Source organism: Streptomyces sp. NPDC001219 (assembly GCF_053597915.1).
This window is the reverse complement of record NZ_JBSFJF010000054.1, coordinates 1-53,009: the sequence shown is the minus strand read 5'-3', so window position 1 is coordinate 53,009 and position 53,009 is coordinate 1. Positions and strand designations below refer to the sequence as shown.

General features: G+C 73.8%; 54 protein-coding genes and 1 riboswitch. Of the genes, 28 read left to right on the top strand and 26 right to left on the bottom strand.

Annotated elements, in window-relative coordinates; translation table 11 throughout:
• The 10 genes from ACWC9R_RS28080 to ACWC9R_RS28035 form a co-directional block, all read right to left on the bottom strand.
• Positions 1 to 851: sirohydrochlorin chelatase (locus ACWC9R_RS28080; protein ID WP_450735638.1), on the bottom strand; the 851-nt coding region annotated here is incomplete at its 3' end.
• Positions 848 to 1,453 carry a cobalamin biosynthesis protein gene (locus tag ACWC9R_RS28075; protein ID WP_450735636.1) on the bottom strand — a complete coding sequence of 202 codons (606 nt, stop codon included), beginning with the start codon at positions 1,451 to 1,453 and terminating at the stop codon, positions 848 to 850. The genes ACWC9R_RS28075 and ACWC9R_RS28080, both read right to left, overlap by 4 nt.
• Positions 1,450 to 2,109, bottom strand: coding sequence for a VOC family protein (locus tag ACWC9R_RS28070; RefSeq protein WP_450735634.1), 660 nt, complete (start codon positions 2,107 to 2,109; stop codon positions 1,450 to 1,452). Before ACWC9R_RS28070 ends, ACWC9R_RS28075 begins: the two co-directional genes overlap by 4 nt.
• Positions 2,106 to 3,503, bottom strand: a complete 1,398-nt coding sequence (locus tag ACWC9R_RS28065) for a cobyrinate a,c-diamide synthase (RefSeq protein WP_450735632.1) — start codon at positions 3,501 to 3,503, stop codon at positions 2,106 to 2,108. The genes ACWC9R_RS28070 and ACWC9R_RS28065 overlap by 4 nt, the downstream gene beginning before the upstream one ends.
• 16 nt (positions 3,504 to 3,519) lie before the next feature.
• Entirely contained in the window at positions 3,520 to 4,116 is a 597-nt protein-coding gene (cobO, locus tag ACWC9R_RS28060) for a cob(I)yrinic acid a,c-diamide adenosyltransferase (RefSeq protein ID WP_018091818.1), read from the bottom strand.
• Positions 4,116 to 6,233 carry a putative cobaltochelatase gene (locus ACWC9R_RS28055; RefSeq protein ID WP_450735630.1) on the bottom strand — a complete coding sequence of 706 codons (2,118 nt, stop codon included), beginning with the start codon at positions 6,231 to 6,233 and terminating at the stop codon, positions 4,116 to 4,118. The genes cobO and ACWC9R_RS28055 overlap by 1 nt, the downstream gene beginning before the upstream one ends.
• Before the next feature lie 55 nt (positions 6,234 to 6,288).
• Entirely contained in the window at positions 6,289 to 7,854 is a 1,566-nt protein-coding gene (locus ACWC9R_RS28050; protein WP_450735628.1) for a cobyric acid synthase, read from the bottom strand.
• 82 nt (positions 7,855 to 7,936) lie between these two features.
• Complete coding sequence (locus tag ACWC9R_RS28045; RefSeq protein WP_450735626.1) at positions 7,937 to 8,956, bottom strand: cobalamin biosynthesis protein; 1,020 nt, start codon at positions 8,954 to 8,956, stop codon at positions 7,937 to 7,939.
• A gap of 153 nt (positions 8,957 to 9,109) precedes the next feature.
• A riboswitch (cobalamin riboswitch) is annotated at positions 9,110 to 9,259 on the bottom strand.
• A gap of 269 nt (positions 9,260 to 9,528) precedes the next feature.
• Positions 9,529 to 9,765, bottom strand: a complete 237-nt coding sequence (locus tag ACWC9R_RS28040) for a hypothetical protein (RefSeq protein ID WP_362612989.1) — start codon at positions 9,763 to 9,765, stop codon at positions 9,529 to 9,531.
• 22 nt (positions 9,766 to 9,787) lie between these two features.
• Positions 9,788 to 11,059, bottom strand: a complete 1,272-nt coding sequence (locus ACWC9R_RS28035) for an inorganic phosphate transporter (RefSeq protein WP_450735624.1) — start codon at positions 11,057 to 11,059, stop codon at positions 9,788 to 9,790.
• A gap of 402 nt (positions 11,060 to 11,461) precedes the next feature.
• Here ACWC9R_RS28035 and ACWC9R_RS28030 point away from each other — a divergent pair, with 402 nt between their 5' ends.
• The 6 genes from ACWC9R_RS28030 to ACWC9R_RS28005 all read left to right on the top strand — a co-directional run bounded on the left by ACWC9R_RS28030 (position 11,462) and on the right by ACWC9R_RS28005 (position 18,383).
• On the top strand, positions 11,462 to 12,130 hold the full coding sequence (locus ACWC9R_RS28030; protein WP_450735622.1) for a class II aldolase/adducin family protein: 669 nt from the start codon (positions 11,462 to 11,464) through the stop codon (positions 12,128 to 12,130).
• A 170-nt stretch (positions 12,131 to 12,300) separates the two neighbouring features.
• A complete protein-coding gene (locus ACWC9R_RS28025; protein WP_362612982.1) occupies positions 12,301 to 13,428 on the top strand; it encodes an alpha/beta hydrolase in 1,128 nt (375 codons plus the stop codon).
• 240 nt (positions 13,429 to 13,668) lie between these two features.
• Positions 13,669 to 15,114 (top strand): hypothetical protein, encoded by a 1,446-nt coding sequence (locus tag ACWC9R_RS28020; protein ID WP_362612981.1) that lies wholly within the window; start codon positions 13,669 to 13,671, stop codon positions 15,112 to 15,114.
• A 220-nt stretch (positions 15,115 to 15,334) separates the two neighbouring features.
• Positions 15,335 to 16,933 (top strand): ribosomal protection-like ABC-F family protein, encoded by a 1,599-nt coding sequence (gene abc-f, locus ACWC9R_RS28015; protein ID WP_450735620.1) that lies wholly within the window; start codon positions 15,335 to 15,337, stop codon positions 16,931 to 16,933.
• 335 nt (positions 16,934 to 17,268) lie between these two features.
• The gene (locus ACWC9R_RS28010; protein ID WP_176604217.1) at positions 17,269 to 17,490 is read left to right on the top strand and encodes a helix-turn-helix domain-containing protein; all 222 of its coding nucleotides are present in this window, start codon (positions 17,269 to 17,271) and stop codon (positions 17,488 to 17,490) included.
• 113 nt (positions 17,491 to 17,603) lie between these two features.
• A complete protein-coding gene (locus ACWC9R_RS28005) occupies positions 17,604 to 18,383 on the top strand; it encodes an enoyl-CoA hydratase/isomerase family protein (RefSeq protein WP_450735618.1) in 780 nt (259 codons plus the stop codon).
• A gap of 69 nt (positions 18,384 to 18,452) precedes the next feature.
• Here the strand turns inward: ACWC9R_RS28005 and ACWC9R_RS28000 are convergent, their stop codons facing one another.
• Positions 18,453 to 19,178, bottom strand: a complete 726-nt coding sequence (locus tag ACWC9R_RS28000) for a hypothetical protein (RefSeq protein ID WP_450735617.1) — start codon at positions 19,176 to 19,178, stop codon at positions 18,453 to 18,455.
• A 220-nt stretch (positions 19,179 to 19,398) separates the two neighbouring features.
• Here ACWC9R_RS28000 and ACWC9R_RS27995 point away from each other — a divergent pair, with 220 nt between their 5' ends.
• Genes ACWC9R_RS27995 through amaP form a run of 5 tightly spaced genes read left to right on the top strand, consistent with a single transcriptional unit; the run spans position 19,399 to position 21,783 of the window.
• A complete protein-coding gene (locus tag ACWC9R_RS27995; RefSeq protein WP_450735615.1) occupies positions 19,399 to 19,851 on the top strand; it encodes an Asp23/Gls24 family envelope stress response protein in 453 nt (150 codons plus the stop codon).
• Positions 19,852 to 19,887: 36 nt separating this feature from the next.
• Positions 19,888 to 20,082, top strand: a complete 195-nt coding sequence (locus ACWC9R_RS27990) for a hypothetical protein (RefSeq protein ID WP_362610244.1) — start codon at positions 19,888 to 19,890, stop codon at positions 20,080 to 20,082.
• 6 nt (positions 20,083 to 20,088) lie between these two features.
• A complete protein-coding gene (locus ACWC9R_RS27985) occupies positions 20,089 to 20,481 on the top strand; it encodes a hypothetical protein (protein WP_450735611.1) in 393 nt (130 codons plus the stop codon).
• Positions 20,478 to 21,170: a DUF6286 domain-containing protein gene (locus ACWC9R_RS27980; RefSeq protein ID WP_450735609.1), complete on the top strand. Its 693-nt coding sequence runs from the start codon at positions 20,478 to 20,480 to the stop codon at positions 21,168 to 21,170. Before ACWC9R_RS27985 ends, ACWC9R_RS27980 begins: the two co-directional genes overlap by 4 nt.
• Positions 21,171 to 21,177: 7 nt before the next feature.
• The gene (gene amaP, locus ACWC9R_RS27975; protein ID WP_450735607.1) at positions 21,178 to 21,783 is read left to right on the top strand and encodes an alkaline shock response membrane anchor protein AmaP; all 606 of its coding nucleotides are present in this window, start codon (positions 21,178 to 21,180) and stop codon (positions 21,781 to 21,783) included.
• Between the two features lie 43 nt (positions 21,784 to 21,826).
• Here the strand turns inward: amaP and ACWC9R_RS27970 are convergent, their stop codons facing one another.
• From ACWC9R_RS27970 to ACWC9R_RS27945, 6 genes are all read right to left on the bottom strand, one after another.
• Positions 21,827 to 22,582 carry an SDR family oxidoreductase gene (locus ACWC9R_RS27970; protein WP_362610252.1) on the bottom strand — a complete coding sequence of 252 codons (756 nt, stop codon included), beginning with the start codon at positions 22,580 to 22,582 and terminating at the stop codon, positions 21,827 to 21,829.
• Positions 22,583 to 22,587: 5 nt separating this feature from the next.
• Positions 22,588 to 24,372, bottom strand: a complete 1,785-nt coding sequence (locus tag ACWC9R_RS27965) for a glycoside hydrolase family 15 protein (RefSeq protein ID WP_450735605.1) — start codon at positions 24,370 to 24,372, stop codon at positions 22,588 to 22,590.
• Between the two features lie 55 nt (positions 24,373 to 24,427).
• A complete protein-coding gene (locus ACWC9R_RS27960; RefSeq protein WP_450735604.1) occupies positions 24,428 to 25,336 on the bottom strand; it encodes an SURF1 family cytochrome oxidase biogenesis protein in 909 nt (302 codons plus the stop codon).
• 128 nt (positions 25,337 to 25,464) lie between these two features.
• Positions 25,465 to 25,698 carry a hypothetical protein gene (locus ACWC9R_RS27955; protein ID WP_006606380.1) on the bottom strand — a complete coding sequence of 78 codons (234 nt, stop codon included), beginning with the start codon at positions 25,696 to 25,698 and terminating at the stop codon, positions 25,465 to 25,467.
• 63 nt (positions 25,699 to 25,761) lie between these two features.
• Complete coding sequence (locus ACWC9R_RS27950) at positions 25,762 to 26,793, bottom strand: DEDDh family exonuclease (RefSeq protein WP_450735602.1); 1,032 nt, start codon at positions 26,791 to 26,793, stop codon at positions 25,762 to 25,764.
• 328 nt (positions 26,794 to 27,121) lie between these two features.
• Complete coding sequence (locus ACWC9R_RS27945; RefSeq protein WP_450735600.1) at positions 27,122 to 27,757, bottom strand: TetR/AcrR family transcriptional regulator; 636 nt, start codon at positions 27,755 to 27,757, stop codon at positions 27,122 to 27,124.
• Positions 27,758 to 27,897: 140 nt separating this feature from the next.
• Between ACWC9R_RS27945 and ACWC9R_RS27940 the strand changes: the two genes are divergently transcribed.
• The 4 genes from ACWC9R_RS27940 to ACWC9R_RS27925 all read left to right on the top strand — a co-directional run bounded on the left by ACWC9R_RS27940 (position 27,898) and on the right by ACWC9R_RS27925 (position 32,235).
• On the top strand, positions 27,898 to 28,695 hold the full coding sequence (locus ACWC9R_RS27940) for an acetoacetate decarboxylase family protein (protein WP_450735598.1): 798 nt from the start codon (positions 27,898 to 27,900) through the stop codon (positions 28,693 to 28,695).
• A gap of 82 nt (positions 28,696 to 28,777) precedes the next feature.
• Positions 28,778 to 29,671 (top strand): SDR family NAD(P)-dependent oxidoreductase, encoded by an 894-nt coding sequence (locus ACWC9R_RS27935; protein WP_450735596.1) that lies wholly within the window; start codon positions 28,778 to 28,780, stop codon positions 29,669 to 29,671.
• Positions 29,672 to 29,683: 12 nt separating this feature from the next.
• Positions 29,684 to 31,009: an amidohydrolase family protein gene (locus tag ACWC9R_RS27930; RefSeq protein ID WP_450735594.1), complete on the top strand. Its 1,326-nt coding sequence runs from the start codon at positions 29,684 to 29,686 to the stop codon at positions 31,007 to 31,009.
• Positions 31,006 to 32,235 carry an amidohydrolase family protein gene (locus tag ACWC9R_RS27925; RefSeq protein ID WP_450735592.1) on the top strand — a complete coding sequence of 410 codons (1,230 nt, stop codon included), beginning with the start codon at positions 31,006 to 31,008 and terminating at the stop codon, positions 32,233 to 32,235. Before ACWC9R_RS27930 ends, ACWC9R_RS27925 begins: the two co-directional genes overlap by 4 nt.
• A gap of 31 nt (positions 32,236 to 32,266) precedes the next feature.
• Here the strand turns inward: ACWC9R_RS27925 and ACWC9R_RS27920 are convergent, their stop codons facing one another.
• A complete protein-coding gene (locus ACWC9R_RS27920; RefSeq protein WP_450735590.1) occupies positions 32,267 to 32,971 on the bottom strand; it encodes a Type 1 glutamine amidotransferase-like domain-containing protein in 705 nt (234 codons plus the stop codon).
• Between the two features lie 129 nt (positions 32,972 to 33,100).
• Here ACWC9R_RS27920 and ACWC9R_RS27915 point away from each other — a divergent pair, with 129 nt between their 5' ends.
• The 3 genes from ACWC9R_RS27915 (at position 33,101) to ACWC9R_RS27905 (ending at position 36,411) form a co-directional block, all read left to right on the top strand.
• Complete coding sequence (locus ACWC9R_RS27915) at positions 33,101 to 34,045, top strand: sterol desaturase family protein (protein WP_450735588.1); 945 nt, start codon at positions 33,101 to 33,103, stop codon at positions 34,043 to 34,045.
• A complete protein-coding gene (locus tag ACWC9R_RS27910; protein ID WP_450735586.1) occupies positions 34,042 to 34,749 on the top strand; it encodes a lysoplasmalogenase in 708 nt (235 codons plus the stop codon). The genes ACWC9R_RS27915 and ACWC9R_RS27910 overlap by 4 nt, the downstream gene beginning before the upstream one ends.
• Before the next feature lie 96 nt (positions 34,750 to 34,845).
• Entirely contained in the window at positions 34,846 to 36,411 is a 1,566-nt protein-coding gene (locus ACWC9R_RS27905) for a TIGR03086 family metal-binding protein (RefSeq protein ID WP_450735584.1), read from the top strand.
• Positions 36,412 to 36,500: 89 nt separating this feature from the next.
• Here the strand turns inward: ACWC9R_RS27905 and ACWC9R_RS27900 are convergent, their stop codons facing one another.
• Together ACWC9R_RS27900 and ACWC9R_RS27895 are read right to left on the bottom strand one after the other, a co-directional pair.
• Entirely contained in the window at positions 36,501 to 38,015 is a 1,515-nt protein-coding gene (locus tag ACWC9R_RS27900) for a S8 family serine peptidase (RefSeq protein WP_450735583.1), read from the bottom strand.
• A 158-nt stretch (positions 38,016 to 38,173) separates the two neighbouring features.
• Entirely contained in the window at positions 38,174 to 38,371 is a 198-nt protein-coding gene (locus ACWC9R_RS27895) for a hypothetical protein (RefSeq protein ID WP_450735582.1), read from the bottom strand.
• A 220-nt stretch (positions 38,372 to 38,591) separates the two neighbouring features.
• Here ACWC9R_RS27895 and ACWC9R_RS27890 point away from each other — a divergent pair, with 220 nt between their 5' ends.
• From ACWC9R_RS27890 to moaA, 3 genes are all read left to right on the top strand, one after another.
• Complete coding sequence (locus ACWC9R_RS27890) at positions 38,592 to 38,957, top strand: DUF485 domain-containing protein (RefSeq protein WP_450735580.1); 366 nt, start codon at positions 38,592 to 38,594, stop codon at positions 38,955 to 38,957.
• Complete coding sequence (locus tag ACWC9R_RS27885; protein WP_450735578.1) at positions 38,954 to 40,591, top strand: solute symporter family protein; 1,638 nt, start codon at positions 38,954 to 38,956, stop codon at positions 40,589 to 40,591. The genes ACWC9R_RS27890 and ACWC9R_RS27885 overlap by 4 nt, the downstream gene beginning before the upstream one ends.
• Positions 40,592 to 40,774: 183 nt before the next feature.
• Positions 40,775 to 41,764, top strand: coding sequence for a GTP 3',8-cyclase MoaA (moaA, locus tag ACWC9R_RS27880; protein WP_450735576.1), 990 nt, complete (start codon positions 40,775 to 40,777; stop codon positions 41,762 to 41,764).
• Positions 41,765 to 41,776: 12 nt separating this feature from the next.
• Here the strand turns inward: moaA and ACWC9R_RS27875 are convergent, their stop codons facing one another.
• Both ACWC9R_RS27875 and ACWC9R_RS27870 read right to left on the bottom strand, forming a co-directional pair.
• Entirely contained in the window at positions 41,777 to 42,022 is a 246-nt protein-coding gene (locus tag ACWC9R_RS27875; protein ID WP_450735575.1) for a hypothetical protein, read from the bottom strand.
• A gap of 241 nt (positions 42,023 to 42,263) precedes the next feature.
• Positions 42,264 to 42,638: a DUF3099 domain-containing protein gene (locus ACWC9R_RS27870; RefSeq protein ID WP_450735573.1), complete on the bottom strand. Its 375-nt coding sequence runs from the start codon at positions 42,636 to 42,638 to the stop codon at positions 42,264 to 42,266.
• 223 nt (positions 42,639 to 42,861) lie between these two features.
• On the opposite strand from ACWC9R_RS27870, the gene ACWC9R_RS27865 reads away from it, so the two are divergent.
• Complete coding sequence (locus ACWC9R_RS27865; protein ID WP_450735571.1) at positions 42,862 to 43,140, top strand: GlsB/YeaQ/YmgE family stress response membrane protein; 279 nt, start codon at positions 42,862 to 42,864, stop codon at positions 43,138 to 43,140.
• 58 nt (positions 43,141 to 43,198) lie between these two features.
• Here ACWC9R_RS27865 and tyrS read toward each other — a convergent pair whose 3' ends face one another.
• The 3 genes from tyrS to ACWC9R_RS27850 form a co-directional block, all read right to left on the bottom strand.
• The gene (gene tyrS, locus ACWC9R_RS27860) at positions 43,199 to 44,602 is read right to left on the bottom strand and encodes a tyrosine--tRNA ligase (protein ID WP_450735570.1); all 1,404 of its coding nucleotides are present in this window, start codon (positions 44,600 to 44,602) and stop codon (positions 43,199 to 43,201) included.
• Between the two features lie 159 nt (positions 44,603 to 44,761).
• Positions 44,762 to 46,213, bottom strand: coding sequence for a metallopeptidase TldD-related protein (locus ACWC9R_RS27855; RefSeq protein WP_450735568.1), 1,452 nt, complete (start codon positions 46,211 to 46,213; stop codon positions 44,762 to 44,764).
• 82 nt (positions 46,214 to 46,295) lie between these two features.
• Positions 46,296 to 47,825 (bottom strand): TldD/PmbA family protein, encoded by a 1,530-nt coding sequence (locus ACWC9R_RS27850; protein ID WP_450735567.1) that lies wholly within the window; start codon positions 47,823 to 47,825, stop codon positions 46,296 to 46,298.
• Positions 47,826 to 48,075: 250 nt separating this feature from the next.
• On the opposite strand from ACWC9R_RS27850, the gene fabG reads away from it, so the two are divergent.
• A complete protein-coding gene (gene fabG, locus ACWC9R_RS27845; RefSeq protein WP_450735565.1) occupies positions 48,076 to 48,780 on the top strand; it encodes a 3-oxoacyl-[acyl-carrier-protein] reductase in 705 nt (234 codons plus the stop codon).
• Positions 48,781 to 48,785: 5 nt separating this feature from the next.
• On the top strand, positions 48,786 to 49,556 hold the full coding sequence (fabI, locus tag ACWC9R_RS27840) for an enoyl-ACP reductase FabI (RefSeq protein ID WP_088797049.1): 771 nt from the start codon (positions 48,786 to 48,788) through the stop codon (positions 49,554 to 49,556).
• 102 nt (positions 49,557 to 49,658) lie between these two features.
• Here the strand turns inward: fabI and ACWC9R_RS27835 are convergent, their stop codons facing one another.
• Positions 49,659 to 50,342, bottom strand: coding sequence for a FadR/GntR family transcriptional regulator (locus ACWC9R_RS27835; protein WP_450735563.1), 684 nt, complete (start codon positions 50,340 to 50,342; stop codon positions 49,659 to 49,661).
• A 144-nt stretch (positions 50,343 to 50,486) separates the two neighbouring features.
• On the opposite strand from ACWC9R_RS27835, the gene ACWC9R_RS27830 reads away from it, so the two are divergent.
• The 4 genes from ACWC9R_RS27830 to ACWC9R_RS27815 all read left to right on the top strand — a co-directional run bounded on the left by ACWC9R_RS27830 (position 50,487) and on the right by ACWC9R_RS27815 (position 53,006).
• Entirely contained in the window at positions 50,487 to 51,794 is a 1,308-nt protein-coding gene (locus ACWC9R_RS27830) for a CynX/NimT family MFS transporter (RefSeq protein ID WP_450735562.1), read from the top strand.
• 16 nt (positions 51,795 to 51,810) lie between these two features.
• Positions 51,811 to 51,927 (top strand): SGM_5486 family transporter-associated protein, encoded by a 117-nt coding sequence (locus tag ACWC9R_RS27825; protein ID WP_362610938.1) that lies wholly within the window; start codon positions 51,811 to 51,813, stop codon positions 51,925 to 51,927.
• 197 nt (positions 51,928 to 52,124) lie between these two features.
• A complete protein-coding gene (locus tag ACWC9R_RS27820; RefSeq protein WP_450735560.1) occupies positions 52,125 to 52,337 on the top strand; it encodes a hypothetical protein in 213 nt (70 codons plus the stop codon).
• Positions 52,338 to 52,421: 84 nt separating this feature from the next.
• Positions 52,422 to 53,006, top strand: a complete 585-nt coding sequence (locus ACWC9R_RS27815; protein ID WP_450735558.1) for a SixA phosphatase family protein — start codon at positions 52,422 to 52,424, stop codon at positions 53,004 to 53,006.
• The last annotated feature ends 3 nt before the right edge of the window (positions 53,007 to 53,009 follow it).

Sequence of the window (53,009 nt, the reverse complement as noted above, 5' to 3'; positions counted from 1 at the left end):
CGGGCGGCGGCGGAGGACGCCCGGCCCGCGCCCGGCGCGCCGGCGGGCAGCGGTGCGGCCGCCAGCGCCGCGTGGTAGCGCTCCATGACCACGTCGGCCACCGCGGGCTCCGGGCCGATGACCGTCGCGCCGAAGACGTCCGTGCCGGGGTGCGCCGCCGCCCAGCCCTCGGCCTGCATGTGCAGCCGCTCCACCGGGCCGCCGGGAAGGACGAAGTAGGGCAGCACCACGATCCGGCCCGGCCCGCCGGAGCCCCCAGCGGCCCCCAGCGTCCGGCACCGGTCGAGGCCCGCCGGGACGTCCGGCGCCGCCTGCGAGACGAAGGCGGTCTCCACGCCCGCGAATCCGCGCCCCTCCCACAGCAGCCGCGCGGCCCGCGCCACCTCGGCGTTGGCGTGCGGGTCGGCCGCGCCACGGCCCACCAGCAGCACCGTGGTGCCGGCCCGGTCGGCGGGCCGGCGGGCGCCGCTGCCCATGGCCTCGTCCAGCCGCCGCTCCAGCACGTCGAGCAGCGCGGGGTGCGGGCCCAGTTCGGCGCCGCGGGCGAGGACGAGCCCGGGGTGGCGCTCCGCCGCCCGCGCCAGCACCGCGGACAGCGCGTCCGGGACCGGGCCGGCCGGGGCGGTCAGCAGGGGTATGACGGCGATCCGGGTCGCGCCCCGCCCGACGAGACCGTCGAGGGCGCCGTCCAGGGACAGCGGCGAGTCCGGGGCGCCGGGGAAACCGCCGGCGACCGGCACGTCCGGGTGCCGCTCGCCGAGCAGCCGCACCAGTGCGCGCAGGGCGTCGGCCCCGCCGTCGTCGCGGCTGCCGTGACCGGCGATGAGCAGTGCGGGGGGAGAGGTCGTCACGGGGTCTCCTTGGTACCGGTGGGTCCGCTGCCGGGCGCCGGGTCGCCGGCGACCGCCGTCCACCGATCCGGGCCACGGCGGGGCGGGTTGGGGGAGGTCAAGACGATATCCGCAGCGGAGGAGCGGTCGGTGGCCGCTCCCTCCCTACCAGCGGTAAGGGCACCGCTGTCCGTTACAGCGGGCCCGGCCAGCGCACAGGTCGCGCGGGCCGGCCGGCCGTGCGGAGCCGACTTCCGCTTGCCGGCGAGCAGTTCGGCGCCCGGCCCCGCGGCCAGCAGCGCCGCCGCCTCCGCCACGCTCGGTGTCCCCACGGCGGCCGCCGCGGCCGGGGACGGAGCGGGCACCCGCACCGCCGCCAGCGCCGCCGCCGGGAACGACCGCAGCGGCACGCCCAGCCGCCGTGCCGCCCCGAGCAGGCCCGGCTCGGCGGCCTTGGCCGCGACCGTCGCCAGCGCGGTGAGCGGCCGGTCCGTACACCCCGCCGCCGCGCGGGCGGCCGCGATCAGCTCCAGCACCTCGGACACCGGGACGCCCCGGCTCGCCCCCACCCCGACGACCAGCGGCAGAGCGCCGCCGGTCCCGTCGGGGCCCCGGCGCCTCATACCGCCACGACTCCCCGGCCGAAGGCGACCCGGCCGCGCCGCCCCTGAACGACCGCGGTGAGCCCGGCCGGCCCGGCGGTGACCGGCTCTCCCGGCCAGCGGACGCCCAGCGCGTCCCACGCCGCCCGCGCGGCCGCGGGGTCGGGGCAGGCCGCGGTGAGCGAGACCAGCGGCAGCACGGGGAGCCCGGCGGCGGCCGACGGGTGCGGGTTCGCGCCCCAGTCCAGCAGGAACGGGGCCAGGCCGGTCCCCGGCGGGGTCAGCCGCCAGGTGAGCCGGCCGCCGTCCGGGGTGCGCCGGCTCATGCCGTACGGGTCGCCGGGGTCGTGGCCGTGCGCCCGCGCCGCGGCCACCCGGGCCGCGATACCGGTGACCCGGACCGCCCAGGTGACCAGCCGCGGCCCGGTCAGCGCGTCGATGCCGAACCACCGCGGCCGGTCCGGTGCGGGCTGTTCCGGATCGGGCCCGACGATTTCGAGGTACGCGCCGCCGCCCAGGCCCAGCAGCTCGTTACGGGTGCCCCGGCCCGGGTGGCTGCCGCCGCGCACCGGCCGTACCCCGGTCAGCCCGGCGACCTCGGCCACGGTGCGGTCCAGGTCGGGGGTGGCACAGACGAGATGGTCGAGGACGGCGGCCCCGCCCGTGCCGGGGCTCACCGGGCGGCGCCCGGGGCCGCCGTGCTCCGGGCGGCGCCCGCCACCAGCCGCCCGGCCAGCGAGGGTTCGGCGGCCCAGTGCACATGCAGATACGAGGCGTGCACCCCGCCGGACACGAAGCCCTCCACCCGCCGCTCCGGATGCGTCAGACCCCACGCCGGGTCCGCGCCCGCGCCCGGCTCCAGCACCGTGCGGTGGAACTCGTGGCCGCGCACCCGGGTGCCGGCCGCGGCCAGCGCGTTGTCCCGCAGCGCCACCGCCTCGCGGTAGCCGAGGGTGAGCCGTTCGGTCATCCGGGCCTCAGCGGGCAGCACCCCGCACATCGGCTTCCCGTCGATCGACCGGGACAGGTACAGCAGCCCGGCGCACTCGGCGGAGACCGGCGCCCCGGAGGCGGCCAGCGCGGCCACCGCGGCGCGCAGCGGCGCGTTCGCCGACAGGTCCGGCGCGTACATCTCCGGAAAGCCGCCGCCGATCACCAACCCCCGCGTGCCGGGCGGCAGTCGCTCGTCCCGCAGCGGGTCGAACGGGGCCACCTCGGCGCCCGCGGCGGCCAGCAGCTCGGCGTGCTCGGCGTACGAGAAGGTGAACGCGGCGCCGCCCGCGACGGCGATCAGCGGCTTCTCCGGGGTGTCCGTGCCGGTGGCCGGGGCGAGTTCCGCCGCCGGGTCCCAGGGGGTGTCCGGCAGCTCCGGCACCGTACGGGCCAGCGCCAGCAGCGCCTCCAGATCGCAGCCCTCGCGAACCCGCGCGGCGAGTTCGGCCACCGACTCCACCGCCTCGGTCCGGCGCTCGGCGACCGGCACCAGGCCCAGGTGCCGGGACGGCGTACCGGCCCGCCCGTCCCGGCGCAGCGCGCCCAGCACCGGCACACCGGAGGAGTCCATCGCCTCCCGCAGCAGCTCCTCGTGGCGGTCCGAGCCGACCTTGTTGAGGATCACCCCGGCCAGCCGCACCTCCGGGTCCCAGGAGGCGAAGCCGTGCACCAGCGCGGCCACCGACCGGGACTGCGAGGAGGCGTCCACCACCAGCACCACCGGCGCCCGCAGCAGCTTCGCCACCTGCGCCGTGGACGACAGCTCGCCCATCCCGGAGGCGCCGTCGAACAGCCCCATCACGCCCTCGACCAGCGCGAGATCGGCGCCCGCCGCACCGTGCAGGAACAGCGGCGCGATCCGGCCGGGACCGCACAGATAGGCGTCCAGATTGCGGCCGGGGCGGCCGGTGGCCAGGGAGTGGTAGCCCGGATCGATGTAGTCCGGGCCGACCTTGTGCGGCGACACCACGAGTCCGGCCTCGGCGAACGCCGCCATCAGACCGGTGGCCACCGTCGTCTTCCCCGCGCCCGACGACGGCGCGGCGATCACCAGCCGGGGAATCGATCCGCCGCTCACGCGCTGTGCTCCCTGTTCACCATTCGATGCCCCGCTGGCCCTTCTGGCCCTCGTCCATCGGGTGCTTGACCTTCGTCATGTCCGTCACCAGATCGGCGAAGTCCAGCAGCGCCTCGGGGGCGCCCCGCCCGGTGATGACGACATGCTGGGTCCCGGGGCGGTCGCGCAGCACCGACACCACCTCGTCGGTGTCGATCCAGCCCCACTTCAGCGGGTAGGCGAACTCGTCCAGCACCAGCAGCTTGTAGGTCTCCGCGGCCAGGTCCCGCTTGACCTGCTCCCAGCCCTCGCGCGCCGCGTCCTCGCTGGAGGCGATGTCGCGCTGCACCCAGGACCAGCCCTCGCCCATCTTGTGCCAGGCGACGGTGCCGCCCTCACCGGACTCCCCGAGCACCTTCAGCGCCCGCTCCTCGCCGACCTTCCACTTCGCCGACTTCACGAACTGGAACACCCCGACCGGCCAACCCTGGTTCCAGGCGCGCAGCGCCAGCCCGAAGGCGGCGGTGGACTTGCCCTTGCCCTGGCCGGTGTGGACGAACACCAGCGGACGGTTACGGCGCTGGCGGGTGGTGAGCCCGTCGTTCGGTACGACGGACGGCTGTCCCTGCGGCATTACGCGGCCTTCCTGTTGCCCTGCACGGTCCGTACGAGCGCGGAGACACTGTCCGCGCGCAGTTCGTCGAGGCTGATCGCGGTGCCCTGCAGCTCACGGGCCAGCTCGCCCGCGAGACCGAGCCGCACCGGGCCCGCCTCACAGTCCACGACCACCGAAGCGGTGCCCTCCGCGGCCAGCAGCCGGGCCGCGCGGCCGGCGCGCACCACCGGCTCCGGGCCGCCGGTCGCCCGGCCGTCGGTGACGACCACCAGCAGCGGCCGCCGCGAGGCGTCCCGCATCCGCTCCACCCGCAGCACCTCATGGGCCTTCAACAGGCCCTCCGACAGCGGCGTCCGGCCGCCCGTCGGCAGCTGCTCCAGCCGTGCCGCGCCCGCCTCGACCGAGGACGTCGGGGGCAGCGCCAGCTCGGCGCCGCTGCCGCGGAAGGTGATCAGGCCGATCTTGTCGCGCCGCTGGTAGGCGTCCAGCAGCAGCGAGAGCACCGCGCCCTTGACCGCGCTCATCCGCTTCCGCGCGGCCATCGAACCGGACGCGTCCACGACGAACAGGACCAGATTGCCCTCCCGCCCCTCGCGTACCGCCTCGCGCAGATCGTCCCGGCGCACCAGCAGCCCCCGCCCGCTGCGCCCGCGGGCCCGCTGGTGCGGCGCCGCGGCCTGCACCGTCGCCGACAGGTGCAGCTTGCCCAGCGCGCCCTGCGGGCGGCGGGCCCCGGTCGTGCGGCCGTGGGCGGTACGGGCCCGGGAACGGCGGCCGTCCGCGCCCTCGCCCAGGCCCGGCACATCGAGGCGCCGGGTCTTGAACGGTTCGGTGGCCCCGACCGCCGGCCGCTCCCCGGCCGCGGCCCCCTGGGACGCGCTCCCGGGCGCGGGCTGCTCGGCCTGTCCGGGCTGCTCGGGGGCCTGCGGGGCCTCCCGGTCCTGCTGGTGCGGGAGTTCGGCCTCCGGCGGGAGCGGGGACTCCTCCGGCCCGCCGTCCTGCGGCGGCTGCCCGCCGCCGTCCGGACCGCCCCCGTCGGGACCGCCGTCCGGGCCGTCCGGCTCCGGGTCGTCGTCGCCGTCCGGGGTCCCGTCCGCGTTCTCGTCCGGGCCGAACTCCTCCAGCGTCTCGTCGAGCTTGTCCTCGTCCAGGCCGGGGGCGTCGAAGGGGTTGCGGCGCCGGCGGTGCGGCAGCGCCAGCAGCGCCGCCTGCCGCACGTCCTCCTCCAGGACGTCCGTCCGGCCCGCCCACGCGGCCAGCGCGGTGGCGGTACGCGCCATCACGATGTCCGCGCGCATCCCGTCCACCTCGAACGCCGCGCAGGTCGCGGCGATCTGCCGGAGCGCCGCATCGCCCAGCACCACCCGCGGCAGCAGCTCCCGGGCCGCGGCGATCCGGGCGCGCAGCGCGTCCTCCTCGGCCGCCCAGCCCGCCGCGAAGCCCGCCGGATCGGCGTCGTAGGCCAGCCGGCGGCGGACCACCGCCACCCGCTCGTCGGGCTCGCGCGAGGCGGCCACCTCGACCGTGAGCCCGAACCGGTCCAGCAACTGCGGCCGCAGCTCGCCCTCTTCGGGGTTCATCGTGCCGACGAGCAGGAAACGGGCCGCGTGCCGTACCGAGACACCCTCGCGCTCCACGTACGAGGCGCCCATGGCCGCCGCGTCCAGCAGCAGGTCCACGAGGTGGTCGTGGAGCAGGTTGACCTCGTCGACGTACAGGATGCCGCGGTGCGCGTCCGCCAGCAGGCCCGGCTCGAAGGCCTTCACGCCCTCCGACAGCGCCCGCTCGATGTCCAGCGCGCCGACCAGCCGGTCCTCGGAGGCGCCGACGGGCAGTTCGACCATCCGCGTCGGGCGCTCCTCGACGGCGGCGGTCTCGTGCGGCCCGTCGGGGCAGCCGGGGTCCGGCGCGGCCGGGGCGCAGGCGAAGCGGCAGCCGTTGACCACGTCCACGGCCGGCATCAGCGCCGACAGCGCCCGCACGGCGGTGCTCTTGGCGGTGCCCTTCTCGCCGCGGACCAGCACGCCGCCCACCGCGGGGCTCACCGCGTTCAGCAGCAGCGCCAGCCGCAGGTCGTCCATCCCGACCACCGCGGTGAACGGGTACTGCGGGGTCGTCTCGTGAGCGGTTGTCATGCTGTGTCGTCCTCCACGTCGCCGTCGAGCTCCGGATTCGTCCTGTGCGTACCCCTCATGGCGCCCCCGGAGGCACGAACGGCAGTCCCTCCGGCACTCCTTCCTCGATCAGCCGCAGCAGCGCGCCGGTGTCCGCGTGCTCCTCGACCAGATCGCCCAGCCGGTCCAGCTGCTCCTCGCGCAGCACCCCGAAGCGGGTGTCGGGGGCCGGTACGAACGCCCGGCCCGCGTCCGCCGCGACCCGCCGCAGGAAGGCCCGGCGGAAGCCGTCGCTCTCCAGCGAGCCGTGCCAGTGCGTGCCCCATACGGAGCCGGCCCGGCAGCCGTCGAGGCTGCGCCCTTGGTCATCGGAGATGAACGCCTGATCCCCGCCGCTCACTTCGGCGACGCCGTGGTGGATCTCGTACCCCTCCACCGGCTCGCCCAGCGCCGTACCGACCGGCCGCGCCAGCGTCTTCTCGGCCGCGAACCGCACCCGTACGGGCAGCAGCCCCAGCCCGTCGACCGTGCCCGCCTTCGACTCGACCTCGTCCTCGATGCGCTCGCCCAGCATCTGGTATCCGCCGCAGATGCCCAGCACCGGGCGGCCCTCGGCGGCCCGCCGGGCGATCGCGTCCGCCAGCCCGCGCTCCCGCAGCCACTCCAGTGCCCGGACCGTGCCCCGGGTCCCCGGCAGCACCACCAGGTCCGCGTCGGCCAGCTCCTCGGCCCGGTCCACGAACCGCACCACCACGCCCGGTTCGGCGGCCAGCGCGTCCACATCCGTGAAGTTCGACATCAGCGGTACGGCACAGACCGCCACCCGCAGCACATCCGTCCCGTGCGGCGGGGCCACCACGCTCTCGCGCACCGCGCCGCGCAGCGACACCCGCAGGCCGTCCTCCTCGTCGATGCCGAGGCCGTGCGCGAACGGCAGCACGCCCAGCGTCTGCCGCCCCGTCAGACCGCGCAGCATCTCCAGCCCCGGCTCCAGCAGCGTCACATCGCCCCGGAACTTGTTGACCAGATAGCCCGCGACCAGCGCCTGGTCCTCCTCGGACAGCAGCGCGGTGGTACCGAAGAACGAGGCGAACACCCCACCGCGGTCGATGTCACCGACCACGACCACGGGGATGCGGGCGGCCCGTGCGATCCCCATGTTCACGATGTCGGTACGCCGCAGATTGATCTCGGCGGGGCTGCCGGCGCCCTCACAGATCACCGCGTCATGGGTGCGCCGCAACTCCTGGAGGCAGTCCGTGACCGTACCGAGCAACTGCTCCTGGCGCCCGGCGTGGTAGCCGCGGGCGCTCAGTTCGCCCACCGGCTTGCCCAGCAGCACCACCTGGCTGCTGCGGTCGCTGCCCGGCTTGAGCAGCACCGGGTTCATCAGCGCGGTCGGCTCCACCCGCGCCGCGGCGGCCTGCATCGCCTGGGCCCGTCCGATCTCCGCGCCCTCGCGGGTGACGAACGAGTTCAGCGACATGTTCTGTGCCTTGAAGGGCGCCACCTTGACGCCCTGCCGGACCAGCCAGCGGCAGATGCCCGCCGTCACCACGCTCTTGCCGGCGTCGGACGTCGTCCCGGCCACCAACAGGCCACCGCCGACCGCCCCGCCGGCTGCCTTCAACCGCCCGTTCACCGGGTCCTCCTCCTGAGCTTCGGGTCACTACACCCGCCCACCCCCCGAAGGGGGGTGGGCGGCGGGGAAAAAACGGACGGCCTCATACCGGACCCGCCTCACGCCCGAGCCCTCCGGCTCCCCGAGCCACCGCCGCCCGCGCGGCGCCGCCCGCCAGTCGGGCCGCCACCGTCGTCACCAGCGCCAGCGCGCTCACCCGCCGGGAGAGCCGCACCGCCCGCCCGATGTCCTCCACCGCCACCGGCGGCGCCGCGCCGTTGAGCACCGGACGGTGCTCCACCCGCCCGCCGTACGCCAGCGTGCCGCCCAGCCGTACGCCCAGCGCGCCCGCGAACGACGCCTCCACCGGGCCCGCGTTGGGGCTCGGGTGCGCAGCGCCGTCCGCCCGCCAGGCCCGCAGCGCACCGCGCCGGTCGGGGCCGGCGAGCACGGTCAGCGTGGCGGTCAGCCGGGAGCCGGGCCAGCCGGCGAGATCGTCGAGCCGGGCCGCGGCCCAGCCGAAGCGGCGGTAGCGCGCCGACTTGTGGCCCACCATCGCGTCCAGGGTGTTCACCGCGCGGAACGCCACCAGGCCGGGCACCCCGCCCAGCGCGCCCCACACCAGGGCGCCCACCACCGCGTCGGAGGTGTTCTCGGCGACCGACTCCACCACCGCACGGGCCATCTGCGGCCCGTCCAGCGCCTGCGGGTCGCGCCCGCACAGATGCGGCAGCCGCTCCCGCGCCACGTCCAGGTCACCCGCGGTCAGCGCCCCGCCGACGGCCCGCGCCTCCCGGCCCAGCGAGGTGCCGCCCAGCACGGCCCAGACCGTCGCCGCGGTCAGCGCGATCCCGGCGCCACCACGGAGCGACAGCACAGAAGCGGAAGCCGAGCCCCGCACGGCGCGCCGCACCAGCGCGGCGGCGGCCGCGGCACCGCCCGCGCACAGCACGGCGTGCGCCGCCCCGTAGCCGCGGTGGTCGCGCCACAGCCGGCGCTCGACGGCGCCAGCGGTCCGGCCGAACGCGGCCACCGGATGGCCACGCCGCGGATCTGCCGCGATCAGGTCGGTGAGAAAGCCGAGGGCCGCGCCGCACGCGTATCCCGCGTGTTCGCCGCGCACCGGATCAGGCCGTTGCCAGGGCGTGTCCGTGATGTCCCGCCCGGCCTCGGAGGAACCCTGCGGCAGTGGGCAGAGGGGATCTCGACGGGCAGCCGGGCATGGCGGTATGTCCTCACTCAGGGTCCGCGCCCTGGCTCGACGTGACGGCGACAAGAGTCTCCTGGCTCCCGGATCGGCGTGTCCTCCGGCCTTCCAGTCCCGCGTACGTCGATGCACGTGTGCGCGGCGGACCGTGGCCCTCGTCGGAGGAACGCTCCCCGGTGACAGTGGCGGGACCGCGCCGGATTCACACCGGACTTCCTCAGCTGTCGCCGAATGGCTCCGGCAGTCCACCACGCACCGCGAATGCCCGTCAACTCACCCTTGACCTGCGACGCTGCCCTGTGGCAGGCGCTGTGGCGCACACCACAGCGCGGCGGAGACGTCACCGGCGGCCGCCCGCACGCCCCCTGATCCCGCGTCACCGTCCGGCGCGCGGCTGCCGGGGCGGCCCACGGACGAGGCGCCCGGCGGACGACGGCTGAGGCCGCGGTCGGCCGGACGCCTCGTCCGGTCCGTCGTGTCCGGCCGGGTCAGCCGGCGACGATCAGATAGATGCCATAGGCCACCGCGACCGCGCAGAGCGCGAAGGCGGCCATCGCGCCGGCCCGTGCGCCGGTGCCCGGTACGGCGACCGCGGCCGCCGCACCCTCGTGGCCGGTCTTGCGGGACGTACCGGCGATGCCGACGGTGAACAGGCCCACGATCCCGACCGTCACACCGAGGGTGACGCCGAAGACCTGGCCGAGAGCTGCCCAGTCGATGCTCATGGAGTTCCTTACGTGATGACAGCTAGCGGGTGACCGTCGCGGCCTTGGCGCGCGGGGCGGTGGTGGTGGGGGCCTCGGCCGCCGGTGCGTCGGCGGTCTCCGGGGCGTCGGCTCCCGGGGCCTGCTGGCCGGCCGGGGGCGGCGAGACGGTGCGCAGCGCGGCGGTGACCACGCCCGCCGGCTCCGCTGCCGGGCCTTCGTTGACGTTGGTGTGGTCGACCGGCTTGCGCCGGGAGGCGGCCCAGATCGCGCCGCAGATGCCGAGTCCGAGGACCGCCACCGCCGCCACGCCCCAGTCGCCCTGTCCGGCCAGGAACGCGGCACCCGCCGCGACCGCACCGGCGGCCGGCAGCGTCAGGCCCCAGGCGAGGACCATCCGGCCGGCCGTGGACCAGCGCACCACGCCGCCCTTGCGGCCCAGGCCGGAGCCCATCACGGAGCCGGAGCAGACCTGGGTGGTGGAGAGCGCGAAGCCGAGGTGGGAGGAGGCCAGGATGGTGGCCGCGGCGCCGGTCTGGGCGGCGAAGCCCTGCGGCGGCTGGATGTCGGTGATGCCCTTGCCCATGGTGCGGATGATCCGCCAGCCGCCCAGGTAGGTGCCGAGCGCGATGGCGAGACCGGCCGAGGCGATGACCCACAGCGGCGGGTCGGCGTGCGGGGCGACCACCCCGCCGGTGATCAGCGCGAGCGTGATCACACCCATCGTCTTCTGGGCGTCGTTGGTGCCGTGGGCGAGGGAGACCAGGGCGGCGGAGGCGATCTGGCCCGCGCGATAGCCCTTGGCGGTGTCCGCCTCGTCGCGGTTGCGGGTCAGCCGGTAGGTGAGCCGGGTCGCCGCCAGCGCGGCCAGGCCGGCGACGACCGGGGCGGCCACCGCGGGGATCAGGACCTTCATCACGACGGCGTCACCGTGTACGCCGTTCGTGCCGACGGACACCAGGGTCGCGCCGATCAGACCTCCGAAGAGGGCGTGGGACGAGCTGGAGGGGAGACCGGCGAGCCAGGTCAGCAGGTTCCAGACGATCGCGCCGACCAGGCCGGCGAAGATGACTTCTGGTCTGATGCCGGCGGCTTCGTCGATGATCCCCCCGGAGATGGTCTTGGCCACCTCCACGGAGAGGAACGCGCCGACGAGGTTGAGGACTGCCGACATCGCCACCGCGGTCTTGGGTCGCAACGCCCCGGTGGAGATGGTGGTGGCCATCGCGTTGGCCGTGTCGTGGAAGCCGTTCGTAAAGTCGAACACCAAGGCCGTGACGATCACGATCCCGATGAGAAGCGTGATGTGTTCCATTCACCCAGGCAATCAGTTCGAAGGTCAGTGTCGCTGGGACCGTACGGAGAGCGGGTGAACGGAAAGTGAACTGGGACGGGCGTGGTGATGACACCACCGCAGTGTTCACGCGGAGGCGCCTCCGGCGTCACTTCCGCCTCACCTGTTGGTGAACTTCCTGAGCTAGCCGCCGGTCCCCAGGTTCCGACGAGCCGTTCCCCGCGGTCCCGTTGTCGCGGAGTCACCTCGACCGTAAGGGGCGAGTTACTCAAGGGGCCTCAAAACCGGTCAATCCCCGGCATTCGCGGAGGTGGCACCGGATGGCGGATACCGGTCGGGCGGCCCCCAGGCGTACGGTGCCCCGGCCCGCTCGTACGGTGTCGCGCACCACGTCCGCATTCGCCGCACCGCGCCGGAGGACCCATGAAGGACCACCCCGACGACCTCGCCGCCGCCTGGAGCGAACTGGTCGCCACCGCCCGCCGAACGGTCACCGACGGCCTGGTGGTCGGCACCTCGGGCAATGTCTCGCGCCGTATCAGGGACCTGATCCTGGTCACCCCCAGCGGCGTCCCCTACGACCGGCTCGGGCCCGGCGACACCACCGCGGTCGACCTGGAAGGCCGCCAGATCATCGGCGCGCTCCGGCCGACCAGCGAACTGCCGATGCATCTGACGGTCTACCGCGACACCACCGCCACCGCCGTCGTCCACACCCACGCCCCGCACGCCACCGCCGTCTCCACCCTGGTCACCGAACTCCCGCCGGTCCACTACATGACCGCGGCGCTCGGCGGCCCCGTCCGCGTCGCCCCCTACGCCCTGTACGGCAGCGACGAGCTGGCCGCCGCCATGCGCGAGGCGCTGCGCGACCGCACCGCCTGCCTGCTCCAGAACCACGGCACCATCGCCTACGGGGACAGCCTCGGCCAGGCGCTGGACCGCACCGCGCAGCTGGAGTGGATGTGCCGGGTGTGGCTCACCGCGAGCTCCGTACCGGGCCACACCCCGCACCTGCTGTCGGCCGGTCAGCTCGACGCGGCCGCCGACCGGCTGCGCGGCTACGGCCAGCAGGACGGCCACCCGGGCTGACCGCGCGCCCGGCACGCCCGTCGCGGCGGCGGCCCGCACCCCGTCCGCCGCCCCCGGCCCGTCCGGCCCCCGGAGCCCGTCCGCCGCCTCCGGGCCGGACGGGCTCCGGCCGGTCACCCGCCCGACTCCGCCCGGTGGCCGCGCCCGGCACCGCTGCGCACACTGGTGAGGTGCGCCTGGGTACTGCGGCGGCCATGGCCGCCATCACCGTGATAGGTGCCGGGGCGGCCGCGGTGGCGGTCGGCCGGTACGCCAGTGACATTGCCCTGAAACCGTCGCCGGACCAGCCCTTCCCGGGCGACTCCCGCCTCACCGTGCACTCCGCCACCGAGGAGCGCATCGCCCTCACCCGCAGCCTGGCGTCCCAGCGGCCCGGCACGTACGGGCTCACCGGCTCCGGCTGCCACGCCGTCATCGGCGACGTCGTCCACGGCGTCCCGCACCCCGCCGACGCGGTGGTCCGCCGCCTGGTACGGGTCACCCACGGCACCCTCGGGCCGGGCAACCGGATGCGGCTCACCCCGCAGGTGCACATCGGCAACCCCCGCGACGCCCTCGGCCTCGACTGCGCCGACATCGACATCCCCGGCGAACTCGGCCCGCTCCCGGCGTGGTTCGTCCCCGGCGTACGCGACACCTGGGTCATCGCCGCCCACGGCCTGGGCACCACGCGCGAGCACCCCATGGTCGTCATGCCGTTCCTGCACCGCCACCGGCTGCCGGTCCTCGCCCTGTCCTACCGCAACGACCCCGGCGCCCCGCGCACCGGCGACGGCATCCACCACCTCGGCGAAACCGAATGGCGCGATCTGGACGCGGCGATCCGCTACGCGCTGCGCTACGGCGCCCGGAACGTCGTCCTCCACGGCTGGTCCACCGGCGCGACCATGGCACTGCGCGCCGCCACCCGCTCCGCGCTGCGCGACCGGATCTGCGGCCTGGTCCTGGACTCCCCGGTCCTCGACCGGTACGCCACGGTCCGCGCGCTGGCCGCCGCCCGCGGGGTCCCGCGCGCCCTGCTGCCCCTGGTGGTACGGGCCGCCGAGGGCAGCACCGGCCTGCCCCTCGACCACCCCGCCGACGCCGTCGACCCGGACGAGCTGGAGATCCCCACGCTGCTCTTCCACGGGCCGGACGACGTGATCGCCCCGTGGACGGCCTCCCGTTCCTTCGCCGCCCGCCGGGCCGACCTGATCACGCTTCAGCCGGTCCCGCACGCCCCGCACGCCGCGATGTGGAACGCCGACCCGTCCGGCTACGAAGAGGCACTGCGACGCTTCCTCACCCCACTCATGTGACCCCACCCAGGTGACCTGGCTCCGGCACCGGCCCCACCGACGGCTTCCCCACCCACCGCCCTCTCCTCTTCCTTTTCCTTTCCACTTCCGCTGCCACCGGCCCGGTCCCCCGATGACTCCCGGGTGTACGGGCGGACAACGCCCCTCATCAGGGATGGGGCGGCGGGATGACCGGCCGGTGGCAGATCGCAAGCGGGGTTCCGATTGGGCTTTCGGGCCGACAGCGGCAACACTGCTCCTGTGACGTCCCGTACCCCGCGCGACTCCCGGCTCCGACTCGTCCCCCGTCAACCGGTTGCGGCCGCCCGCCGGGCGGTGACAACCCGGACCAAGCGCCCGGCGCCCCGGCCACCCGAGGGCACACCGCCGCCCGCGGAACTGGCGCGCCAGGCCCGTGCCGTCCTGGCCGGCGCCGCCCGGCTCGCCCGCTGGGCCGACAGCGTCGGTGCCGGCGCCGCCGGCGGCAGCCTGCGGGCCGGCCCCGACGGAGCGCTGCCGGAGACCGCCGCGGAACGCGCCGCCGAGGCACTGGGCCTGACACCACAACAGGTCCGCACCGACTGGGACCGGGCCCGGCTGGCCGGACTCGTCGAACTCCACGACGGCCTCGCCCGCCCCGGCTGGCGGCTGCGGGCCTGGGACCGCGACGACACCGCCGTGCTGCGCGGCTGGGTCGCGCTCTTCGACGCCTGGTCGCTGGCCCGCCCCGCCCCGGCCGCCGCCGGCCCCGCGATAGTCGCCGAAGTCGTCGAGGCGCTGCCGCAGTTGCTGTCCCTGCTGCATCTGTCGGCCGGCCCCGTCCGGCTGCCGGTGCTGCTCGACATGCTCGACCAGCGCGTCGCCGAGCTGCGCACCGAACGCTGCGAGGTCCCCTACGGCCAGGACCCGGCGGGCCCGGGCTCCGCCGACGAGGCCGCGGCCGCCGGCGACGCCGCGGGGGCGTCGCTGGCCGCACTGCTGGACTGGGCCCTGGACGCACTGCGCACCGTCGGCGCGTTGGTGCCGCCGGACGGCGCGGAGGCCGCGCACGAGGGCGCCGAGGCGCAGCTGACACCGCTCGGCAACTGGTCGGTGTGGGTCAAGCTGGAACAGATCTGCGTCGCCGCGCAGAGCCCGGCCGGCCACATCGAACAGTCAGCGGAGGCGATGCTCCGCGGCTGCGCCCGCCTCACCCCGGGACCGGCCCGCGCCGAATACCGCGCCTGGCTCGCCGCCCGCTCCGTCGGCGCGGCCGTCGAGGAGCTGCTGACCGTGGCCCGCGGGGAGGACGCGCTGCTGCGCGGTCTGGCCTTCGAGGCGCTGCGGGCGGTCGGCGCCCCGGCCGAGGCCGCCGTACGGGCCGCGGCCGACGAGCCGGCCCTGCGGCCGTACGCCCTGCTGTGGCTGGTCGAGCACGAGGGCGGCGACCCGGAGACCGCGCCCGATGTGCTCACCCGCGAGGAGTCGACCTGGCTGTGGGTGGACACCGCGGCCGCCGTCGCCGACCACGGCGAGACCCAGCTGCTGGTCAGGCATCTGGACTCGGCGGTCCAGGGCTCGGTGCCGCGGCTCCTGGAGGAGGTGCGTGCCGTCGGGCACCCCAGGACCGTCCAGGTCCTGGTGGCCCTGGCCGCGGCCCACCCCGACCCGGCCCTCGCCAAGGCGGTCCGCCGAGCGGCGTTCCAGGTCCACACGGGCGGGGTGTGACCTCCCACGTTGTCGGCTTTCCCGCCGTGGTGGCCCCGCGCAGCGGAGCCTCAACGGCGGGAGGCCACCACGGCGGGCAAGCCGAAAACGTGGGAAGGAAAAACGATTTGCACGGGCCCGTTAGACTGCCTCCCATGGCAGTTCTCCTTTGGGTTCATTAGACGGCGCAGCCCGCTCTCGGACCGTCCAATCCGCCGTCTTCCTGCCCTGGAGCTTTTCCGTGATCACCGCCTCCGGCCTCGAGCTGCGTGCCGGCGCCCGCATCCTCATCGAGTCCGCTTCCTTCCGTATCGCCAAGGGCGACCGCATCGGCCTGGTCGGCCGTAACGGCGCCGGCAAGACCACCCTGACCAAGGTCCTGGCCGGCGAGGGCATGCCCGCCTCCGGCTCGGTCACCCGCGGCGGGCAGGTCGGCTATCTGCCGCAGGACCCGCGCACCGGCGACCTGGACATCCTCGCCCGCGACCGCATCCTCTCCGCCCGCGATCTGGACACCGTGCTGCGCAAGATGCGCGAGAACGAGGACCGGATGGCCAACGGCAAGGGCGCCACCCGCGAAAAGGCGATGAAGAAGTACGAGCGCCTGGAGACCGAGTTCCTGACCAAGGGCGGGTACGCCGCCGAGGCGGAGGCCGCGACCATCGCGGCCAGCCTCGGTCTGCCCGACCGCATCCTCGGCCAGCCGCTGCACACCCTCTCCGGCGGTCAGCGCCGCCGCGTCGAGCTGGCCCGGATTCTGTTCTCGGACTCCGACATCCTGCTGCTCGACGAGCCGACCAACCACCTCGACGCCGACTCCATCGTCTGGCTGCGCGACTACCTCAAGACCTACCGCGGCGGTTTCATCGTGATCTCCCACGATGTCGACCTGGTCGAGACCGTCGTCAACAAGGTGTTCTATCTCGACGCCAACCGCTCGCAGATCGACATCTACAACATGGGCTGGAAGCTCTACCAGCAGCAGCGCGAGGCCGACGAGAAGCGCCGCAAGCGCGAGCGGGCGAACGCCGAGAAGAAGGCCGCGGCGCTCAACACCCAGGCCGACAAGATGCGGGCCAAGGCCACCAAGACCGTCGCCGCGCAGAACATGGCCAAGCGCGCCGACAAGCTGCTCGCCGGGCTGGAGGCGGTGCGCGCCTCCGACAAGGTCGCCAAGCTGCGCTTCCCGGACCCCGCGCCGTGCGGCAAGACCCCGCTCACCGCCGAGGGCCTGTCGAAGTCCTACGGCTCCCTGGAGATCTTCACCGACGTCGACCTGGCCATCGACAAGGGTTCCCGGGTCGTCATCCTGGGCCTCAACGGTGCGGGCAAGACCACCCTGCTGCGCCTGCTGGCGGGCGTCGAGACCCCCGACACCGGCGCGGTCCGCCCGGGACACGGCCTCAAGCTCGGCTACTACGCCCAGGAGCACGAGACCCTGGACCCGGACCGCACGGTCCTGGAGAACATGCGCTCGGCCGCCCCGGACATGGACCTGGTCGCCATCCGCAAGACGCTGGGCTCCTTCCTGTTCTCCGGCGACGACGTCGACAAGCCCGCCGGGGTGCTCTCCGGCGGCGAGAAGACCCGGCTGGCCCTGGCGACGCTGGTGGTCTCCTCCGCCAACGTGCTGCTGCTCGACGAGCCCACCAACAACCTCGACCCGGCCAGCCGCGAGGAGATCCTCGGCGCGCTGCACACCTTCACGGGCGCGGTGGTCCTGGTGACGCACGACGAGGGAGCGGTGGACGCGCTGGAGCCGGAGCGCATCATCCTGCTGCCCGACGGTGTCGAGGACCTGTGGGGCCAGGACTACGCGGACCTGGTCGCGCTGGCCTGAGAGCGGCGGACGGATCATGCCGTATGGATCATTCGGCCGACGAGTGATCCGTCATCTGAGTGAGAACGGCTCGTACACCGGCGAGTCTGCGGCCTACGGCCGGGTCCTTGGGGCCCGGCCGTCGCCGTTTCAGCGGCATACCACCTGACCTGCCGCTTCTCGCGCAAAGCCGGGCGAGGACGGCCTCCCGCCCGGCCGGAATGAGGCATTCCGGCCCGGATGAGCGGCCGCCGGACGGCAAAGGATGTCGTACGGACCTTGCGGAATGGGTGGCCAGGAAGCCGGGGAGGGGTGATCATGAGAGTCCAGAGCGCACTTCCCACGAGGAGGCACGGGTGGCCGAGACTCTGAAGAAGGGCAGCCGGGTAACCGGCGCCGCGCGCGAGAAGCTCGCGGCAGACCTGAAGAAGAAGTACGACTCCGGTGCGAGCATCCGGGCGCTGGCCGAGGAAACCGGCCGCTCCTACGGATTCGTGCACCGGATGCTCAGCGAATCCGGTGTGGTCCTGCGCGGTCGCGGCGGAGCCACGAGGGGCAAGAAGGCCACATCGGCCTGACGGCCGCGACTCCGGGTACAGCGGTGTCCCCCCGGCCGGCCGAGCAGTCGGCCGGGAGGTTACCGTTCAGTCACTTACGCACGCAGGTGCGGCTGGCTGACTCGGAGGCGCTCATGACTCTGCTCGACAAGGACGGCGTGCGGCTCACCGTGGACGGTGCGATCGCCACGGTGACCCTCGCCAACGCGGCCAAGCGGAACGCGCAGTCGCCGGCCATGTGGCGGGCGCTCGCCGAAGCGGGGTCGCTGCTGCCGGGAAACGTACGGATCGCGGTGCTGCGCGGTGAGGGCAAGTCCTTCTCCGCGGGCCTCGACCGTCAGGCGTTCACGCCCGAGGGCTTCGACGGCGAGCCGTCGTTCATCGATCTGGCGCGCGGCACGGACAGTGCACTGGACGCCACCATCGCCGAGTACCAGGAAGCGTTCACCTGGTGGCGGCGCAATGACCTGGTGTCCATCGCCACCGTGCAGGGGCACGCCATCGGCGCCGGCTTCCAGCTCGCCCTCGCCTGCGATCTGCGGGTGGTGGCGCCGGACGTCCAGTTCGCCATGCGCGAGACCAGCCTGGGACTCGTACCGGACCTGACCGGTACCCACCCCCTGGTCGGGCTGGTGGGCTATGCCCGCGCGCTGGAGATCTGCGCCACCGGGCGCTTCGTGCACGCCGAGGAGGCCGAGCGGATCGGGCTCGCCAACCTCGTGGTGCCCGGCGACCAACTCGACGCCACCGTGGCCGACTTGGCGGCCGCGCTCACCGCCGCGCCGCGCGATGCCGTCATCGAGACCAAGGCCCTGCTGGCCGGCGCCGCGGGCCGTACCTACGAGGAGCAGCGCCGCGCCGAGCGGGCCGCCCAGGCGCGCCGGCTGCGTGACCTCGCGGGTGTGGGGGAGTAGCACCCGCACCGTTCAGCTGTCCCGGGCTGCCCGGCGGCGCACCACCACGGTGCCCGGCCGGGCCGTTCGTCAGCTCTGCTCCACCGCCGTGACCAGCACGGCGACCGTCGAGGCCACGGGCGGCGCGGCGGCCACCGCCCGCCGTACGGCGCAGGCGACATCCAGCGCCCGGTAGCCGGGCGCGGTCGCCAGCTGGATCAGGGCATGCCCCTCCGTGAGGCGCACCGGACGGGAACCGCCGAGCACCGGCGCCAGCCGGACCACCCCCGCGACACCCCGCGCGACCGCGGCGATGCCCGCCGCGCCCTCCTGCGTCGCACCGGTCCGTTCCTCCGCAGCGGGCGGCACGTCCCCCGGGGAAGCGGAACGGGGCGACGCGGTGTCCGCCGTGGCCTCCTCCGTCTCCAGCAGACCGCCGACCCGCAGATCGACCACGCCGACCACCAGCCCCAGCTCCCGGACCGAGGCCTCCAGCAGCGCCGCGCGCACCTCGTCGGCCAGCGTGGGCAGCGGCCGGTCGGCGACCGCGGCGAACTCCGCCTCGATCCGCAGCGGGCCGGGCGGCAGGGCGCTCGGCGGCGCCGGCACCGCCGGTTCCGGGGCGTTGTCCGGATCGGCGACGGACAGCCGCAGCGTGCCGACGCGGACCCCGGCCGGCGTTCCGGACGCCGTCCGCAGCGCCCCGGCGGCCGCCTGCTCGGTGATCCACGAGCCGTCCGCGGGGCCGCCGAGCGGCAGCACCCGGCCGATGCCGAGCTGCGCCCGGACCGTCCGCGCCAACTGGTTCACGGCCACCGCGTCACCCCTTTCCCGGAAGGCCCACGGACCGATTCCCTGACCGTCCCGGACCACGCTCCCAGCCTGCCGCAGACCGGCCCGTGCGGCAGGGCGGTGCGCCCGGCGGTGCCGGGTGGAGCACTCGCCTGCCACATCCCCGGAGCGGCCCGGAAGCACCCGGCCTACTGTGGGGACCGGAGCGGGCGGACCGTTCCTCCCCGCGGAAAGGGACACGTCGATGAGCGAGAGCCAGCAGCACGCAGAGCCCGGGACGCCCGCCAAACGGGGCGGCGGCGCCCCCGCGACCCGGGGGCGGACCACCATCGCCGACGGTGTCGTGGAGAAGATCGCCGGCCTCGCGGCCCGGGACGTCCTCGGCGTGCATGCCATGGGCAGCGGCCTCGCCCGTACGCTCGGCGCCGTCCGGGACCGGGTGCCCGGCGGCAGCAGGTCCGCGACCCAGGGTGTGAAGGCCGAGGTCGGCGAGGTGCAGACCGCGCTGGACCTGGAGATCGTGGTCGACTACGGCGTCGCCATCGCCGAGGTCGCCCGGTCCGTCCGGGAGAACGTCATCGCCGCCGTGGAGCGGATGACCGGCCTGGAGGTCGTCGAGGTCAACATCGCGGTCAGCGACGTCAAGCTGCCCGACGAGGCAGACGAAGAAGAGGAATCGGAGCAGCGGCTCCAGTAACCGGACCCGTCCGGCGTGGCAGCGAAGGAGCGCACGATGAGCATGGCCGTGGCCGGTCTCTTGGCCGGTATGGCGCTGGGCTTCGCCGGATACTTCGGTGGCTTCGGCGCCTTCGTCCTGGTGGCGGCGCTGGGCGCCGTCGGGTTCGTGGCCGGCAGGTTCCTCGACGGGGACCTGGAGGCCGGCGAGTTCTTCCGTCCGCGCGGCGGCGACCGCGACCGGCGGCGGTGAGGCCGGGTGGCGACGGTGTCCCCGGCCGCCGCCGCGACCGCCGTACCGGCGGGTGAGCGGGGCGCGACCAGAATCGCGGACCGGGTGGTGGCGAAGATCGCCGCACGGGCCGCCCGGGAGGCGCTGCGCGCGGAGTCCCCGCGCGCCCGTACGGACGCCCATGCGACGGTCACCGTGCACCGGCGCGACGACCGGCAGAACTTCGGTGAGGCGCGGCTGCGGATCGCCGTGGAGCTGGGCTACCCCTCCGACATCGGCGGACAGTGCCGGCTGGTGCGCCGTCAGGTCACCGAGCGGGTGACGGCGCTGGCGAACATGACCGTGCCCGAGGTCGCGGTGGAGGTCGAGCGGCTGCACTCCCCGCTGCTGGACCGTACGGACCGCGGGAGGGTCCGATGAGTGACGAGGACAGGGAGCCGTCCGGCACCCGGCGGCTGCCCACGCTCGACAAGACACCGGACGCGGCCGACGGATCGGCCCCCGGCGCGGCGGACGGCTCGACCCCGTCCACCGCGGACCCCACGGCCACGGACTCCGCCGGCCACGACCGGGTGCGGCGCTTCTGGTCGGCCCGCCGGGTGCCGGCGGCCCTGGTGGCGCTGGTGCTGCTGGCCGCGGCCGGCCTGCTGCTCTACGACGCGGCCGCGGTGCGTGCCAACCGACCCGCGATGGCCTGGCGCCGGCGGCTCGCCCGCGAACTGGCCACCCGTCACCTGGACAACCCCTGGGTCCTGGGCGCCGCCGCGGTCGCCGTGGTGCTCGGCATCTGGCTGTTCGTGTCGGCCGTGACCCCCGGACTGCGCCAGGTGCTGCCGATGCGGCCGGCGGCGCCGGACCTGCGGGCCGGGCTGGACCGGGCGGCCGCCGCGCTGGTGCTGCGCGACCGTGCCATGGAGGTCGCCGGTGTCCAGTCCGTACGGATGAAGGTCGGCCGCCGCAAGGCGAAGGCGCACGCCGTCGCGCACTTCCGTGAGCTGGACGAGGTCCGCGCCGACCTCGACACCTCGCTCGGCGAGGGACTGCGGCAGCTGGGACTGGCCCGTGAACTCCGCCTGACCGTGGACGTCCGGCGCCCGAAGAAGAGGTGAGCGAGCGATGCGCAGGGTCCGCGGAACGGTCAACCGGGTGCTGCTCGGTCTGAGCGGTGTGGTGCTGTTCGGCGCGGGCGGCCTGGTGCTGCTCGGCGGCCTCGGCCTGCCCGCGAAATGGCACCTCGCACTGCCCGCCGGCTGGCCCTGGTCCCGCCCCGGCCAGGTGCTGCTCCCCGCGGGGCAGCGCACCCGCTGGACGGACCAGGGCTGGTGGTGGCCCGTCGTCATCGCCGCGCTGGCCGTCTTCGTGCTGCTGATGCTGTGGTGGCTGCTGACCCAGCTCCGGCGCCGCCGGCTGCAGACGATCCTCGTCGACAGCGGCGACGGCGAGGGCGCCGTGCTGCGCGGCCGGGCGCTGGAGGCCGCCCTCACGGCCGAGTCGGAGGCGCTGGACGGCATCGACGGGGCCGGTGTGCTGCTGACCGGCCGCCGGAGCGAACCGCGGGTGCGGGCCGTGCTGGCGCTCGCCCCGCACGCCGACCCGGGGACCGTCGTGCGGCGGCTGTCGGACGAGGCGGTGGCGCACGCCCGCCGCTCGGCCGGCCTCGACCGGCTGCCGGGCGAGGTCCGGCTGCGCGCGGTCAAGCACCGCCCCGAGCGGGTCAGTTAGCGCGGTACGGGCGGCGCGCCCCGGGTCCGCCGCCCGTGCGGGGTCAGAACCCGCGCCGGGCCCCGCCGTCCACCGGCACCATCACCCCGGTGACATACGACGCTGCGGGCGACAGCAGGAAGGCCGCGGTCCGGCCGAACTCCTCCGGCGTCCCGTAACGGCCCAGCGGGATCGACGCGCAGTTACGGGCGCGGGACCCCTCCGGGTCGCCGGAGAGCGCGTCGAGCTGGGTCATCCGGTCGGTGGCGATCCGGCCGGGCAGCACGCCGAGGACGCGGATGCCGCGCGGGCCCAGTTCGTTGGCGAGCGACTTGGCGAAACCGGCGAGACCGGGGCGGAGCCCGTTGGAGAGGGTCAGTCCGCCGATCGGCTCGTGCACCGAGCCGGACAGCACGAAGCCGATCACCCCGCCCTCCGGCAGCTCGGCGGCGGCCGCGCGGGCCAGCCGCACCGCGCCGAGGAAGACCGACTCGAAGGCCTCCTGCCACTGGGCGTCGGTGTTGTCGGCGGCGGTGCCGGGGGCCGGGCCGCCCACGCTGATGAGCACCCCGTCCAGTCGGCCGAAGCGCTCGCGGGCCGCCGCCACCAGACGGCCGGGGGTGTCCGCGTCGGCGTTGTCGGCCGCCACTCCCAGGGCCCGTTCGCCCAGTGAGGCGGCCGCCGCGGACGCGCTCTCCTCGGTGCGTCCGGTGATCACGACATGGGCGCCGTCGGCGACCAGTTCACGGGCGGTGGCGAAGCCGAGGCCGCGGGTCGCCCCGGTGACGAGGTACGTCCGGTCAGTGAGTCCGAGATCCATGGCCCCTAGTGTGCCCGTGCCCCGTCCTGGAGGCCGAAGGCGGTCCCCACCAGGCCGATGTGGCTGAAGGCCTGCGGGAAGTTGCCCAGCTGGCGCCGGGCGGCCGGGTCGTACTCCTCGGAGAGCAGCCCCAGGTCGTTGCGCAGCCCCAGCAGCCGTTCGAACAGCTCCTGGGCCTCGGCCCGCCGGCCGCTCAGCTGGAGCGCGTCGGCGAGCCAGAACGAGCAGACCAGGAAGGTGCCTTCGCCGCCCGGCAGCCCGTCGACCGTGCTGCCCTCGGTGCTGTAACGGCGTACCAGACCGTCGTGCGACAGCTCCCGGAACACCGTGTCGATGGTGCCGAGGACCCGGGGGTCGTCGCCCGGCAGAAAGCCGACGCGGGGGATCAGCAGGGTCGCGGCGTCCAGTTCCGCGGAGCCGTAGGACTGGGTGAAGGTGCCGCGGTCGGCGTCGTAGCCGCGCTCGCACACCTCGCGGTGGACCTCGTCGCGCATCGCCCGCCAGCGGTCGACGTCCCCGCCGAACCGCGGAAACCCCTCGATGGCCCGCACCACCCGGTCGGCCGCGACCCAGGCCATGACCTTGGAGTGCACGAAGTGCCGGCGCGGCCCGCGGATCTCCCACAGCCCCTCGTCGGGGTCGCGCCAGGTGGACTCCAGGTAGTCCATCAGCGCCCGCTGGATGCTCCAGGCGTGCGGCTCGGCCGGCAGTCCGGCCGCGCGGGCGATGTGGAAGGAGTCCAGGACCTCGCCGTAGACGTCGAGCTGACGCTGTTCGACGGCGGCGTTGCCGATGCGGACGGGCGCGGAGCCGCAGTAGCCGGTCAGCCACGGCAGCTCGGCCTCCGGCAGCCGCCGCTCACCCGCCAGCCCGTACATGATCTGCAGGTCGTCGGGGGCGCCGGCCACCGCGCGCAGCAGCCAGTCCCGCCAGGCGCCGGCCTCGTCCAGATACCCGGCGGAGAGCAGGGAGTTCAGGGTGAGGCTGGCGTCGCGCAGCCAGCAGTAGCGGTAGTCCCAGTTGCGGACCCCGCCCAGCTCCTCGGGCAGCGAGGTGGTCGGGGCCGCCACGATGCCGCCGGTGGGCCCGTAGGTGAGGGCCTTGAGGGTGATCAGCGAGCGGATCACGGCCTCGCGGTAGGGGCCGGTGTAGCGGCAGCGCGCGGACCAGGCGTGCCAGTCGTCCAGGGTGTCCTGGAGCGCGGTGAACGGGTCGATCTGGGTCGGCCGGGGCTCGTGGGAGGGGTGCCAGGTCAGCACGAACGCGGCGCGCTCGCCCGCGGCGACGGTGAAGTCCGAGCGGGTGCTGAAGTCCTTGCCGTAGGTGGTGCTCTCGGCCGGGGTGCGCAGCCAGACGGAGTCCGGTCCGGCGATCGCCACCCGGCAGCCCTCGGTGGCGCGCACCCAGGGCACCACCCGCCCGTAGTCGAACCGCAGCCGCAGCACCCCGCGCATCTCGACGCTGCCGCTGAGGCCCTCGACGATCCGTACGACGTCGGGCACCTGGTCGCGCTGCGGCATGAAGTCGGTGACCCGGACACTGCCGGTGGGGGTCTCCCAGACGGTGTCGAGGATCAGCGAGTCGCCGCGGTAGGAGCGCTGGGCGCGGGCGTCGGGAGAGCACGGGGCGAGGCCCCAGTGGCCGTTCTCCTTGCCGCCGAGGAGGGCGGCGAAGCAGGCGCCGGAGTCGAAGCGCGGCAGGCACAGCCAGTCGATGGACCCGTCGCGGCCGACGAGTGCGGCGGTCTGGAGATCGCCGATGAGCGCATAGTCCTCGATACGTGGGTGCACTCAGCGCCTTTTCCCGCCCGGGGGAGGCGCTACGCCGTGGTGACGGCCGTCCGGGCTACGGCTTGGCCGAGGCAGGTGCCGGCGCCGCGTGGTCGCCGGCCGCCCCGGTGTCCCCGGCACCGGCGGGTTCCGCGGTCGGGCCGCCGTCCGGCCCGTCGTTCGGTTCGCCGTCCGGCGCGGCTCCGGCGGCCCCGGCCTCCTCGGCCGCCTTGGCGGCGGCCGCCCGGTCACGGCGCTCCCGGCGGACCAGGACGACCCAGCCGACGGGCACCGCCGCGGCGAACAGCCACCACTGGATCGCATACGCCATGTGCGGGCCGATCGAGTCGTGGTCCGGCTCGGGGACCAGCTCCGGCTTGCCGCCGGCCGGCTCGGGGCCGGTCTGCTCGATGTAGCCGCCGAGCATCGGCCGGCCGGCCCGCTTCGCCTGCTCCGCGCTGTTGATCAGCATGACCTGGCGGGCGGGCAGGCCCTTGGTGTCCTTGATGCCGCTGGCGGCGGTGGTCTCGTCGGCCATCATCCGGCCGGTCACGGTGACCTTGCCCCGGGGGGCGGCCGGCACGTCCGGGAACTTGGTGAGGTCGTTGCCGGCCGAGATCCAGCCGCGGTTGACCAGCACGGCCCGGCCGTTGCCGAGGACCAGCGGGGTGATCACGTAGTAGCCGATGCTCTGCTCGTCGGCGGCGGTGCGCTGGCGGACCACGGCCTCGTGCGCGGTGTCGTAGGTGCCGGTCGCGGTGACCGTGCGCCACATGTCGCGCCGGGGCAGCTCGCGGCCGGGGGCGGCCAGCGTGGTGACCGGAACCGGGTCGGCGGCCAGGCTGCGCGCGATCAGCCCGTTCTGCGCCACCTTGTGCTCATGCCGGTGGAGCTGCCAGTAGCCCAGCTTGATCATGACGGGGATCAGCACAAGACCCACGAGGGTGAGGATCACCCACTGCCGGGACAACAGGAAGCGGTACACGGCCTTGACGGTACCTGGGGCGCCGGGACCACCGAGCCGGGGGTCCCCGGTGGGGGCCGGGGGAGGGCCCGGCGGTGGCCGCCCGCGTCCGGTGGCCCTCCGCGCAGCTCCGGGAGGCGGCTCCCGGGTCAGACCCGGTCGACGATGCCCACCCGGCCGTCCGAGCGGGCGCAGTGCGCACCGCAGTACCACTTCTGGTCGGCCTCGACGCCCTGCCCGATGATCTGGCACCGGCAGTGCTCACAGATCGGCGCCATGCGGTGGATGGCGCAGGCGAAGCAGTCGAAGACATGCACCGCGCCCTGCGCGTGCACCTCGAACGTCATGCCGTATTCGTTTCCGCAGACCTCACAACGTGCCATGCGCCACAGAGTGCGGGCGCCGCCCGCGCGCGGCGCGGTGCCGGCGGGTGTGTTGGGCGGGCTTCACCCGGACGCAGGCGCCGGGGCCACGTCCTGCAGCAGCTGCATGAAGGCCGCCTCGTCGATCACGACCGTGCCGAACGAGGCGGCCTTGGCGGTCTTGGAGGTCCGGGAGTCGGGGTCGTTGGTCACCAGCAGGCTGGTCAGCCGGGACACGCTCGTGGCGACATGCAGCCCCGCCTCGATCGCCCGGTCCTCCAGCAGCTCGCGGTCCACGGACGTGTCACCCGAGAAGGCGACCCGCATCCCCTGGACGAGCTGTCCGCCGGACTCGTAGCGCCCCGGGTTGGGGTACGGGCACGCCGGGCGCTTACGGGCCGGCCGCCAGGACGTGGGGCGGTAGGCCGCCGCGGTGGCGCGCTGGCGGGGCGCGGGGGCGTCGGACCACTCCGTCAGCGGCTGGCAGCTGAGCAGCGGGAGCCGCAGATTCTCCTGCGCGGCCCGCCGCAGACTGGGCCGGAACGCCTCGGCCAGCACCCGGGCGTCGTCCAGGGCGTGGTGGGCGCGCTCCTGCACCACGCCGTAATGGGCGGCGAGGGACTCCAGCTTGTGGTTGGGCAGCGGCAGCCGCAGCTCCTTGGACAGCGCGATGGTGCACAGCCGCTGCTGCACGGGCGCGGTCGCCGCGGCGCGGGCGTACTCGCGGGCGATCATCGACCAGTCGAACATCGCGTTGTGCGCGACCAGCACCCGGTCCGCCAGCCGCCGGGACAGCTCCGGGACGATCTCCGGGAAGAGCGGGGCGTCGGCGAGCACGGCGCTCGTGAGCCCGTGAATCCAGACCGGCCCCGGGTCCCGCTGCGGGTTGACGAGGGTGTACCAGCGGTCCTGGACCTCGCCCTGGGCGTCGAGTTGGTACACGGCTGCCGAGATGATCCGGTCGTCGCGGGCCAGGCCCGTGGTCTCCACGTCGACCACCGCGTACCCCTGGGGATACGCGGACGGCCAGGGAGCCGGCGGCGTCTGCGGGCCCGGCTGCTGCCCGATCTTCGGCGCGATCGGGTCGGCGGCTGCTGCCATGCGGTCTTCGAGCATGGTCCCTGAGGATACGGGCCACCACTGACAGCCACCGAACCGCATGGGGGGTTGTGGGGGGTTTGCGCTTCTGGGGGGGCGGTGGGTGGGGGTGGTGAGGGGCTGGTTGGAGGGCAGGGTGGGGGAGTTGACGGGGTGTGGGGGGTGGGGCTGGCGGGGGCGGCCGGCGGTTGGGGGTGCTGTCCTGACCCGCCCACCCCCCGAAGGGGGGTGGGCGGCGGGGAAAAAACACAGGTGCGTCTGCCCGAAGGGGGAATTCCGCATGCCCCAGGAAGGCAGCGAACAGCCGCCAGATGCTCGCCAGCCGGACACGCGCGACCGCAGACACTCATGAGCCGGACGCCGCCCCCGCCGCAAGCAACGACGTCACCAGTGCCTCCAGGGAGACCGTGAACAGCCGCCCGGCGTCGACCGGGCCGGCCAGCGCGCGGGCCAGTGCCGGATCGTGTCCGGCGGTGGGGGAGTCCCACAGCTCGCCCTCGCTCGGGTGCTGCGCGGGGGACCGTTCCCGGTTGCGCTCGACCAGGACGAAGCCGACGACCTGGAACTGGACCGCCCGCACCGCCTCGGCGGCCGTCTCGCCGCGCAGCCCGGCGGCGTGCATCTCGTGGACCAGCGCCTGCTGTGCCGGCAGGAACATCCGCTCCGTCAGGCCGCGTTCGTGCACCATCGCGATCAGCTGCGGGCGCTCGCGCAGCGCCGAGTGCAGCGCGCGGGCGACCGACACGATGCGGGCGTGCGGGCTGTCCCCGGTGGGGTGGATCTCGCCCATCTCCCGGACGGTGCGCTCGACGAGGGCGTCCAGCAGCGACTCGCGGTTGCCCACGTGCCAGTAGATGGAGGTGACGGCGGTGCCCAGTTCCGTGGCGAGGCGGCGCATGGTCAGCGCGCCGGGGCCGTCCGCCCGCACCAGCCGGGCGGCGGCCGCCAGTACCTCTTCGCCGGTCAGCGCGGTACGTGTCATATTCCCCCCACCTTCCCCCCCCACTGTCCCTCAACTCCCGGGCGTACACGGCCCTTTACCCTTCATCCCGCTCGGTGTAACAGTGTTACAGGCGCCTCGCACGACCCCCGCAAGTCACCGACGACGAAGGGTGGTACGCCATGGCCCGCATACGCTACGGAGCGCGCAGCGCGACGGAGATCACCGCGGCACGGACCGCGGGTTCCCGGTTACCCGAGATCTGGTCCACCGGTGTCACCGCCGTGTGGGAGACCGACCCGGACGCGGTCGCCGCCGTACTGCCGCCGCCCCTCGAACCCACCGGACGCCCCTTGGTCCGGGCCAGCATCTCCACCGTCCGGCTGACCGGATACCCCCTCGGCGCGGGCTCGGTCGCCGTCGCGGCCGCACACCGCGGCGTCGAGGGCTGGTATCCGCTCGTCATGCCGATGACCCACGAGCGGGCGCTGACCGGCGGGCGGGAGGTCTTCGGCGAACCCAAGAAGCTCGGCGAGGTCACCGTCGAGCGGGACGGCCCGGTCGTCCGTGCCGCGCTCGCCCGGCACGGCATCGCCTTCGTCGAGGTCCGCGGTGCGGTCAGCGGACCGCTGCCGGTCCCCGAGCCGGCCCGCAAGACCGACTTCTACTTCAAGTTCCTGCCCGCCGTGGACGGTTCGGGGTTCGACCTCGACCCGGTGCTGGTGCACTGCCTGCGCCACGAGAAGGTCCGCGTACTGGAGCGGATCACCGGTGATGTCGTCCTCCGCGAGTCGATGTACGACCCGGTCGCCGACCTGCCCGTCCGCACCCTCGTCGAGCTCACCCTCGGCGAGAAGACCAGCGACCAGCGGGGCCGGGTCGTCGAGCGGGTCGCCGCCGCGTCCCTGCTGCCGTACATCCACCAGCGCTACGACGATCCGCAGCAGATCCTCGACGGGCCGCCCGAGGGGAGTGCCTGATGCCGGGCGCCCCCACAGGACGAGTCCGCGGTTCCCGGCCCCAGGGGCGGCCGGACCGGGCGGCAGGGAAAGGGGAGCGGGCATGGAGCTGACGGCGGGACAGGTCGCGGTCGTCACCGGCGCCGCGAGCGGTGTCGGCCTGGCCATGGCGCGCCGGTTCGCCGCGGAGGGGCTGCGGGTGGTCCTCGCGGACGTGGAGGAGGAGCCGCTGCGGGCCGCCGCCGAGGAGCTGGCCGCGGGCGGCGCCCGGGTGCTGGCGCACACCGTGGACGTCGGGGTGCGCGAGGAGGTCGCCGGCCTCGCCGACGCGGCGTACGAGGCCTTCGGCGCCGTCCATCTGCTGTGCAACAACGCGGGGGTGGGCTCCGGCGCCGAGGGGCGGATGTGGGAGCACGAGCCCAACGACTGGGCGTGGGCGTTCGCGGTGAACGTCTGGGGCGTCTTCCACGGCATCCAGTGCTTTCTGCCCCGGATGCTGGCGGCCGGCGAACCCGGCCATGTCGTCAACACCTCCTCGACGGACGGCGGCGTCGCGCCGCTGCCCACCGCGTCCGTCTACGCCGTCACCAAGGCGGCCGTGGTGACCATGACCGAGTCGCTCCACGCCCACCTCCGGGCCGAGCACGCCCCCGTCGGCGCCTCGGTGCTCTTCCCCGGCCCGCACATGCTCCGCACCGGCCTGTGGGAGTCGCACCGCAACCGGCCCGTGCGCTACGCCAAGACACGGCCGCGCCGGACGCCGTACCGCAGCCTGGCGCAGTGGGAGGCGGCGATGCGGGAGGCCGGGCAGGAGGTCGCCTTCACCCCCGTCGAGGAGGTCGCGGCGCAGGTCGTGGACGGCGTCCGGGCCGGCCGCTTCTGGCTGCTGCCGCCCAGCGCGCACACCGACGCGCAGATCCGGGCCCGGTCCGCCTCGATGCTCGACCGCTCGGCGCCCGCCTATCTGGAGCACTTCATCCTCGACGCGGAAGACTGAGGGAGGTTCGCCATGACGGACCCACAGGTCCGAACGGACCGGCCGGACACCCGTACCGGCCCGCACGAGCCGTACCTGATCATCTCCTCCGACTGCCACGCCGGGCTCCCCACCGAGGAGTACCGCCCCTATCTGGAGGCCCGGTTCCACCGAGACTTCGACGTGTTCCTCGGCGAGCGGGACGCCCGCCGTGCGGAGGCCACCCGCCTCGGAATCCGCAACGAGGCCTTCGCCGCCCGGTGGTTCCGGGACCACGAGGAGGGCCTGCGCGGCGGCTGGGACCCGGCCCAGCGTCTGAAGGAACTCGACGGCGACGGGGTGGCGGCGGAGGTCGTCTTCCCGGACGCGGACGCCGTCGACAGCGGTACCGCGGCCCCCTTCGGCGTCGGGCTCGGCCTCTCCGGCGACCAGGACCCGGACCTCGGCATGGCGGGTGCCCAGGCGCACAACCGCTGGCTCGCCGACTTCGTCTCCGCGCACCCCGAACGGCACTGCGGTGTGGCGCTGTTACCGGTCACCGCCGACACGGACCGGGTCGTGGCCGAGATACACCGCGCCAAGGAGTCCGGCCTCGGCGCGCTGATGATCCCGTCCATGTGGGTCGACAAGGCGCCCTACCACGACCGCCGTTACGACCCGGTGTGGGCGGCGGCCGCCGAGTGCGCGATGCCGGTGCTGACCCACTCCGGGGCCGCGCCCCGCCACGAGTACGGCGACCACCTCGGGATCTACGTCTCCGAGGTGACCTGGTGGCCCGCGCGCCCCCTGTGGTTCCTGCTCTGGTCCGGGGTCTTCGAACGCCACCCGGGACTGCGGTTCGGCATCGCCGAGTCCGGCTGCTGGTGGCTGCCCAACCTCCTGTGGTTCATGGACCGCCTCTACCTGGGCGCGCACGGCGGCAAGAAGCTCTCCCCGTTCGCCGCCCTCACCCGCCCCCCGCACGAGTACCTGGACCGGCAGGTCTTCGTCTGCGCCACCAACACCAAGCGCCGGGAACTCGCCCAGCGGTACGAGACCGGTGTCGACAACATCCTCTGGGGCAGCGACTTCCCGCACCCCGAGGGCACCTGGCCCGACACCCGCGGCTGGCTGCGGAAGACCTTCCACGACATCCCGGTCGCCGAGACCCGCCGCATGCTCGGCCTGTCCGCCGCCGAGGTCTTCGGCTTCGACACCGCGCGGCTGGCCCCGCTGGCCCGCCGTATCGGCCCCACCCCGGCCGACCTGGGCCAGAGCGCCGACCAGGCGGCGGTCGAGGCCTCCTGGGCCCGCTCCCGCGAGGTGGGCCGCCACTGGCTGACCGACCACGACTTCCCGGTACTGGGGGCCGAGCGATGACCGACGACCGCTACACCGTGATCTCCGCCGACTGCCACGCCGGCGCCGACCTCCTCGACTACCGGCCGTATCTGGAGTCCCGGTACCACGACGACTTCGACGCCTGGGCCGCGTCCTACGTCAATCCACACGAGGACCTGCTCGCCGACACCGCCGACCGCAACTGGAACTCCGCCCGCCGCCTGGCCGAGCTGGAGGCCGACGGCATCGTCGCCGAGGTCGTCTTCCCGAACACCATCCCGCCGTTCTTCCCCAGCGCCGCCCTCATGGCCCCCGCGCCCACCCGCACGGAGTTCGAGCAGCGCTGGGCGGGCCTGCGCGCCCACAACCGCTGGCTCGCCGACTTCTGCGCCGAGGTCCCCGGCCGCCGGGCCGGCGTCGCCCAGATCCTCCTCCACGACGTCGACCGGGCCGTACGGGAAGTCCGCCGCACCAAGGAGGCCGGGCTCACCGGCGGCATCATGCTCCCCGGCACCCCGCCCGGCTCCGGCCTCCCCGAACTCCACTCCAGCGGCTACGACCCGCTCTGGGCGGTCTGCGCGGAACTCGGCGTCCCGGTCAACCACCACGGCGGGTCGGCCTCCCCGCCGCTCGGCGACGAGCCGGCCGCCCGCGCCGTCTTCATGGTCGAGACGACCTGGTTCTCGCACCGCGCCCTGTGGCACCTGATCTTCGGCGGCGTCTTCCGCCGCCACCCCGGCCTCCGCCTGGTCCTCACCGAGCAGGGCTCCGGCTGGATTCCCGGCGTCCTGGACATGCTGGACTACTACCACGGGCGGATGGTCGCGGCCGCGACCGAAGCCGCCACCGCCGAGGCCAAGTTCGGCGCCGGCCTGGCCGACGCCATGGGCGGCTCCCCGTCCGGCGTCTGGCGCGACCACTGCTTCGTGGGCGCCAGCTTCATGCGCCCGCACGAGGTCCCGCTCCGCCACCGCATCGGCCTCGACAAGCTCATGTGGGGCAGCGACTACCCCCACGACGAGGGCACCCACCCGCACTCCCGCGAGGCCCTCCGCCTCGCCTACGCCGGCGTCCCGGCCGACGAGACCGCCGCCATGCTCGGCACCAACGCCGCCCGCGTCTACGGCTTCGACCTCGCCCACCTCGCCCCCCTGGCCGCCCGCGTGGGCCCCAGGATCACCGACATCTCCGAACCCCTCCACACCATCCCCCCGAACGCCACCAGCCCGGCGTTCGCACGGGGCGGGTCGGTACGGGTGTGGTGAGGGGCGGGCCGGGGACGGCCGGGGCCGTCCCCTAAGGCCCCAGCAGCCGCGCCGCCTCTGCGACCTCCCGCGCCGTGCCGTCGCGGCCGGTGCTCACGCGGTGGAGGGTGGCGCCCGGCTTCCGGGTGACCACGTCCGTGAGGCGGCCGTCGGTGAACAGGGCGGCGGCGCCGTCGTCGAGGGCCCAGCCGCCGGGGAGCGCGCGGTCGTTGACCGCGGACAGGTAGCCGGGGCGGCGTTCCGGCTCGCTGTCGTAGTGGGGGCACAGGCTGCCCGGCAGCAGGCCCAGCCCGTCGGTGAGCGGTACCGGCGGGCCGAAGGAGTCGGAGAACGCGGACGCGAACCAGCAGCAGGCCCCGGCGCTGATGCCGCACAGCAGCACCCCGGCCGCGTACGCCTCGCGCAGGACCGTGTCCAGGCCGTGGACCCGCCAGACGGCGAGCATGTTGGCGGTGTTGCCGCCGCCGACGTAGACGATGTCCTGGGCGAGGACGAAGGCCCGCAGATCGGTCACGGTGCGCCGGAACAGCTCCAGGTGGCTCGGTTCGCAGTCCCGCTCCCCGAAGGCCGTGTGGAAGCCCTCGATGTAGCCCGGTGCGTCGCCGCTCGCGGTCGGCAGGAAGCAGACCTTCGGCCGGGGCCGTCCCACGGTGTCCAGCAGGTAGTCGTCCAGCAGGGTGTCGGGGTCGTCGGAGAAGCCGCCGCCGAGAAGGGCGAGAGTGGGTGCGCCGGTCATGGGGCCTCTTTCCGGGCGTCGTGGGGAGCGCCGGCGGCGGACGGTGCGGCCCAGCTGACGGCACGTCTTACATACTTCTCAGTAACAACCCCTAGCGGCACGCCCGTCAACGCCTTTATGGTGCGGGACATGCCGCACCTGCCCGATGTCGTGTTGTGGTCCGTCCCGGCCTTCGTCCTGCTCACCGTCGTGGAGATGGTGAGCTACCGCCTGCATCCCGACGAGGACGCGGAGGGCTACGAGGCGAAGGACGCCGCCACCAGCGTCGGCATGGGGCTGGGCAGCCTCGTGTTCGACACGCTGTGGAAGATACCCATCGTGGCGATCTACGCCACGATCTACGAACTCACCCCGCTGCGGGTGCCCGTGCTGTGGTGGACGCTGCTCCTGATGCTGCTCGCACAGGACTTCTTCTACTACTGGTCGCACCGCGGCCACCACGTCATCCGCGTCCTGTGGGCCTGCCACGTGGTGCACCACTCCAGCAAGAAGTTCAACCTCACCACCGCGCTGCGGCAGCCCTGGACGACCTGGACCGTCTGGCCGTTCTACGTCCCGATGGTCGCCCTCGGCGTCCACCCGGCCGCGATCGCCTTCACCTCCGGGGCCAACCTGCTCTACCAGTTCTGGGTGCACACCGAGCGGATCGGCAAGCTGCCCCGGCCCGTCGAGTTCGTGCTCAACACCCCGTCCCACCACCGCGTCCACCACGCCTCCCAGGGCGGCTACCTGGACCGGAACTTCGGCGGAATCCTGATCATCTGGGACCGGATGTTCGGCTCGTTCGTCGCGGAGACCGAGCGGCCCGTCTACGGACTCACCAAGAACATCGAGACCTTCAACCCGCTGCGGGTGGCCACCCATGAGTACGCCGCCATCGCACGGGACATCCGGGCCGCCGACAGCTGGAGCGAGCGCGCCGGACGGGTGTTCCGCGGGCCGGGCTGGCAGCCCGCCGAGCGGATCGCCGCGGAGCAGGCCCGGCTCGCGGCGGAGGAGGCCCGGACCGCCGCCGAGGAGGCGGCACGGAAGGCCGCCCGGCCCGGTGCCTCCGTCGAGGAGCCGGCCACATGACCGCACGGTGGCCGCGGGCCGTCTCACCCCTGCTCTGGGCGTTCGCCCTGCTGAGCATCGTGCACCTGGGGGCGCTGCTCGCGGGCGTGCTGCCCGTCGTGCAGCTCACCAAGCCCGTCCTGATGCCGCTGCTCGCCGGCTACGCGCTGGCGCGCGGCGGCCCGCCGCTGCTGTCCGGCGCGCTCCTCTTCGGCTGTGGCGGCGACACCTTCCTCCAGGTGGGCGGGGATCTCGGCTTCCTGGTGGGGATGGGCTCGTTCGCCGCGGGACATGTCTGCTATCTGCTGCTGTTCGCCCGGTACGGGGCGGGTCCCGCGGCCGGCCGGCGGGGGCGGGCCGTCGCGGCCGGCGCCGGGTACGCCGTCCTGCTGACCGGCACGGTGGTGCTGCTGTGGCCGGACCTCCCGGCAGACCTGCGGATTCCGGTCGCCGGCTACAGCCTGCTGCTCACCTCGATGGCCTTCGGCGCGCTCCGGGCGGGCCTGTGGGCCGCGGCCGGCGGGCTGCTGTTCCTGCTCTCCGACACCTTGATCGCGAGTGGGATCGCACACTGGCCGCAGCTCCCGGCCCCGCAGTTCTGGATCATGCTCACCTATCTCGCGGCGCAGTGGGCACTGGCGGACGGTGTCCTGCGGTCCGCCGGCGCGGCCCCGCGGACCGCACCGGCGCGGACGCCGGAACTCCGGGCGGCGGGCACCGCGTGAACCGCCGCGCCGCGGACGGCCGCTGCCGCCGGGGCCGGACGTCCGGACGCGTCGCGGCTTGAGTCTCCCTCCGGGGGAGACCCGAGAGTGGACGGCATGAACGAGGACGGCAGCGAACTGCTCACCATCGGCGAACTGGCCCGGCTGACCGGCGTCCCGGTCAAGACGATCCGGGGCTGGTCGGACGAGGACCTGCTGCCGCCCGCCGCCCGCACCCCCGCGGGCTACCGGCTCTACGGCCCGGACGCCCCCGCCCGCCTGGAGATCGTGCGCAGTCTGCGTGCCCTCGGCATCGGGCGGGCGGCCATCCGGTCGGTGCTGCACCGCGAGTGCACGGTCGCCGAGACGGCGGCGCAGTGGGCGGACGCGCTGGACGCGCAGATCCGCACCCTGCGGCTGCAGTCCGCGGTGCTGCGGTCGGTGGCCACGCGGGGCAGCGCAGCAGAGGAGCTGCCCCACATGACCGAACTGGCCCGGCTGTCGGCCCGCGAACGCCGCCGGATCATCGCCGACTTCGTCGAGGACGCCCTCGACGGGGTGGACGCCCCCGCCTACCGCAGCGGTCTGCTGGCCGCCACCCCCGACCTGCCCGACGACCCCACCCCCGAGCAGATCGGCGCCTGGATCGAACTGGCCGCCCTGGTCGGCGAACCGGAACTACGGGCCGCCCTGCGCCGTCTCGCCGAACACAGCGCGCGTACGGCGGGACCCGCCGGGCAGGACCCCGCCGGGCAGGAGCACGCCGTCGTGCGGGTCGCGGAGCTGATGCGGGCCCGTGGTGAGGAGGCCGTCGCGGCCGGTATCGCCCCGGACTCGCCTGCCGCCGAGCCCTTCCTCGCCGAGCTGGTCGCGGCCTGGCTCCCCACCCAGGCAGGCACCGCCGACCCGCCCACCGAGGACGTCCCCGCGGCCCGCGCCCGGCTGCTGGAGCAGCTGGAGACCGCCGCCGAGCCGCTCGTCGAGCGCTACTGGCGGCTGCTGTGCACGGTCACCGGCCGGCCCGCGCCACCCCGCTGGGACATCGCGGGCGCCTGGACCACGGCCGCGCTGCGCGCCCATCCCCGGCCGTACGTGCTGGACCGCTCCGCGTTCGACGGCACCGACCCGGACCGGGTGCTGCGCGCCTACGCACACGTGACCCGGGACGTCGCCGCCCTGGTCGACGCCGTACGCCCGGAGGACCTCGCGCTGCCGACCCCGTGCGCGGGGTGGACCGTACGGCAGCTGCTCGACCACATGGTGTGGGAGAACCTGATGGCCGCGTCGGTCGCCGAGGACGCACCGCGCGCCGACCACACCGCCGACCACCTCGGTGACGACCACCGCGCCGCCTTCGCCGGCTCGGTGCGCGCGGCCCGCGCCGCCTTCACCGGCAGCGGGATGCTGCACCGTACCTTCGGCCCCTATGAGGCGCCCGGCGCGACGCTCGTCCAGCAGGTCGTGGTCGAACTCCTCGCCCATGGCTGGGACTTGGCGCGGGCCGTCGGCGCGCCCACCGGACTCGCGCCGGAGGCCGCCGAGGAGACGCTGGCCGCGGCCCGCCGGATCTACGGCGCCGCGCCGCGCACCGAGGGTGGCTCGTTCGCCCCGGAGCGCCCCGCGCCGCCCGGTGCGGGCGCCACGGACCGGCTGGCGGCCTTCCTCGGTCGCGACCCGGCCTGACCGCCCCGGACGGGCCCCGGGCACGACAGGGGGGAGGGCCGGGTGCCGCTCACCCGTCCCTCCCCCAACTGCCGTGATCCGCTCCGGAGTTACTTCTTCACCGCGTCCAGCGCGTCGACGATGCCGTAGCCGAAGTGGCTGTTGACATGCTTGGTGCCGGTGCAGGTCGACTCACCCGTGGGGCAGCCGGGGTTGTCCGCCTGCTTCTTGAGGAGCCACTGGATCTCCTGCGGGCTGGACTTCGGGTGGGCGCTCTTGAGCAGCGCCGCGACACCCGCGACATGCGGGCTCGCCATGGACGTGCCGGCCAGGTAGGCCCAGTCGCCGCCCGGCATGGTGGAGAGGATGTTGCCGTTCTTGGCGGGCAGCTCGGGCACCTGCCGCGAGTCGCCGCCCGGCGCGGCCACGTCGATCTGGCCGAGTCCGTAGTTGGAGTAACCGGACTTGAGCTTCTGCACGCCGCTCGCCGCGACGGTCACCGTGCCCGGCAGCTGGGTGGGCACGTCCCAGCAGGTCTTCGGGGAGACGGTGCGCTCGACGGGCGTGGTGTCATTCGGGCTGGAGTCGTCCGTGAGCTCGGCGGCCGCCAGGTTCATGTCGGAGTTGCCCGCCGCCGCGACGTTGATCGCGCCCTTGCGCTGGGCGTAGCTCGCCGCCCGGCCGACCGCGTCGATGATGGCGGCCTGGTCCGCGTCGTCCTTGCAGTTGAACATCCACGGGTCGACGTAGTAGCTGTTGTTGGTGACCTCGACACCGTGGTCGGCCGCGAAGACGAAGGCGCAGACCACGCTCTCCGCGTAGAAGAGGCTGGTCTCCGGCTCGCTGACCTTCAGGGCGGAGATCTTCACGCCCGGGGCGACCCCCGCCACGCCGACACCGTTGCGGGCCGCGGCGATGGTGCCCGCGACATGCGTGCCGTGGTAGTCGTTGGCCGGGTCCCAGGGGCGCCAGGACCCCTTGGAGGTGTCGGCCACCCCGCCCACGCAGTTGGCGGACTGCTTCGCGGAGAAGTTGGCCTTCAGATCGGGGTGGGTGTCGTCCACGCCGGTGTCGATGACGGCGACGGTGACCTTCTTGCTCCCCGGGTTCACCTTCGCGGCCTTGTCGGCCTTGATGGCCGGCAGGTCCCACTGCAACGGCTCCAGCGGCTCCTTGCCGTTCGCCTTCGCCGCCTGGCCGGCCGCCTTGAGCTGCGCCTTGGGCAGGTCGACCTTCTGCGGCTTGCCGACGTCGGTGGTGCCCTGCGCCTTCAGCGGCGCGGTACGGGTCGCGCCCGCCGACTGCACGCCCGGCACCGTCCGCACGGTGGCCGCGAACTGCGGGTCGGCCGAGTGGACGACGATCACGCCTATCTGCTCATGGGCGACCACCACCTTCCCGCCGGCCCGGGCTATGGCCTTCTTCACCTTGCCGACCGTGTGTTGGCCGGGCGCGGTGTTCACGACGTAGGAGAGCAGCGGGCCGTCGGCCGAGGCCGCGGCGGCCGGGGCGGAGTCCTGGGGCGCGGCGGTGGCCGCGTTCGGCAGGAATCCGAGCGACGCCGTCAGAGCCAGTCCGAGCGGTACGGCCAGCGCCCGCATGCGTCTGGATCGGGGATGTGCCATGGATAGATACTCCACATCATCCGTGAGACCGCCCGGGCACGGATTGCGCACGGGCGGATGCAGTGAGACGTGAAGTTATCGGCGATCACTCGCGTACAGCAATGGAAAGCGGAAAAAAGCGGGGGAAAACCTGTCAGAGGGCCGGAATTGACAGCGCGTCAGCCGTGACGCCGCAGGGCGGTGATGCTCAGCGGGGGCAGCGCGACCCGCGGGCCGTACCAGCGGCGGGCGGCCGTGGCGGTCCCCGGCCGGGGTTCCGGCGGGGCGACGGTGAGGGGCGCCGGCAGGCGGATGCTGCCGTACGGGCGCCGGCGGGGAGCGGGTGGCTGCGGGGCCTGCTGTGGCGGCGGATTCACACCGGGCTCAACGAAGCGCCCCGCGCGCGGTGGCGGCCGGTGCGGCCATTCCCCGGAATCTTCTGGGATTCAACCAACGCCCCCCTGTCGGATCGTGTGCCACGCCTCTACCATGCGTGATCCGGATCACTTATCTGAGTCTTATGGCTGGTCCCGGGTCCGCCCGAGCGGAACCCGGGCCGGCCCCCGGGAAACCCGCCCCTTCGTGTCAGGAGAGCCCGTGAGTGCCGCACCGACCCTCGACCCGGGGACGCATGAGCCGCCCGACTACCGCCAGGTGCAGTCGAGCCCGGAGTTCGATGAACTCCGGCGCGCGCACCGCTCGTTCGCCTTCCCGCTGACCGTCGCCTTCGTCCTCTGGTACCTCGGCTACGTGCTGCTGTCGAGCTACGCCGGCGGCTTCATGGCTCTCAAGGTCGCCGGCCACCTCAACGTCGCCTTCGTCCTCGGTATCGCCCAGTTCGTGACGACCTTCCTCATCGCCTGGTGGTACTCCCGGCACGCCGCCGCCCAGCTCGACCCGCGGGCCGAGGCCATCAAGTCCCGCCTGGAGGGCGTCACCCTCCGCAAGGAGGGCGACGCATGAACCTCACCCACCAGCCGCTCGTGCAGCAGCTCGCGGCCGGCGGCGCGGGCGAGCACCGCGCCCTGATCATCACCCTCTTCGCGGTCTTCGTCGCCGCCACCCTCGGCCTCACGGTCTGGGCCGGCCGGCAGACCAAGGGCGCCGAGGACTTCTACGCCGGCGGACGGCAGTTCACCGGCTTCCAGAACGGGCTGGCCATCTCCGGCGACTACATGTCCGCCGCCTCGTTCCTCGGCATCGCCGGCGCCATCGCCCTCTTCGGCTACGACGGCTTCCTCTACTCCATCGGCTTCCTGGTCGCCTGGCTCGTCGCACTGCTCCTGGTCGCCGAACCGCTGCGCAACTCCGGCCGGTTCACCATGGGCGACGTCCTCGCCTACCGGATGCGCCAGCGCCCGGTCCGTACGGCCGCCGGCACCTCCACCATCATCGTCTCGATCTTCTACCTGCTCGCCCAGATGGCCGGCGCGGGCGCCCTGGTCACCCTGCTCCTGGGCATCACCAGCGAGGCGGGCAAGATCCTGGTCGTCGTCCTCGTCGGCATCGTGATGATCCTCTACGTCACCATCGGCGGCATGAAGGGCACCACCTGGGTGCAGATGGTCAAGGCGGTGCTGCTGATCGCCGGCACCCTGCTGATCACCTTCCTGGTGGCGCTGAAGTTCCACTTCAACCTCTCGGACCTGCTCGGCGCCGCCGCCGAGAACAGCGGCAAGGGCTCCGCCTTCCTGGAGCCCGGTCTCAAGTACGGCGCCACCGCCACCTCGAAGATCGACTTCATCTCGCTGGGCCTGGCCCTCGTCCTGGGCACCGCGGGACTGCCGCACATCCTCATCCGCTTCTACACGGTCCCCACCGCCAAGGCCGCCCGGAAGTCCGTGAACTGGGCGATCGGCATCATCGGCGTCTTCTACCTGATGACCATCGCGCTGGGCTTCGGCGCCGCGGCCCTCATCAAGCCCGAGACGATCACCGCCTCCAACAAGGCGGGCAACACCGCGGCCCCGCTCCTCGCCGAGGCGATCGGCGGCGGCGCGGGCTCCACCGGCGGCGCCATCCTGCTCGCCGTCATCTCGGCCGTCGCCTTCGCCACCATCCTCGCGGTGGTCGCCGGCCTCACCCTCGCCTCGTCCTCCTCGTTCGCGCACGACCTGTACGTCAACGTGCTCCGCAAGGGCCAGGCCACCGAGAAGGAGGAGGTCGGCGCCGCCCGCTGGGCGACGGTCGGCATCGGCGCGGTCGCCATCGTGCTGGGGGTCTTCGCCCGTGGACTGAACGTCGCCGGCCTGGTGGCGCTCGCCTTCGCGGTCGCCGCCTCCGCCAACCTCCCGACGCTCCTCTACAGCCTGTTCTGGAAGCGCTTCACCACTCAGGGCGCGCTGTGGTCCATCTACGGGGGCCTCGCCTCCTCCGTCTTCCTGGTGCTCTTCTCCCCGGTCGTCTCCGGCAAGGAGACCTCGATGTTCCCCGGCGCGGACTTCGCCTTCTTCCCGCTGGAGAACCCGGGACTGATCTCCATCCCGCTGGGCTTCCTGCTCGGCTGGCTGGGGTCGCTGCTGTCGAAGGAGGAGCCGGACGCCCAGAAGTACGCCGAACTGGAGGTCCGCTCGCTGACCGGGACCGGCGCCCACTGAGGCGCTCCGGCTGAGTCGTCCCTCCAGGGACCGGGCGGGGCGGCCTCGTAGAGATCTACGACGCCGCCCCGCCCACCTCGTGCTTCTCCGCCCTGCCCGCTGTCACACCCATCGCGTAGGCTCGAAGACGTACCGATCTCCGAAGGAGACGTACCGAGCCATCACTCTTGGGGAGGGGGCCCAGTGCTCATCGACACCTTTGGCCGTGTGGCCACCGACCTGCGCGTTTCGCTCACCGACCGGTGCAACCTGCGGTGCACGTACTGCATGCCGGAAGAGGGCCTGCAGTGGCTCGCCAAGCCCGATCTGCTCACCGACGACGAGATCGTCCGGCTGATCACCCTCGCGGTGCGCGACCTGGGCATCGACGAGGTCCGCTTCACCGGCGGTGAGCCGCTGCTCCGCCCCGGGCTGACCGGCATCGTCGACCGCGTCGCCGCCCTCACCCCGCGCCCCCGGATGTCGCTGACCACCAACGGCATCGGCCTCCAGCGCACCGCCGCCGCCCTCCGCGACGCCGGCCTGGACCGTGTCAACGTCTCCCTCGACACCCTCCGGCCCGAGGTCTTCCAGGCCCTGACCCGCCGCAAGCGGCACGACGACGTCCTCCGCGGTCTGGAGGCGGCCCGCGCGGCCGGCCTGACCCCGGTCAAGGTCAACACCGTCCTGATGCCGGGCCTCAATGACGACGAGGCCCCCGACCTGCTGGCCTGGGCGATCGCCCACGACTACGAGCTCCGCTTCATCGAGCAGATGCCGCTGGACGCCCAGCACGGCTGGAAGCGCGACGGCATGATCACCGCGGGCGACATCCTCGCCTCGCTGCGCACCCGCTTCACCCTCACCCCCGAAGGCCAGGACGAGCGCGGCTCCGCGCCCGCCGAGCGCTGGATCGTCGACGGCGGCCCGCACCGCGTCGGAGTGATCGCCTCGGTCACCCGCCCCTTCTGCCGGGCCTGCGACCGCACCCGCCTGACCGCCGACGGCCAGGTCCGTACGTGCCTGTTCGCCACCGAGGAGACCGACCTGCGCGGCGCCCTGCGCTCCGGGGCCCCCGATGACGAGATCGCGCGGATATGGCAGACCGCCATGTGGGGCAAGAAGGCGGGCTCCGGTCTGGACGATCCGTCGTTCCTGCAGCCGGAGCGCCCGATGTCCGCGATCGGCGGCTGAGCCGGTGCGGCCTCAGTGACCGGCGGCCGAGGCCTCCCACTCCGCCAGTGTCACGACGTCCTTCAGGAAGCCGCGCACCCCGAGGAACTGCGACAGATGCTCGCGGTGCTCCTCGCACGCCAGCCAGGTCTTGCGCCGGTCCGGTGTGTGCAGCTTCGGGTTGTTCCAGGCCAGCACCCACACCGCCGCGGCGCGGCAGCCCTTCGCGGAGCAGATGACGGCGCTGTCGGCGGAGTCCTGGGAATGGGGGGAGATCACGGCCTCAACCCTACGTCCTGGGCCCGCGGCCCCGGCCCGGCGCTCCCGCCCTCGGGCCCTGCGGACATGACGACGCCGGGCAGCCACGGGGGGAGCCGCCCGGCGTCGGTCTGTCGCTCCGACGGGGGATGCGGAGCGCGTACGCAGTATGTCACGGGGGATGGTGCCGAGTGCACCGGAACTCCATGATTGATCTGAGCTTTTCTTGAGCTTTGCAGACCGCGCACAGACCGGGAGTTGATCAGCCGGGGTCCTGTCCCGGGGTGGACGCGCCCGCCGCCGGACGCTCCGGAACGGACCCGTCCGGGGCGTCGGAGGTTCCCGGCGTCAGCATCGTCCTGGTCGGGCCCGCGACGAACGTCTTCGGGAGCGAAGGGACGTTCTCCCGGCCCGCGTTGGCGATGACGACCGCGATATAGGGCAGCGCCAGCCCCAGCACCAAGGTCGCGATGGCCACCGGCCGCTCGATGTTCCACAGGACGACGGTCAGCACCACGGCCACCGTCCGCACCGCCATCGAGATCACATACCGGCGCTGCCGTCCGCGCACATCCTCGGACAGCCCCTGCCGGGCTCCCGTGATCCGGAAGGTCTGGCCGCTGCTCTGCTTCCGCATCACGCTCCACCACCTGGGTCAGTCATGCCGGATTCTCCCCGGTATCCGGTCGGTTCCCACGGTACGCCGCGACTGCGCCGCCTTCGAGACCGGGTCGTGCCCTCCCGTACCCGGACCGGCCGGGCCACCGTGTGTACCCGCGGCTCCGGCGTGCGCCGTAGTCGAAGCGGGGCGACACTGACGAAACGACCGTCATCTGCACCGTGCCGCGGGAGGAGTCGACATGACGTGGTTGTGGGCCATCATCGTGGGCCTGGTGCTGGGCCTGATCGCGAAGGCCATCATCCCGGGAAAGCAGCAGATTCCGCTCTGGCTGACCGTGATCTTCGGCATGCTGGGCAGCGTGCTCGGCAACTGGGCGGCCACCGGCCTCGGCGTCAACGAGACGGGTGGCATCGACTGGCTCCGGCACCTGCTCCAACTGGCCGGTGCGGTCCTCGTCGTCGCTGTCGGTGACCGTCTCTGGGTCTCCATGCGGGGCCGCAAGAAACAGGCGACCTGAGAGAGGGTTCCGGGCGGCCGGCGCGCGCACTCCGCGCACCGGCCGCCCGCCCGTCCGCTCAGCGGCCGTCGAGCCTGGCCAGCTTCCGGCCGGCCTTCAGGTACGCGACGCCGGCGGTGTCCGCCAGCTTCTCGGCCAGCACCTCGGCCAGCGGCCGGACCGCGTCGGCCTCCGCCAGCACCACGGTCTGCCCGCCGCCCTCGCCCTCCACGACCAGCCGCAGCGCGTTCTGCTTGGCCAGCCGCCGCGCCGCCGAGGCGCTCGGGGTGAACTCCAGCGCCGTCGTCAGCACCGCCGCCACCGTCTCGGCACCGTGCGCCGCGACATCGACGGACGGCAGCGACTCCACGTCGGAGAACGACTTCTTGGAGAACTGCGCCACGAAGCCGGCCCGCGCCGCCATCGCCGCGTCGAGCCCGTACAGCGCGGTCACGACCTCGCCGGCGAGGATCTTCTTGAGGTCCATCGGGTGCATCGAGCGGTCCGCGACCCGGCCCAGGACCAGCGCGATCTCCTCGTCGGTCCACTCCGTCCAGGCCTTGAGGTACGGCTCCATCAGCCGGTCCGGCACCGACATGATCTTGCCGAAGACATCGTCGGCGGACGCGTTCAGCCCGACGTAATTGCCCTTGGACTTGGACATCTTGGCGCCGGTGCCGTCCGTGCCCTCGATCAGCGGCATGGTCACCACCAGCTGCGGCCGCTGCCCGCGCAGCTCCATCAGCTTGCGGCCCATCTGCAGGTTGAGCAGCTGGTCGGAGCCGCCCAGCTCCACGTCGCACGCCAGCGCCACCGAGTCCAGGCCCTGCGCGACGGGGTACAGCAGCTCCGTCATGGTCAGGCCCGACCCGGCCGCCAGGCGGTTGCGGAAGTCCTCGCGCTGCAGCAGCTGCGAGGCCGGCACCTGGGCGAGCAGCGCCAGCAGCTCCGGGAAGGTGTACGGCGCCAGCCACTCGCTGTTCTGCCGGAAGCTGACCTTCTCGAAGTCGAAGAAGGGGCGGACCTGTTCCCGGTACGTCGCGAGGTTCTGCGCGATGTCCTCGTCGGTCAGCGGGGGGCGCTCGGCGGTACGGCCGGACGGGTCGCCGATCTTGGCGGTGAAGTCACCGATGATCAGCGTGACGTCATGGCCCAGCCGCTGGAAACGGCTCAGGATGATCAGCGGGACCGCGTGCCCGAGGTGCACATCGGTCGCCGTCGGATCGATGCCCAGCTTGATGTGCAGGCCCTGGCCGGCCGCCCGGCGCTCCTCGATCCGCTCGGCCAGCTTCTCCACGCCCGGCAGGACCTCGACCGTACGGGCCGCGATCAGCTCGGCCTGCTCCTTGGCGGGCAGGTCCGTCAGGTCGAGAGAGCGCCGCCCGCCCGTCTCCTGGAGCAGCTCCCGGACCGTGGCGTCCGAGGAGAGGTCGGCGGAGAGCAGCGTGCTGGCGCGGGCGACGGATTCGCCGAGGCGTGTCATGGCGTTCCTGATCGATCGTGGTTCCCAAACGGGAGGACAAGCGGACAGTCTATTCGCCCCGTACGACACTCCCGCGCGCTCCGCCCACGCCGCTCGCCCATGCCGCCCGTCCGCCGGGCCCGGCCGGCCGCGAGGGCCGGGCCGGGCGCACGCCGTGCCTCACACCCCGCGGCTGACCGAACTCATGTTGAAGTCCGGCACGCGCAGCGCCGGCATCGCGGCGCGGGTGAAGTAGTCGCCCCACTCCCGCGGCAGGGTCCGCTCCGTACGGCCCGCCTCCACCGCCCGGGACAGCAGGTCCACCGGTGACTCGTTGAAGCGGAAGTTGTTGACCTCGCCGACCACCTCGCCCCGCTCGACCAGGTAGACCCCGTCCCGGGTCAGACCGGTCAGCAGCAGCGTCGCCGGGTCCACCTCGCGGATGTACCACAGACAGGTCAGCAGCAGCGCCGGACCGTCATGCCCGGCGGCCGCCACCATCTCGTCCAGCGAGCGCGAACCACCGCCCTCCAGAAGGAGGTTGTCGATGCCCGGCGCCACCGGCAGGCCGGTCAGCCCGGCGCTGTGCCGGGTGGTCGGCAGCCGGTGGAGCACCCCGTCACGCATCCAGTCGGTGGCCGTCAGCGGCAGCCCGTTGTCGAAGACCGAGGCGTCGTCGCCGGAGGAGTGCGCCAGGACGAACGGCGCGCACTCCAGCCCCGGCGCCCAGGGGTCGCTGCGCAGCGTCAGCGGCAGCGCGCTGAGCCGCTCGCCCAGGCGGGTGCCGGCGCCGGGCCGGTCCGCCGGGCCGGCACCGTCGGCCGGCCTGGAGAAGACCGTACGGCCCTCGGCGGCGTCCCGGGCCCCGGACGACCACATCTGGTAGATCAGCAGGTCGGCCACGGCGGTCGGCGGCAGCAGCGTCTCGTACCGCCCGGCGGGCAGCTCGACGCGCCGCTCGGCCCACGCCAGCCGCCGGGTCAGCTCGGCGTCCAGCTCCCGCGGGTCGACATCGGTGAAGTCACGGGTCGCCCGGCCGGCCCAGGCCGAGCGGGGCACGCCCCCGCCGGAACCCGCCGACTTGGCGTTCAGCTCCAGCGTTCCGCTGGGCTGGTCGTGCCGCAGCCGCAGCCCGGTCGAGGTGCCCAGGTACGAGGAGACGACCTCGTGGTGGGCGAAGCCGTACAGCTCCCGGCCGCCGGAGCGGGCCTGCCGGAAGGACTCGCCGAGCGCCGGCGCGAACGCCGCGAACACCTCCGACGAGGTCTCCGCGGGCGCCTCGGTGAAGTCGGCGGACGCCTTCTCGCCGGCGACCAGCGGCTGGGCGTCCTCGGCGGGCCCGGCCTCCCGCGCGGCCGCCTCGGCGGCCCGGACCAGCGGCTCCAGGTCGTCCGCTGTCACCGCGGAGCGCGAGACGACACCGGACGCGGTGCCCTGCCCGCCGTCCACGGTCGCCACCACCGTCAGCGTGCGCCCGCGGGTGACGCCGTTGGTGGTGAGCGCGTTGCCCGCCCAGCGCAGGTTGGCGCTGGAGTGCTCATCGGCGATGACCGCACAGCCGTCGGCACGGGAGAGCTCCAGCGCCCGCTCGACGATCTCGTGCGGGGCGTTCGTACGCGGCCTGCGGCTCATCGACCGGCCTCCTGCGTCGTGTTCAGACAGTGCTTTCCCGTGGGGCGGCCCCCGGACCCCCGGCCGGTTCCGTCGTGGCGGCTCATCGACCGGCCTCCTGCGTCGTGTTCAGGATGTTCACGCCCTGGAAGAGGGCGGAGGGGCAGCCGTGCGAGACGGCGGCTACCTGGCCCGGCTGGGCCTTTCCGCAGTTGAAGGCGCCGCCCAGGACGTAGGTCTCCGGGCCGCCGACCGCGGTCATCGAGCCCCAGAAGTCGGTGGTGGTCGCCTGATAGGCGACGTCCCGGACCTGCCCGCAGAGACGGCCGTCGCGGATCGCGTAGGCCCGCTGCTGGGTGAACTGGAAGTTGTACCGCTGCATGTCGATGGACCACGAGCGGTCGCCCACCACATAGATGCCGCGTTCCACCCCGGAGATCAGCTCCTCCGTGGACGGCCCGTCCGCCGCCGGCCGCAGCGAGACGTTCGCCATCCGCTGGACCGGCACATGGCCGGGGGAGTCCGCGTAAGCGCAGCCGTTGGAGCGGCCCAGGCCCGTCAACCGGGCGATCCTGCGGTCGAGTTGGTAGCCGACCAGGGTCCCGTCCCTGACCAGGTCCCAGGACTGCGCGGCCACCCCCTCGTCGTCGTAGCCGATCGTCGCGAGCCCGTGCTCGGCGGTCCGGTCGCCCGTCACGTTCATCAGGGCGGAGCCGTACGCCAGCTTCCCGAGCTGGTCGAAGGTGGCGAACGAGGTCCCCGCGTACGCCGCCTCGTAGCCCAGCGCCCGGTCCAGCTCGGTGGCGTGCCCGATCGACTCGTGGATCGTCAGCCAGAGATTGGAGGGATGCACCACCAGGTCGTACGCCCCGGCCTCGACGGTCGGTGCGCGCATCTTCTCGGCGAGGTGCTCCGGAATGCCGGCCAGTTCGCCGTCCCAGTCGTAGGAGCCGTCGGTCAGGTACTCCCAGCCGCGCCCCACCGGCGGGGCCAGGGTGCGCATCGAGTCGAAGTCGCCGCTCGCCGGGTCCACCGCGACCGCGGTGAGCTGCGGGTGCAGCCGGACCCGCTGCTGGGTGGTGCTGGTGCCCGCGGTGTCCGCGTAGAACTTGTTCTCCTGGACGGTCAGCAGCGCGGCGTCCACATGGGCCACGCCCTCGGCGGCCAGCAGCCGGGCGCTCCACTCCGCCAGCAGCCCGTTCTTGTCGGCGTCCGGGACGTCGAAGGGGTTGATCTCGTACGAGGAGACCCAGGTGCGGTCCGGGTGGGCGGGTTCGTCGGCCAGCTCCACCCTCTCGTCGGAGCCCGCCGCCTTGATCACCTTCGCGGACAGCTTCGCCATCGCCACCGCCTGCGCGGCCACCCGCGCCGCGGCGTCCATCGTCAGATCCACCCCGGAGGCGAACCCCCAGGCCCCGCCGTGCACCACCCGCACCGCGTACCCCAGGTCGGTGGTGTCGGAGGCGCCGGAGGTGCGGGCGTCCCGGAGCCGCCAGGACGCGCTGCGAATCCGCTCCAGCCGGAAGTCCGCGTGGTCGGCGCCCAGCGCGCGGGCGCGGGCCAGCGCGGCATCGGCCAGCGCGCGCAGCGGCAGCGCCAGGAATGTGTCGTCAACGGCATGGGGTGCAGGCAAGGAGTCCTCCCGTGGTCGGCGCCTGCATCATGCCCTGTGCCGGGCCCGTGGCCCAGAGCGCGACGGGGTGCCGGGGGCCGGTGCGACACGGGTGGCGGGGGCCGGCGCGGTGCCGGACTCCGCCGTGGTTCTGTGGAGACCCCACAGTGACCGGCGCGCGTGCCTGTCCGTGCTGGATTCCCCGGAAGGGCGCCGTGACCGATAGTTTCGTATCGAACGCAGGACGGACAGAAACGGAAAGGGTGATCTCTTGAGCCGCTCGGTTCTGGTCACCGGAGGTAACCGCGGCATCGGCCTCGCCATTGCCCGTGCCTTCGCCGAGGCAGGCGACAAGGTCGCCATCACCTACCGCTCGGGCGAGCCCCCCGCGGGATTTTTGGCCGTGAAGTGCGACATCACGGACAACGAGCAGGTCGAGCAGGCGTACAAGGAGATCGAGGAGAAGCACGGTCCGGTCGAGGTGCTGGTGGCCAACGCCGGCGTCACCCGTGACCAGCTGCTGATGCGGATGTCCGAGGAGGACTTCACCTCGGTCCTGGAGACCAACCTCACCGGCACGTTCCGGGTGGTCAAGCGCGCCAACCGCGGGATGCTGCGGGCCCGCAAGGGCCGGGTCGTGCTGATCTCGTCCGTGGTGGGTCTGATGGGCGCGCCGGGCCAGGCGAACTACGCCGCCTCCAAGGCCGGGCTGGTGGGCTTCGCCCGCTCGCTCGCCCGCGAGCTGGGCAGCCGCAACATCACCGTCAACGTCGTCGCCCCCGGCTTCGTCGACACCGACATGACCCGGGTGCTCACCGATGAGCAGCGGGAGAGCATCGTGAAGCAGGTTCCGCTCGCGCGTTACGCGCAGCCCGAGGAGATCGCCGCCTCGGTCCGCTTCCTGGCCTCCGACGAGGCCGCGTACATCACCGGAGCCGTCATTCCTGTCGACGGCGGATTGGGCATGGGTCACTGATCAGCATGAGTGGAATCCTCGCAGGCAAGCGCATCCTGGTCACGGGAGTCCTGACCGAGTCGTCGATCGCGTTCCAGGCGGCCAAGGTCGCCCAGAACGAGGGCGCCGAGGTCATCCTCACCGGCTTCGGCCGGCTCTCGCTCGTGGAGCGGATCGCCAAGCGGCTGCCCAAGGAAGCACCGGTCATCGAGCTGGACGTCACCAACCAGGAGCACCTGGACGGTCTGGCCGACAAGATCCGTGAGCACCAGGGCGAGGGCGCCCGCCTCGACGGCATCGTGCACTCCATCGCCTTCGGCCCGCAGGGCGCCTTCAACTTCCTGGAGGCCGAGTGGTCGGACGTGGGCACCGCGGTGCAGGTCTCGGCGTACTCCTACAAGTCGCTGACCATGGCCTGCCTGCCGCTCATGGAGCACGGCGGCGCGGTCGTCGGCCTCACCTTCGACGCGCAGATCGCCTGGCCGAAGTACGACTGGATGGGCGTGGCCAAGGCGGCGCTGGAGAGCACCAACCGCTACCTCGCGCGTGACCTGGGCCCCAAGGGCGTCCGCTGCAACCTGGTCTCGGCCGGTCCGATCAAGTCGATGGCCGCCAAGTCCATCCCCGGCTTCGAGGAGCTGGCGGACGTGTGGAACCACCGCGCGCCGATCGGCTGGGACCTGGCCGACCCGGAGCCGGCCGGCCGGGGCGTCGTCGGCATGCTGTCCGACTTCTTCCCGCGGACGACGGGCGAGATCGTGCACGTCGACGGCGGTGTGCACATGATGGGCGCCTGACGCCCGCAGCGCCTCCGTACCGCCCGTCCCGGTCCGCCGGGGCGGGCGGTACGCGTTTCACCGGCACCGCCCGCCGCCGCCCGGAGAGCGCCGGTCCGCGGGTCAGCCGCGCTCCGGAAGGCCGAGCCGGCAGCCGAAGGGGTGCGCACCGGCCTCGGCGGCGGCCCGGTCGGCGTCGCCCGCGCGGATCGCCTCCACCAGCCGGGAATGGTCCATGTGCGCCTCCGGCCGCAGCTCCTCGCCCACGTCGGCCCGGAGGAACTCGCGCAGCACGCCTCCGAGGTCGGCGTAGATCTCGGCCAGCACCTCGTTGTGGGAGGCCGACACGATCGCCATGTGCAAGGTCGCGTCCGCCTCCACGAAGGCCTCCGCCGCACCGGACTCCCAGGCCCGCTCGCGCCGCTCCAGGAGGGCGTCGATCTGCCGCAGGTCCTGTGCGGTGCGGCGCTCCGCGGCGAGCCGGGCGGCCGACGCCTCCAGGGCGCTGCGCAGCTCGGCGACATGCCGCGGCTCGGCCGCCGCGAACCGGCGGTTCATCACCCCGGCGAGTTCGCTGGTGGCCACCACATAGGTGCCCGATCCCTGGCGGATGTCCAGCAGCCCGTTGTGGGCCAGCGCCCGGACGGCCTCACGGACGGTGTTCCGGGCCACCCCGAGCTGCTCGACGAGCTCCGGCTCGGTCGGGATACGAGATCCCATCGGCCACTCACCGGACGTGATCTGGGCGCGCAGCTGCGCGATCACCTGGTCCGCCAGCGCGGACCGGCGGGGCGAGGTCAGAGGCATGGCTGCGCTCCGGGGGGAAGGGGCGGACGGACGGCGGCGGTGCGGCGCCCGCCGGACCCTGCCGGCTCCCGGCGCCACCCGGGACAGCTGAGGCTATCGGCATCGGCTGGACAGGTATTCATCCCATGATTCTATGATGGGCCTATGGCAGACGACGACCTCGCGACCCTCGGCCCCGCCGCCGGGCCCCGTACGACCACCACCGACACCCCCGCCGACGGCCGGGAACACCCGCAGCCGGAGCCCGCGCAGGCCGGGCCGGCCGGCCGCCTGCCGTGGATTCTGGTCGCCGGCCTCGTCCTCGCCGCGCTCAACCTCCGCCCGGCCATCACCAGCCTCGGCGCCCTCCTGGAGGAGGTCCGCAGCGGTCTCGGCATGAGCGGCACCGTCGCCGGGCTGCTGACCTCCGTCCCCGCCCTGTGCTTCGCCGCCTTCGGCATCGCCGCGCCCCGGCTGGCCCGGCGCCGGGGGCCCGGCGTGATCGTCTGCGCCGGGATGGCCGCGATCGCCGTGGGCGTCGCGGTGCGCCCGTTCGCCGGCGGCACCGCCGGCTTCCTCGCCGCCAGCGCGCTGGCCCTGGCCGGTATCGCGGTCAGCAACGTCCTGATGCCGGTGGTCATCAAGAGCTGGTTCCCGCACCGGGTCGGCACGATGACCGGGCTCTACTCCATGGCACTGGCCCTGGGCACCTCGCTCGCCGCGGCGCTCACCGTCCCCATGACCGAGGCGCTGGGCGGCAGTTGGCGCACCGGCCTGGGGGTGTGGGCGGCGCTCGCCGCGGTCGCGGTGCTGCCCTGGCTCGTGGTGGTCCGGCAGCGCCGGGCCGCCGCCGGAGCGGCCCCGTCCGGCGCGGCCCGCCCCGTGGAGACCCCGGTACGGATCACCGCGTCCCCGACCGCCTGGGCGCTGGCCGCCTTCTTCGGGCTGCAGGCCACCGCCGCGTACATCACCATGGGCTGGATGCCGCAGATCTTCCGCGACGCCGGGGTCTCGGCGGGCACCGCGGGGGTGCTGCTGGCGGTCACCATGGCGATGGGCGTCCCGCTCTCCTTCGTCCTGCCGCGGCTCGCGACCCGGATGCGGCACCAGGGTCCGCTCGTGGCGCTGCTCGGCCTCTGCGGGCTGGCCGGCTACGCCGGACTGTGGCTGGCCCCGGCCGCCGGCGCCTGGGCCTGGGCGCTGCTGATGGGCATCTCCAACTGCGCCTTCCCGCTGGCCCTGACGATGATCGGGATGCGTGCGACCAGCGCCGCCGGCGTCGTCAAGCTCTCGGCCTTCGCCCAGAGCGTCGGCTATCTGATCTCCATCCCCGGGCCGCTGCTGGTCGGCACGCTCTACCAGCACAGCGGCGGCTGGGGCCTGCCGATCGCCCTGATGGCCGGGCTCATGGTGCCGCAGGTCGCGGTGGGTGTGCTGGCCGGCCGGGACCGCCGGATCGAGGACGAGGCGTGAGTGCGACACTGGGCCCATGCCAGTGCTCGAACCGAATCCGCAGGGCGGACAGAAGAAGCTGCTCCTCGTCGTGGGCGCCATGCTCGGCGTGACCGTCGTCGTCGCGATCCTCGCGAGTGTCATCGCGCCCTAGCGTGCCTCCCGGAGCCCGCGGGGGTGGGGAAAACCCCCGCGTCCCCTAGGGGACGGACCTCAGGGGGAAGTAGGTGGTTTCCCGGGTGGGAACCGCCGCCGGTGATCCGTAACGTCGTCAGTGCACCGCGGACCGCGGTGCGCGCGCCGTGATCGGCGGCCGCGCAGCCCGTCGACGCCTTGGGGGAGGCGATCCGTATGGCAGCCGCGTTCCGCCGGTCACGCGCGGCCGAGACGTCCCGGCAGCGGACGCGGCTGCCGTGGTGGGCGCCGGCCCTGGCGGTGATCTCCTTCACGGCCCTGCTGGCGTTCGTCGCCGGTTCCCCCGCGGCGAGCGCCGCGAGTGCCCGGCAGGGCCTGGGGCCGCTGCTGGAGTTCCTGGCCGGGCTGGTGCTCGGCGGCGTCCGGTGACCGCCCGTGCCCGCGTCCCACCCGGCGGAACGAGCGCTTCAACACCCCGCGCCCCGCGCCGCCTTTCGTGCGAAGCTGGGACGCATGAGCGCCGATACACCCCGCCGGATTGTCCTCCTCCGACACGCCAAGGCCGAATGGTCGGACAGCAGCGACCACGAGCGTCCGCTCGCCGACCGCGGCCGCAAGGATGCCCCGGTCGCCGGCCGCTGGCTGGCCGGAGCCGGGATCACCCCTGATCTGACCCTGTGCTCGACGTCAGTGCGTACCCGCGAGACCTGGAAGCTCGCCGTTCATGAACTCCCGCAGCGGCCCAAGACCGTCTACGAGGAGCGGATCTACGAAGCCTCTCTCGGCGAGCTCATCGCGCTGCTCAACGAGACCTCCGACGAGGTGAACGACCTGATGCTGGTCGGCCACAACCCCGGGGTGCACGCCCTCGCCGACGCGCTCTCTGGCGACGCCGAGGGCGAGCTGCTGCCGCGGATGAACCGCAGCGGCTTCCCGACCTCCTCGGTGGCCGTGCTGACCTTCACCGGCTCCTGGAAGTCGGTCGAGCACGGCGTCGGACGCCTGGCAGGAAGCCGAAGCAGGCGCCCATCAGCGCGGAGGCCACCACCGCGAGGTCGAGCGGATCACGGACCTCGTAACAGGCCGGCCCGGCGGTGATCG

What these genes read in the sequence shown, in the direction of transcription:
- ACWC9R_RS27995 (WP_450735615.1), top strand. Translation starts at nt 19,399, where the DNA reads ATGAGCGAGAGCCAGCAGCACGCAGAGCCCGGGACGCCCGCCAAACGG.
- ACWC9R_RS27935 (WP_450735596.1), top strand. Translation starts at nt 28,778, where the DNA reads ATGGAGCTGACGGCGGGACAGGTCGCGGTCGTCACCGGCGCCGCGAGC.
- ACWC9R_RS27945 (WP_450735600.1), bottom strand. Translation starts at nt 27,757, where the DNA reads ATGACACGTACCGCGCTGACCGGCGAAGAGGTACTGGCGGCCGCCGCC.
- ACWC9R_RS27865 (WP_450735571.1), top strand. Translation starts at nt 42,862, where the DNA reads ATGACGTGGTTGTGGGCCATCATCGTGGGCCTGGTGCTGGGCCTGATC.
- ACWC9R_RS27820 (WP_450735560.1), top strand. Translation starts at nt 52,125, where the DNA reads ATGGCAGCCGCGTTCCGCCGGTCACGCGCGGCCGAGACGTCCCGGCAG.
- ACWC9R_RS27970 (WP_362610252.1), bottom strand. Translation starts at nt 22,582, where the DNA reads ATGGATCTCGGACTCACTGACCGGACGTACCTCGTCACCGGGGCGACC.
- ACWC9R_RS27930 (WP_450735594.1), top strand. Translation starts at nt 29,684, where the DNA reads ATGACGGACCCACAGGTCCGAACGGACCGGCCGGACACCCGTACCGGC.
- ACWC9R_RS27950 (WP_450735602.1), bottom strand. Translation starts at nt 26,793, where the DNA reads ATGCTCGAAGACCGCATGGCAGCAGCCGCCGACCCGATCGCGCCGAAG.
- ACWC9R_RS27900 (WP_450735583.1), bottom strand. Translation starts at nt 38,015, where the DNA reads ATGGCACATCCCCGATCCAGACGCATGCGGGCGCTGGCCGTACCGCTC.
- ACWC9R_RS27855 (WP_450735568.1), bottom strand. Translation starts at nt 46,213, where the DNA reads ATGAGCCGCAGGCCGCGTACGAACGCCCCGCACGAGATCGTCGAGCGG.
- ACWC9R_RS28005 (WP_450735618.1), top strand. Translation starts at nt 17,604, where the DNA reads ATGACTCTGCTCGACAAGGACGGCGTGCGGCTCACCGTGGACGGTGCG.
- ACWC9R_RS28035 (WP_450735624.1), bottom strand. Translation starts at nt 11,059, where the DNA reads ATGGAACACATCACGCTTCTCATCGGGATCGTGATCGTCACGGCCTTG.
- ACWC9R_RS27955 (WP_006606380.1), bottom strand. Translation starts at nt 25,698, where the DNA reads ATGGCACGTTGTGAGGTCTGCGGAAACGAATACGGCATGACGTTCGAG.
- ACWC9R_RS27825 (WP_362610938.1), top strand. Translation starts at nt 51,811, where the DNA reads ATGCCAGTGCTCGAACCGAATCCGCAGGGCGGACAGAAGAAGCTGCTC.
- ACWC9R_RS27990 (WP_362610244.1), top strand. Translation starts at nt 19,888, where the DNA reads ATGAGCATGGCCGTGGCCGGTCTCTTGGCCGGTATGGCGCTGGGCTTC.
- ACWC9R_RS28055 (WP_450735630.1), bottom strand. Translation starts at nt 6,233, where the DNA reads ATGACAACCGCTCACGAGACGACCCCGCAGTACCCGTTCACCGCGGTG.
- ACWC9R_RS27980 (WP_450735609.1), top strand. Translation starts at nt 20,478, where the DNA reads ATGAGTGACGAGGACAGGGAGCCGTCCGGCACCCGGCGGCTGCCCACG.
- ACWC9R_RS27915 (WP_450735588.1), top strand. Translation starts at nt 33,101, where the DNA reads ATGCCGCACCTGCCCGATGTCGTGTTGTGGTCCGTCCCGGCCTTCGTC.
- fabI (WP_088797049.1), top strand. Translation starts at nt 48,786, where the DNA reads ATGAGTGGAATCCTCGCAGGCAAGCGCATCCTGGTCACGGGAGTCCTG.
- tyrS (WP_450735570.1), bottom strand. Translation starts at nt 44,602, where the DNA reads ATGACACGCCTCGGCGAATCCGTCGCCCGCGCCAGCACGCTGCTCTCC.
- ACWC9R_RS28075 (WP_450735636.1), bottom strand. Translation starts at nt 1,453, where the DNA reads ATGAGGCGCCGGGGCCCCGACGGGACCGGCGGCGCTCTGCCGCTGGTC.
- ACWC9R_RS27835 (WP_450735563.1), bottom strand. Translation starts at nt 50,342, where the DNA reads ATGCCTCTGACCTCGCCCCGCCGGTCCGCGCTGGCGGACCAGGTGATC.
- ACWC9R_RS27885 (WP_450735578.1), top strand. Translation starts at nt 38,954, where the DNA reads ATGAACCTCACCCACCAGCCGCTCGTGCAGCAGCTCGCGGCCGGCGGC.
- ACWC9R_RS27920 (WP_450735590.1), bottom strand. Translation starts at nt 32,971, where the DNA reads ATGACCGGCGCACCCACTCTCGCCCTTCTCGGCGGCGGCTTCTCCGAC.
- amaP (WP_450735607.1), top strand. Translation starts at nt 21,178, where the DNA reads ATGCGCAGGGTCCGCGGAACGGTCAACCGGGTGCTGCTCGGTCTGAGC.
- ACWC9R_RS27910 (WP_450735586.1), top strand. Translation starts at nt 34,042, where the DNA reads ATGACCGCACGGTGGCCGCGGGCCGTCTCACCCCTGCTCTGGGCGTTC.
- ACWC9R_RS27905 (WP_450735584.1), top strand. Translation starts at nt 34,846, where the DNA reads ATGAACGAGGACGGCAGCGAACTGCTCACCATCGGCGAACTGGCCCGG.
- ACWC9R_RS28040 (WP_362612989.1), bottom strand. Translation starts at nt 9,765, where the DNA reads ATGAGCATCGACTGGGCAGCTCTCGGCCAGGTCTTCGGCGTCACCCTC.
- ACWC9R_RS28030 (WP_450735622.1), top strand. Translation starts at nt 11,462, where the DNA reads ATGAAGGACCACCCCGACGACCTCGCCGCCGCCTGGAGCGAACTGGTC.
- ACWC9R_RS27870 (WP_450735573.1), bottom strand. Translation starts at nt 42,638, where the DNA reads ATGCGGAAGCAGAGCAGCGGCCAGACCTTCCGGATCACGGGAGCCCGG.
- ACWC9R_RS27925 (WP_450735592.1), top strand. Translation starts at nt 31,006, where the DNA reads ATGACCGACGACCGCTACACCGTGATCTCCGCCGACTGCCACGCCGGC.
- ACWC9R_RS27815 (WP_450735558.1), top strand. Translation starts at nt 52,422, where the DNA reads ATGAGCGCCGATACACCCCGCCGGATTGTCCTCCTCCGACACGCCAAG.
- ACWC9R_RS27940 (WP_450735598.1), top strand. Translation starts at nt 27,898, where the DNA reads ATGGCCCGCATACGCTACGGAGCGCGCAGCGCGACGGAGATCACCGCG.
- ACWC9R_RS27830 (WP_450735562.1), top strand. Translation starts at nt 50,487, where the DNA reads ATGGCAGACGACGACCTCGCGACCCTCGGCCCCGCCGCCGGGCCCCGT.
- cobO (WP_018091818.1), bottom strand. Translation starts at nt 4,116, where the DNA reads ATGCCGCAGGGACAGCCGTCCGTCGTACCGAACGACGGGCTCACCACC.